Annotated in this window: 57 protein-coding genes, 2 pseudogenes and 1 other annotated feature (2 of these 60 running past the window's edge); of the genes and pseudogenes, 44 read left to right on the top strand and 15 right to left on the bottom strand. The window is 35.9% G+C overall.

Going from position 1 to position 57,671, the window contains the following annotated elements; genetic code table 11:
• The 3 genes from hisS to NST14_RS22345 all read left to right on the top strand — a co-directional run.
• Positions 1 to 179, top strand: the end of a protein-coding gene (hisS, locus tag NST14_RS22355) for a histidine--tRNA ligase (RefSeq protein WP_000027087.1). Its footprint begins 1,093 nt before the window's first position; 179 of the gene's 1,272 nt are visible here — the last part of the coding sequence; the start codon falls outside the window, past its left edge; its stop codon occupies positions 177 to 179.
• 12 nt (positions 180 to 191) lie between these two features.
• Positions 192 to 1,967 (top strand): aspartate--tRNA ligase, encoded by a 1,776-nt coding sequence (gene aspS, locus NST14_RS22350; RefSeq protein WP_000840909.1) that lies wholly within the window; start codon positions 192 to 194, stop codon positions 1,965 to 1,967.
• Between the two features lie 347 nt (positions 1,968 to 2,314).
• Positions 2,315 to 3,082: a tRNA threonylcarbamoyladenosine dehydratase gene (locus NST14_RS22345; RefSeq protein ID WP_000903179.1), complete on the top strand. Its 768-nt coding sequence runs from the start codon at positions 2,315 to 2,317 to the stop codon at positions 3,080 to 3,082.
• 516 nt (positions 3,083 to 3,598) lie between these two features.
• Here the strand turns inward: NST14_RS22345 and NST14_RS22340 are convergent.
• Positions 3,599 to 4,240, bottom strand: a complete 642-nt coding sequence (locus NST14_RS22340; RefSeq protein WP_046197790.1) for an RsfA family transcriptional regulator — start codon at positions 4,238 to 4,240, stop codon at positions 3,599 to 3,601.
• Positions 4,241 to 4,277: 37 nt separating this feature from the next.
• Positions 4,278 to 5,270, bottom strand: a pseudogene (locus tag NST14_RS22335) (replication-associated recombination protein A); the annotation flags it as partial.
• A 174-nt stretch (positions 5,271 to 5,444) separates the two neighbouring features.
• On the opposite strand from NST14_RS22335, the gene NST14_RS22330 reads away from it, so the two are divergent.
• Complete coding sequence (locus NST14_RS22330) at positions 5,445 to 5,615, top strand: hypothetical protein (RefSeq protein ID WP_198285331.1); 171 nt, start codon at positions 5,445 to 5,447, stop codon at positions 5,613 to 5,615.
• 214 nt (positions 5,616 to 5,829) lie between these two features.
• A complete protein-coding gene (locus NST14_RS22325; RefSeq protein ID WP_000274864.1) occupies positions 5,830 to 6,834 on the top strand; it encodes a C45 family autoproteolytic acyltransferase/hydolase in 1,005 nt (334 codons plus the stop codon).
• 78 nt (positions 6,835 to 6,912) lie between these two features.
• On the opposite strand, the gene NST14_RS22320 is transcribed toward NST14_RS22325, so the two are convergent.
• Positions 6,913 to 7,101, bottom strand: coding sequence for a hypothetical protein (locus NST14_RS22320; RefSeq protein ID WP_000280458.1), 189 nt, complete (start codon positions 7,099 to 7,101; stop codon positions 6,913 to 6,915).
• Between the two features lie 827 nt (positions 7,102 to 7,928).
• Between NST14_RS22320 and NST14_RS22315 the strand changes: the two genes are divergently transcribed.
• From NST14_RS22315 to NST14_RS22300, 4 genes are all read left to right on the top strand, one after another.
• A complete protein-coding gene (locus NST14_RS22315; protein ID WP_000847608.1) occupies positions 7,929 to 8,441 on the top strand; it encodes a hypothetical protein in 513 nt (170 codons plus the stop codon).
• An 18-nt stretch (positions 8,442 to 8,459) separates the two neighbouring features.
• The gene (locus tag NST14_RS22310; protein ID WP_000713086.1) at positions 8,460 to 9,164 is read left to right on the top strand and encodes a hypothetical protein; all 705 of its coding nucleotides are present in this window, start codon (positions 8,460 to 8,462) and stop codon (positions 9,162 to 9,164) included.
• A gap of 8 nt (positions 9,165 to 9,172) precedes the next feature.
• A complete protein-coding gene (locus NST14_RS22305; RefSeq protein WP_001280701.1) occupies positions 9,173 to 10,219 on the top strand; it encodes a hypothetical protein in 1,047 nt (348 codons plus the stop codon).
• Between the two features lie 190 nt (positions 10,220 to 10,409).
• Entirely contained in the window at positions 10,410 to 11,690 is a 1,281-nt protein-coding gene (locus tag NST14_RS22300; RefSeq protein ID WP_000499619.1) for a replication-associated recombination protein A, read from the top strand.
• 50 nt (positions 11,691 to 11,740) lie between these two features.
• On the opposite strand, the gene NST14_RS22295 is transcribed toward NST14_RS22300, so the two are convergent.
• The 5 genes and pseudogenes from NST14_RS22295 to NST14_RS22275 all read right to left on the bottom strand — a co-directional run.
• Positions 11,741 to 12,487, bottom strand: coding sequence for a hypothetical protein (locus NST14_RS22295; RefSeq protein WP_000437921.1), 747 nt, complete (start codon positions 12,485 to 12,487; stop codon positions 11,741 to 11,743).
• 4 nt (positions 12,488 to 12,491) lie between these two features.
• On the bottom strand, positions 12,492 to 14,183 hold the full coding sequence (locus NST14_RS22290) for a site-specific integrase (protein ID WP_229143029.1): 1,692 nt from the start codon (positions 14,181 to 14,183) through the stop codon (positions 12,492 to 12,494).
• A gap of 15 nt (positions 14,184 to 14,198) precedes the next feature.
• The gene (locus NST14_RS22285; RefSeq protein ID WP_002170164.1) at positions 14,199 to 16,364 is read right to left on the bottom strand and encodes a hypothetical protein; all 2,166 of its coding nucleotides are present in this window, start codon (positions 16,362 to 16,364) and stop codon (positions 14,199 to 14,201) included.
• Positions 16,365 to 16,368: 4 nt separating this feature from the next.
• Positions 16,369 to 17,670, bottom strand: coding sequence for a hypothetical protein (locus NST14_RS22280; protein WP_001210038.1), 1,302 nt, complete (start codon positions 17,668 to 17,670; stop codon positions 16,369 to 16,371).
• 182 nt (positions 17,671 to 17,852) lie between these two features.
• Positions 17,853 to 18,152 (bottom strand): annotated as a pseudogene (locus NST14_RS22275) (AAA family ATPase); the annotation flags it as partial.
• 292 nt (positions 18,153 to 18,444) lie between these two features.
• On the opposite strand from NST14_RS22275, the gene cymR reads away from it, so the two are divergent.
• The 7 genes from cymR (at position 18,445) to NST14_RS22240 (ending at position 24,839) form a co-directional block, all read left to right on the top strand.
• Entirely contained in the window at positions 18,445 to 18,861 is a 417-nt protein-coding gene (gene cymR / locus NST14_RS22270) for a cysteine metabolism transcriptional regulator CymR (protein ID WP_000704116.1), read from the top strand.
• Between the two features lie 35 nt (positions 18,862 to 18,896).
• On the top strand, positions 18,897 to 20,042 hold the full coding sequence (locus NST14_RS22265; RefSeq protein ID WP_000439903.1) for a cysteine desulfurase family protein: 1,146 nt from the start codon (positions 18,897 to 18,899) through the stop codon (positions 20,040 to 20,042).
• Between the two features lie 16 nt (positions 20,043 to 20,058).
• On the top strand, positions 20,059 to 21,174 hold the full coding sequence (mnmA, locus tag NST14_RS22260; RefSeq protein WP_001038008.1) for a tRNA 2-thiouridine(34) synthase MnmA: 1,116 nt from the start codon (positions 20,059 to 20,061) through the stop codon (positions 21,172 to 21,174).
• A 109-nt stretch (positions 21,175 to 21,283) separates the two neighbouring features.
• Complete coding sequence (locus NST14_RS22255; protein WP_000066391.1) at positions 21,284 to 21,943, top strand: tetratricopeptide repeat protein; 660 nt, start codon at positions 21,284 to 21,286, stop codon at positions 21,941 to 21,943.
• A gap of 96 nt (positions 21,944 to 22,039) precedes the next feature.
• Positions 22,040 to 24,376 carry an SF1B family DNA helicase RecD2 gene (gene recD2 / locus NST14_RS22250; protein ID WP_000528072.1) on the top strand — a complete coding sequence of 779 codons (2,337 nt, stop codon included), beginning with the start codon at positions 22,040 to 22,042 and terminating at the stop codon, positions 24,374 to 24,376.
• Between the two features lie 127 nt (positions 24,377 to 24,503).
• Positions 24,504 to 24,692, top strand: coding sequence for a hypothetical protein (locus tag NST14_RS22245; RefSeq protein WP_000469281.1), 189 nt, complete (start codon positions 24,504 to 24,506; stop codon positions 24,690 to 24,692).
• 18 nt (positions 24,693 to 24,710) lie between these two features.
• Positions 24,711 to 24,839, top strand: a complete 129-nt coding sequence (locus tag NST14_RS22240; protein WP_001053553.1) for a YrzQ family protein — start codon at positions 24,711 to 24,713, stop codon at positions 24,837 to 24,839.
• A gap of 36 nt (positions 24,840 to 24,875) precedes the next feature.
• Here the strand turns inward: NST14_RS22240 and NST14_RS22235 are convergent, their stop codons facing one another.
• Positions 24,876 to 25,088 (bottom strand): hypothetical protein, encoded by a 213-nt coding sequence (locus NST14_RS22235; protein ID WP_000242547.1) that lies wholly within the window; start codon positions 25,086 to 25,088, stop codon positions 24,876 to 24,878.
• A gap of 175 nt (positions 25,089 to 25,263) precedes the next feature.
• Here NST14_RS22235 and NST14_RS22230 point away from each other — a divergent pair, with 175 nt between their 5' ends.
• Positions 25,264 to 26,331 carry an AI-2E family transporter gene (locus NST14_RS22230; RefSeq protein ID WP_000793118.1) on the top strand — a complete coding sequence of 356 codons (1,068 nt, stop codon included), beginning with the start codon at positions 25,264 to 25,266 and terminating at the stop codon, positions 26,329 to 26,331.
• A gap of 38 nt (positions 26,332 to 26,369) precedes the next feature.
• On the opposite strand, the gene NST14_RS22225 is transcribed toward NST14_RS22230, so the two are convergent.
• Complete coding sequence (locus NST14_RS22225; protein WP_000209473.1) at positions 26,370 to 26,714, bottom strand: PH domain-containing protein; 345 nt, start codon at positions 26,712 to 26,714, stop codon at positions 26,370 to 26,372.
• Positions 26,715 to 26,936: 222 nt separating this feature from the next.
• Positions 26,937 to 27,156, top strand: a binding site (T-box leader).
• Positions 27,157 to 27,196: 40 nt separating this feature from the next.
• Between NST14_RS22225 and alaS the strand changes: the two genes are divergently transcribed.
• From alaS to NST14_RS22165, 12 genes are all read left to right on the top strand, one after another.
• On the top strand, positions 27,197 to 29,839 hold the full coding sequence (gene alaS / locus NST14_RS22220) for an alanine--tRNA ligase (RefSeq protein WP_000811836.1): 2,643 nt from the start codon (positions 27,197 to 27,199) through the stop codon (positions 29,837 to 29,839).
• 76 nt (positions 29,840 to 29,915) lie between these two features.
• The gene (locus NST14_RS22215) at positions 29,916 to 30,182 is read left to right on the top strand and encodes an IreB family regulatory phosphoprotein (RefSeq protein ID WP_000348590.1); all 267 of its coding nucleotides are present in this window, start codon (positions 29,916 to 29,918) and stop codon (positions 30,180 to 30,182) included.
• A gap of 3 nt (positions 30,183 to 30,185) precedes the next feature.
• Positions 30,186 to 30,599 carry a Holliday junction resolvase RuvX gene (ruvX, locus tag NST14_RS22210; protein WP_001221191.1) on the top strand — a complete coding sequence of 138 codons (414 nt, stop codon included), beginning with the start codon at positions 30,186 to 30,188 and terminating at the stop codon, positions 30,597 to 30,599.
• A gap of 12 nt (positions 30,600 to 30,611) precedes the next feature.
• Entirely contained in the window at positions 30,612 to 30,890 is a 279-nt protein-coding gene (locus NST14_RS22205) for a DUF1292 domain-containing protein (protein ID WP_000392247.1), read from the top strand.
• Between the two features lie 216 nt (positions 30,891 to 31,106).
• Complete coding sequence (mltG, locus tag NST14_RS22200) at positions 31,107 to 32,177, top strand: endolytic transglycosylase MltG (RefSeq protein ID WP_000230079.1); 1,071 nt, start codon at positions 31,107 to 31,109, stop codon at positions 32,175 to 32,177.
• A 202-nt stretch (positions 32,178 to 32,379) separates the two neighbouring features.
• On the top strand, positions 32,380 to 33,021 hold the full coding sequence (locus NST14_RS22195; protein ID WP_000389089.1) for an O-methyltransferase: 642 nt from the start codon (positions 32,380 to 32,382) through the stop codon (positions 33,019 to 33,021).
• Between the two features lie 7 nt (positions 33,022 to 33,028).
• The gene (locus tag NST14_RS22190) at positions 33,029 to 33,958 is read left to right on the top strand and encodes a peptidase U32 family protein (RefSeq protein ID WP_000742783.1); all 930 of its coding nucleotides are present in this window, start codon (positions 33,029 to 33,031) and stop codon (positions 33,956 to 33,958) included.
• 18 nt (positions 33,959 to 33,976) lie between these two features.
• Positions 33,977 to 35,257, top strand: a complete 1,281-nt coding sequence (locus tag NST14_RS22185) for a peptidase U32 family protein (protein WP_000217969.1) — start codon at positions 33,977 to 33,979, stop codon at positions 35,255 to 35,257.
• 17 nt (positions 35,258 to 35,274) lie between these two features.
• Complete coding sequence (udk, locus tag NST14_RS22180) at positions 35,275 to 35,913, top strand: uridine kinase (RefSeq protein WP_000537087.1); 639 nt, start codon at positions 35,275 to 35,277, stop codon at positions 35,911 to 35,913.
• 278 nt (positions 35,914 to 36,191) lie between these two features.
• On the top strand, positions 36,192 to 36,668 hold the full coding sequence (gene greA, locus NST14_RS22175; protein WP_000179963.1) for a transcription elongation factor GreA: 477 nt from the start codon (positions 36,192 to 36,194) through the stop codon (positions 36,666 to 36,668).
• Between the two features lie 92 nt (positions 36,669 to 36,760).
• Positions 36,761 to 38,515, top strand: a complete 1,755-nt coding sequence (locus NST14_RS22170; protein WP_000403942.1) for a peptidoglycan D,D-transpeptidase FtsI family protein — start codon at positions 36,761 to 36,763, stop codon at positions 38,513 to 38,515.
• A gap of 116 nt (positions 38,516 to 38,631) precedes the next feature.
• On the top strand, positions 38,632 to 39,282 hold the full coding sequence (locus NST14_RS22165) for a YrrS family protein (RefSeq protein ID WP_000897107.1): 651 nt from the start codon (positions 38,632 to 38,634) through the stop codon (positions 39,280 to 39,282).
• A 35-nt stretch (positions 39,283 to 39,317) separates the two neighbouring features.
• Here NST14_RS22165 and NST14_RS22160 read toward each other — a convergent pair whose 3' ends face one another.
• Positions 39,318 to 39,533 carry a YrzA family protein gene (locus tag NST14_RS22160; protein ID WP_000010984.1) on the bottom strand — a complete coding sequence of 72 codons (216 nt, stop codon included), beginning with the start codon at positions 39,531 to 39,533 and terminating at the stop codon, positions 39,318 to 39,320.
• A 136-nt stretch (positions 39,534 to 39,669) separates the two neighbouring features.
• Here NST14_RS22160 and NST14_RS22155 point away from each other — a divergent pair, with 136 nt between their 5' ends.
• From NST14_RS22155 to NST14_RS22095, 13 genes are all read left to right on the top strand, one after another.
• Positions 39,670 to 40,308 carry a class I SAM-dependent methyltransferase gene (locus NST14_RS22155; RefSeq protein WP_000536319.1) on the top strand — a complete coding sequence of 213 codons (639 nt, stop codon included), beginning with the start codon at positions 39,670 to 39,672 and terminating at the stop codon, positions 40,306 to 40,308.
• A 14-nt stretch (positions 40,309 to 40,322) separates the two neighbouring features.
• Positions 40,323 to 41,018 (top strand): 5'-methylthioadenosine/S-adenosylhomocysteine nucleosidase, encoded by a 696-nt coding sequence (gene mtnN, locus NST14_RS22150; protein ID WP_001217039.1) that lies wholly within the window; start codon positions 40,323 to 40,325, stop codon positions 41,016 to 41,018.
• Positions 41,019 to 41,100: 82 nt separating this feature from the next.
• Positions 41,101 to 42,024 carry an O-acetylserine dependent cystathionine beta-synthase gene (locus NST14_RS22145; RefSeq protein WP_001103856.1) on the top strand — a complete coding sequence of 308 codons (924 nt, stop codon included), beginning with the start codon at positions 41,101 to 41,103 and terminating at the stop codon, positions 42,022 to 42,024.
• A gap of 3 nt (positions 42,025 to 42,027) precedes the next feature.
• On the top strand, positions 42,028 to 43,161 hold the full coding sequence (locus NST14_RS22140; protein WP_001201911.1) for a bifunctional cystathionine gamma-lyase/homocysteine desulfhydrase: 1,134 nt from the start codon (positions 42,028 to 42,030) through the stop codon (positions 43,159 to 43,161).
• A 258-nt stretch (positions 43,162 to 43,419) separates the two neighbouring features.
• Positions 43,420 to 46,023: a bifunctional acetaldehyde-CoA/alcohol dehydrogenase gene (gene adhE / locus NST14_RS22135; RefSeq protein WP_229143028.1), complete on the top strand. Its 2,604-nt coding sequence runs from the start codon at positions 43,420 to 43,422 to the stop codon at positions 46,021 to 46,023.
• Between the two features lie 126 nt (positions 46,024 to 46,149).
• On the top strand, positions 46,150 to 46,377 hold the full coding sequence (locus NST14_RS22130; protein WP_000661441.1) for a YrhC family protein: 228 nt from the start codon (positions 46,150 to 46,152) through the stop codon (positions 46,375 to 46,377).
• Positions 46,378 to 46,534: 157 nt separating this feature from the next.
• Entirely contained in the window at positions 46,535 to 47,482 is a 948-nt protein-coding gene (locus NST14_RS22125) for an ABC transporter substrate-binding protein (RefSeq protein ID WP_000748449.1), read from the top strand.
• A 5-nt stretch (positions 47,483 to 47,487) separates the two neighbouring features.
• Positions 47,488 to 48,516: a FecCD family ABC transporter permease gene (locus tag NST14_RS22120; RefSeq protein WP_000445967.1), complete on the top strand. Its 1,029-nt coding sequence runs from the start codon at positions 47,488 to 47,490 to the stop codon at positions 48,514 to 48,516.
• Entirely contained in the window at positions 48,503 to 49,321 is an 819-nt protein-coding gene (locus tag NST14_RS22115) for an ABC transporter ATP-binding protein (protein ID WP_000626533.1), read from the top strand. The genes NST14_RS22120 and NST14_RS22115 overlap by 14 nt, the downstream gene beginning before the upstream one ends.
• Entirely contained in the window at positions 49,288 to 49,686 is a 399-nt protein-coding gene (locus NST14_RS22110) for an ankyrin repeat domain-containing protein (RefSeq protein ID WP_229143027.1), read from the top strand. The genes NST14_RS22115 and NST14_RS22110 overlap by 34 nt, the downstream gene beginning before the upstream one ends.
• Before the next feature lie 273 nt (positions 49,687 to 49,959).
• Complete coding sequence (locus tag NST14_RS22105; protein WP_374703492.1) at positions 49,960 to 50,499, top strand: GNAT family N-acetyltransferase; 540 nt, start codon at positions 49,960 to 49,962, stop codon at positions 50,497 to 50,499.
• A 56-nt stretch (positions 50,500 to 50,555) separates the two neighbouring features.
• Positions 50,556 to 51,014 (top strand): GNAT family N-acetyltransferase, encoded by a 459-nt coding sequence (locus NST14_RS22100; protein ID WP_000276116.1) that lies wholly within the window; start codon positions 50,556 to 50,558, stop codon positions 51,012 to 51,014.
• Positions 51,015 to 51,125: 111 nt separating this feature from the next.
• Positions 51,126 to 51,503 (top strand): MaoC/PaaZ C-terminal domain-containing protein, encoded by a 378-nt coding sequence (locus tag NST14_RS22095; RefSeq protein ID WP_000025011.1) that lies wholly within the window; start codon positions 51,126 to 51,128, stop codon positions 51,501 to 51,503.
• A gap of 29 nt (positions 51,504 to 51,532) precedes the next feature.
• Here the strand turns inward: NST14_RS22095 and NST14_RS22090 are convergent, their stop codons facing one another.
• Entirely contained in the window at positions 51,533 to 52,078 is a 546-nt protein-coding gene (locus tag NST14_RS22090) for a helix-turn-helix domain-containing protein (RefSeq protein ID WP_001020702.1), read from the bottom strand.
• 156 nt (positions 52,079 to 52,234) lie between these two features.
• Here NST14_RS22090 and NST14_RS22085 point away from each other — a divergent pair, with 156 nt between their 5' ends.
• The gene (locus tag NST14_RS22085) at positions 52,235 to 52,639 is read left to right on the top strand and encodes a DoxX family protein (protein WP_229143026.1); all 405 of its coding nucleotides are present in this window, start codon (positions 52,235 to 52,237) and stop codon (positions 52,637 to 52,639) included.
• Between the two features lie 21 nt (positions 52,640 to 52,660).
• Complete coding sequence (locus NST14_RS22080) at positions 52,661 to 53,518, top strand: VOC family protein (RefSeq protein ID WP_000009821.1); 858 nt, start codon at positions 52,661 to 52,663, stop codon at positions 53,516 to 53,518.
• Between the two features lie 16 nt (positions 53,519 to 53,534).
• Here NST14_RS22080 and NST14_RS22075 read toward each other — a convergent pair whose 3' ends face one another.
• The 3 genes from NST14_RS22075 to NST14_RS22065 all read right to left on the bottom strand — a co-directional run.
• Positions 53,535 to 53,849 (bottom strand): 4a-hydroxytetrahydrobiopterin dehydratase, encoded by a 315-nt coding sequence (locus NST14_RS22075; protein WP_000979545.1) that lies wholly within the window; start codon positions 53,847 to 53,849, stop codon positions 53,535 to 53,537.
• Positions 53,830 to 55,584 carry an aromatic amino acid hydroxylase gene (locus NST14_RS22070; protein ID WP_000163099.1) on the bottom strand — a complete coding sequence of 585 codons (1,755 nt, stop codon included), beginning with the start codon at positions 55,582 to 55,584 and terminating at the stop codon, positions 53,830 to 53,832. The genes NST14_RS22075 and NST14_RS22070 overlap by 20 nt, the downstream gene beginning before the upstream one ends.
• A 192-nt stretch (positions 55,585 to 55,776) precedes the next feature.
• Positions 55,777 to 57,671: the 3' portion of a S8 family serine peptidase gene (locus tag NST14_RS22065; RefSeq protein ID WP_000754134.1), read on the bottom strand. 859 nt of this gene lie beyond the right edge of the window; 1,895 of the gene's 2,754 nt are visible here — the last part of the coding sequence; its start codon lies off the right edge, out of view; it ends in the stop codon at positions 55,777 to 55,779.

Here is a 57,671-nt window from a genome sequence, read left to right as displayed (position 1 = left end):
ATCGCAAAATGAAGGCACAATTTAAATCAGCAGATCGTCTAAAAGCGAAATTTGTAGCTGTATTAGGGGAAGATGAGCTAGATAAAGGCATCATTAACTTAAAAGATATGGCAACAGGCGAACAAGAAGAAGTAGCATTAGATGTATTTGCTTCATACGTAGCAGAGAAATTAATATAGGGGGAACTTACAGTGGCTGAAAGAACGCATGCATGTGGAAAAGTAACAGTAGAAGCAGTTGGACAAACAGTTCAATTAAAAGGTTGGGTACAAAAACGCCGTGATTTAGGTGGATTAATCTTTATCGACTTACGTGACCGTACAGGTATCGTACAAGTTGTATTTAACCCAGAAACATCAAAAGAAGCGCTAGAAGTAGCAGAAACAATTCGTAGCGAATACGTACTACACGTAGAAGGTACAGTTGTTGAGCGTGGTGAAGGCGCAATTAATGACAATATGGCAACTGGTCGTATTGAAGTACAAGCAACGAAAGTAAATGTATTAAATGCAGCGAAAACAACGCCAATCATTATTGCTGATGATACAGATGCATCAGAAGATGTGCGTTTAAAATATCGTTATTTAGACTTACGTCGTCCTGTAATGTTCAACACATTCAAAATGCGTCATGACGTAACAAAAACAATTCGTAACTTCTTAGACACAGAAGAGTTCTTAGAAGTGGAAACACCAATTTTAACGAAGAGCACGCCAGAAGGAGCTCGTGATTATTTAGTACCAAGTCGTGTACATGATGGTGAATTCTATGCATTACCACAATCTCCACAGCTATTTAAACAGCTTCTTATGGTCGGCGGATTTGAGCGTTACTATCAAGTAGCACGCTGTTTCCGTGATGAAGATTTACGTGCAGACCGTCAACCAGAATTTACGCAAATCGATATTGAAGCTTCATTCTTAACACAAGAAGAAATTTTAGATATGATGGAGCGCATGATGACGAAAGTTATGAAGGATGCGAAAGGTGTAGAGATTAGTGCACCATTCCCTCGTATGACTTACGCTGATGCAATGGCTCGTTACGGTTCTGATAAGCCAGATACACGCTTTGAAATGGAACTAACAGACTTATCTGAGTTTGCAGCAGGTTGTGGATTTAAAGTATTTACAAGTGCTGTAGAAAGCGGCGGACAAGTAAAAGCAATTAATGCAAAAGGTGCTGCGAGCAAATACTCTCGTAAAGACATCGATGCATTAACTGAATTCGTAAAAGTATACGGTGCAAAAGGTTTAGCTTGGCTTAAAGTGGAAGAAGACGGCTTAAAAGGACCGATTGCGAAATTCTTCGGTGAAGAAGATGCAAATGTGTTAATGAGCACATTAGAAGCTACTGCTGGTGACTTATTACTATTCGTAGCAGATAAGAAGAGCGTTGTTGCAGATAGCTTAGGTGCACTTCGTTTACGTCTAGGTAAAGAGCTTGAGTTAATTGACGAAAGTAAATTTAACTTCCTATGGGTAACGGATTGGCCGCTTCTTGAGTACGATGAAGATGCAGATCGTTACTTCGCAGCTCACCACCCATTCACAATGCCATTCCGTGAAGATGTTGAGCTATTAGAAACAGCACCAGAAAAAGCACGTGCGCAAGCATATGACCTTGTATTAAACGGTTATGAGCTTGGTGGTGGATCACTTCGTATTTACGAGCGTGACGTACAAGAAAAAATGTTCAAAGCACTTGGATTCTCACAAGAAGAAGCGCAAGAGCAATTCGGATTCTTATTAGAAGCATTCGAATACGGTACTCCACCACACGGTGGTATTGCATTAGGTTTAGACCGTCTTGTTATGTTACTTGCAGGTCGTACGAACCTTCGTGATACAATTGCATTCCCGAAAACAGCAAGCGCAAGCTGCTTATTAACAGAAGCTCCAAGCCCAGTTGCAGAAGCACAGCTTGAAGAGTTAAACTTAAAATTAAGCTTAAAAGAAGAGAAGTAAGAATAGGGTCTAGATGGTTATACTAATACCATCTAGGCTTTTTTTGAGAGGTTGTTTAAAAAGTCCGGTTCAGATAACTGTCGCATCTCGTCGTTACGTATGCTAGTCTGGTGCTCGAGTAGTAAAGCTACACTGCGCTCCTCCTAGCATACGTGCCTCGATCTGCTCGGTTATCTGAATCCTCCTTTTTAAACGTGTATTTAGGAAGAAACAAAATCCCGGTTTCCACTATGTTTTTATTTTCGAAATATGTATTTTTAGGAATTCTATAACTTTTTCTATACAAATAGTCGGAAAAACGCTAGAATACATGGTAGACCATTTTTGTAATAGGAGTGTAGAGCTGAATGTTACATCAATTTTCACGTAATGAATTAGCCTTCGGTAAAGAAGGACTTGAAATATTAAAAAATAGTACAGTCGGTATTTTAGGAATTGGCGGCGTAGGTTCTTTTGCAGCTGAAGCGTTAGCACGTTCTGGAGTTGGGCGTCTCGTATTAGTAGATAAAGATGTTGTAGATATTACAAACGTAAACCGTCAAATTCACGCTTTAGTATCTACTGTAGGACGTTCAAAAGTAGAATTAATGAAAGAGCGTATTGCAGACATTAACCCAGAGTGTGAAGTAATTGGACTAGAAATGTTTTACACAGATGAAACATATGAAGAGTTCTTTAAGTACGGTTTAGACTTTGTAGTGGATGCATCTGATACGATTACGTTCAAAATTCATTTAATTAAACAATGTTTACGTCGTAAAATTAAAATTATCTCAAGTATGGGTGCAGCAAATAAAATGGACCCAACTCGTTTCCGTATTGCGGACATCTCTAAAACACATACAGATCCAATTGCGAAAGTCATTCGTACGAAGCTTCGTAAAGAGGGCATTAAAAAAGGTGTAAAAGTTGTCTTCTCTGACGAAAATCCAATCGTAATTCGTGAAGAAGTACGTAAAGAAATTGTACCAGACGAAAATGCAAAAATTCGTAAAGCGAAATTACCACCTTCATCAAATGCATTCGTACCATCTGTGGCAGGCTTAATTATGGCAAGTCACGTTGTACGTGAACGCATTAAAAACGTAGAAGTGAAGCGTGTAGGGCAAGAATAAAGTGAAAGCATATATCCATTTCGGATATATGCTTTTCTATTATATTTTAAAGAACTGCTGATATTTGCAATACTAATACTTCAAGTGTAAGTAATCCTAATAAAAAATAATCATATTTGTTCGATTTATAAGCTGACGTCTTTTTTAAACTATGAATGGTAAAAAGACCTAATATTAGGACGAGAATGCCAAGCGTTATTTTGAAGACTATTAATGAAATAGCAATCATCTCCCTTCGATCGTATATATTCATATTAACATTTAAGTAAAATATATCCAATTAATCTTAGGTATTTATTTTTATAACTAATCGACTTATTTTGTCAACATTTGTCGGTAAATCGATATTCCTTGTCGAATAGTCGATATAATTAAAAAATCGTTGATATATTGTAAGTTACGATAGATATATTCGAAAAATCGTCGATATAATTTCATTTACCAATATGCTATCCACCGAAGAGACAAAAAAAGGATGTCACTTAGCCGGAAAATTGGGCTAGGTGACATCCTTTTTTAATTCTCTGCAGAATAAATAATATCTAAATTTCCATTTTGATCTGTCTTGAAAATGGGAGCGATCTGCTCTTCTTGTTCTTCAACTGAAACGAGTTTTCGAGCACGATCCATAATTCTAACGAGCATTGCATAATCTTCTTCGATTGCTTGTTGTTTTTTTGTGAGTGCGGCTAATTTAGTTTCGAGCTCATCATTCGTTTTTTGCAAGGAAGTGAGCTGAGTTTGTAATACTTCATTTTCAGTTTGTAACTTTGCGAGTGAAGGATTATTGTGCTCCAAGTTTTGCAAAAACGAGATGACATTTTGCATTGTAAGTTCTTGTTTACTTGGTACAATATCTTCTGAAAACTCAGCGTCGATTACGAGTTGTTTCGTTTTTGTGAACTGATTTTTTTCTATTTTAGCTTCAGAACGCTTTAATTCTTTACGTTGTTTTTTCGCAAGCTGCACCGCATCTTCATAATTCGGTCTTACTTCAGCATTCCATCTAAAACCGCAAGCTGCGGAAGTGCGGTTTAAAGCATCGCCGACTTCATCGAATGCTTTTATTTGTGTACTGCCGCTGCGAATATGTCGTAAAACAGTTTCTGCTAAAAGGAGATCGTCTTCTTTTGTCCATGCATCTTGACGTGTTTTCATAAGCGAAGCCTCCATAATGGTGACGTTTTCGCTTATGTTACCCTTTATTTTTCGTTTTATTCGAACTTTGTAATCTTTCATATACAGTAGAAAGTGCTTGTTCAAATTTCCCTGTCGTTTTCGGTTTATAATATTGTTTGTTTTTTATTTTATCAGGTAAGTATTGTTGCGGTACCCAACCATTTGGATGGTCGTGTGGATATAAGTATCCAATGCCTCTTCCAAGTGCCTCTGCGCCTTTGTAATGACTATCTTTTAAATGACTTGGAATATCGCCTGTTTGACCGTTACGTAAATCGTGTAAGGCGGCATCAAGTGCTTTATAAGCTGAGTTTGATTTTGGTGATAGGCAAAGCTCAATAACGGCATTTGCAAGTGGTATGCGCGCCTCTGGGAATCCAACGCGTTCAGCTGATTCTATTGCGGCTAGCGTACGCGGTCCAGCTTGCGGGCTAGCAAGTCCAATATCTTCATATGCCATAATAAGAAGACGTCTACCGATGCTTTGCAAGTCGCCAGCTTCAATAAGACGTGCTAAATAATGAAGTGCTGCATTTACATCGCTTCCGCGCACCGATTTTTGAAATGCCGATAATACGTCATAATGAGCATCTCCACCCTTGTCATGAACGAAGCTCTTTTTTTGTAAACATTCTTCTGCGATTTCTAGCGTAATTTCCGCAGCTTTATCATCAGTTGTAAAGCTAGATAAAACAGCTAGTTCCAGTGCATTATAGGCGGAACGCATATCTCCGCCTGATGCATTTGCGAAGTGATGTAATGCCTCAGGTGTAACAGTTACATCATATTCTCCAAGACCTTTTTCTTTATCTTCAAGTGCTCGTTTTAATCCAATTAAAAGATCATCTTCTGTTAATGCATGTAATTCAAAGATTTGACAACGACTTCGAATAGCAGAATTAATAGCATGGAACGGATTACTCGTCGTCGCACCAATTAAAGTAAGGAGTCCACTTTCTAAATGAGGTAATAGAAAATCCTGTTTTGCTTTATCTAGACGGTGTACTTTTGTATAACTTATTTTATGTGGATGAAATTATTAAATATTGTTTTAAAAAGGTTGTATGATTTTTATCCAAATTTCGACGGATAAAATTATGGCCCGATAAAATTAGACTGTATTTTTTGTACTATAGTACATTTATTTTTAGTTAACAATATAGGACGTTAATGTGCTACGCTAATGAAGAAGTCAATCAAAAGACAAATTTATGCCATGGAACAAGCATTTAGCGACTCTAAGGCTTTCCTAGAGGGATTTAAAGAGAAAGGAAGAGGCACAAGAGAAGGGCCGAAGGTTCTTCGCCTTGATAAGAAGCCAAAGTCTGCGTTTGCAAGTAAGTTTCGTAAATGAGAATTCAATGAGAAAGTATACCTATTCAAGTAACGAGTGGGTATACTTTTTTATTTTAGGTGAAATATCGTTGTGAAAATTCGGTTTTTAAAAAGGAAATCCAGTTTTTATTTTAATAAAAACTTATATTGTTACAAAAATATCCAAATATAGATTGACTGAAACGAACGTATGTACTAATATATGTATTATATTGGAAAAAAGGAGGGGTAATATGTATCATCCACGTTTGCGAGGTAATTATTATGATGCAGGAAAACATTATGGAAGTATTTTGTATAAGAATGGATTTCGTTTTCCTGAAGTATCACCAGAAAAGATAGCATTTGGATTGAAAAGCATTCCGTTTCTACAAGACTTTTATCCTGATATTATCGAAGAAATAAAAGGTTTTGCAGAAGCTTGTCATGTGCCATATGAACACGTTTGTTCTTTTTTACTCAGTATAGGTATTTTTGATGTAACCGCTCAATGTAGTATTTTCGCTTCTTATCAAAACGGTGAAATGATCGTTGGTCGAAATTATGATATGTTAACGAGTGTAAAACAATTTACGGAAAGTTCATTAATTTGCATGGAAAATAAATTTCGTTTTGTCGGTCAATCCGATGTATTTATTGGAAAGGTAGATGGATTGAACGAAAAAGGTTTGTTTATTGGTATGACGCTTGTACCAGAAGAGACAACAAGACCTGGTATTAATTTTTATTTTGCAATACGTTACATATTAGAGCATTGTGAAAATGTAACGGAAGCAATTGAAGTATTACAGCATTTCCATACTTCTCTTAGCAATAATTATTTAATTGCTGATAAAAGTGGAGAAATGGCAGTTGTCGAAGTAGGTCCTAATCATTTTCATGTTCGTAAACCAAATGAAAACGAATCTTTTATTGCTTGTACCAATCATTTCGCACATCAATCGCATCAACCAAATGCATTTTGGAGTAAAACGAATGAAAGAAATGAAACAATGATACATCGATTGAAACACAACGATCATATAAATGAAGAACAGGCTAAAACGATTATGTCCGATACAAAAGGTTATGTTTGTTTGAACTTAAAACAACACAATTTTGGAACGTTGTATTCACTTGTGTTGAACTTAAATCAATTAGATATATTACGAGCAGAAGGACAACCGAATCGCACAAAATATAAACAAGATAATAGATTAAAAGATGAGATTAAAAAAGATAATAAAAAGAAAAAATGAATTGAAACTATTGATTTGTAGATTTATAAGGATACGTTAATTTCCCTTCGAATATTATTATTCGAAGGTTTTTTGATATTAATCTTTGTATCCTAATTCTCTTTTTAATCTAGATATTTTTTCTTTCAGGACCTTTAGTTTTTCTTCAAAGTCTTGTTTTCGTTGTTTACTTTGTTCTCGTTTCATTTGTACGGATTCTTTAATGGTAACGGTTTTTAATTCTTCTATTTCGTATTGTTCTTCATCCTCTTCTTCAAATAAATACATAAAAGTCCCTCCCAATAATGAAGGTAGCACCGACCATAGTGTAAGTGCTACCAGTAAAAAAATGTCCCAGTGTGTTTGCAGGACCTCCACCCAGTAACAGTATATGTGTTACCAGTAAAGAGTTTCCTAACAAAATACAGGATGCACCCATAACAGTATATTCGGGGCATCCCAACGAAATGCAGGACGCCGAGCCCGATAATAGTATATGTGTATTTGTACTTAAAAGTGAGTTGAAAATAGAGATTTTAGAAGGAGTTAATAAATCATTTCGACCAATAGGTGTTGGGCGAAATGCAAATAATCTGCGGGGCACAAGGGGAAATTAAAAGTGACCAATGAATAGTGTATCTGTAATTTCTAATATACTTCAATAAGAGTTATAAAGCGATTAGAAAAAAACTGTTTTGCTGCCATATATTCATTCCAAAAAGCAGAAATAGAATAGTGTTTATTTGTAAATTCCCCTTCAATACTTTCGATTATTTTGCTTAATCCAGTATCAGTAAGCATTAAATTATGACGTTGTATTGCTCCCCCTACAATCTGAAAATGTGGTAATAATATTTATGCTAGCATATTTACTGATTTTAAGAGCATATAATTCTGAAGATAGTAAAAATTTTTGGGGTGTTAAATGTTTTTTCATAGAAACAAATAAATATTACGTTTAAATACATATAATTAAGAACAAGATGTTAATATAAAAGTATTAAAAGTATATTTTTATCAAAATTTATGATGATAAAATATGACATTTCGTGACAGGATGTAAAATTTTAGTTAAAATATAAATGAGAGCTGTTTGTGGAAGGGGGATGATGAGAATGAAAACTTTCGTTTTATATATGTATCGCTTAATTGATAAGAATAAAGTGATAGAAGATGAGAATATATTTCGTTTATCGCATTCTCCGCTAGTAGCTATCATCGAGAGCGACGATCCATATGCGCTTACAAAAAAACAAAAAGTTGAAAAATATAAATTGAGACCGTTTGAAATTCAACAAAACTTGTATGATTACACAATTCGTTCTTCTGATAAGTTTAACATTCGAATTATTTCTATTGAATTTGATGCATATATAGACGATGAATTAAATGCAGAGTTAAAAGAAGCAATAAAGCAAAGAGATTATAAAGAGGTTTCTAATATTATTGCTGATATACGAGAAGAAGGATCAGATATCAAAGCTTTAATATTTGTATATCAAGGTAGAGAATTTAGGGTGACAAAGTTTGGAGTTGCAGAAATTGATGCTAATTTGAACGAATTGCAGGACCTATTGATAAATTCTCCAATTGCTTTAATTACAGGGCTTAAAAAGACATTGCTGTAAGAGGAGAGCATAAAATACATGAAGAAATTTTTTATCACACAGGTCGTTCAAGCAATTGTGTTAGTCTTTTTTTATTACTTTTTAGGATTCGACCAATGGTTAGGGAATAAATTTCGCGATTTAGTTATTACGGTATCGGTGTATTTATTGGTTGGGCTTATTGGCGGAATTTCTTTTTTCTTCCGTCCTCTTTTTATGAAAATTGCTCTTAGTAATAAGAGAACAGAAGATAAAAGTACCGTAATAGACATTGAGGATGAAGAACTCAAGACGCCACAACATCGCAGAACCATTTCGATTTCTGTAAGCATAGAAAGAAGAGGAAGTATTTGGTGGAGATTGATGAAGTGGGTATTAAAACATAATGATGTGTATGTATGTGTACAAGCAGCTCCTTCTGATATATATGTGCAAGCTAATGATGATGTGTTAATAAACGAAATTGAAATGAATGAAGACAAAGGATTTGATTTATTTATAAGAGATATTTTTGTCCAACTTTCAAGAAGAAAAAAAGATTTTTCTATTATGAAAAAATACGAGTTTTTTGTTTTAAATCATTCAGAAATTACACTTCCACCTGCTTCTACTTACACGATAGAACCTATTATTCAGATCAAAAAGAATAGTGGAAGATCTCCACAGTGGTTATACCATTTTGTATGTAATAGGTTATTAAAATATGAAACTGAAACTCACGAGGTAAAAGTGTTTAGGGGGTAACAGAGTATATGTCGGATAAATTTACACGCATCTCCGTTTGGAAAATGGATAATTTATTAACAAACTTAGAAGCTATTATTCCATTATTGAAGAAAAACTATTCGCAGGAGATTGATTTTTTACAAAAATACAAACATCTTTCAAGAGAAGAGAAAACGTATACACATAAATGGATTCCGAGTAGCGGAACGGATATACAAATAAAGTCTAAAAATGTTTTTGGACAGGCTTTTCGCTATATAGAAGTTACCGCAATCTTTGAAACTGGTTACGGTGAAAAACGTTCTATTGTAAATGGTGAAGTATTACCGCGAAACCATCGTATATTCAATCATATAGCAAAAGTAGTATTCTTTGAGATGTTTGGTAGTATATATTGTACACTTGAAGTCGCTGCTTCAAATGAGAGTCGTATTAGATCGGTACTAATGGGGCAAAAGCGAGGTAATAAAATAGAGGCGTGGGGGAAAATAACTTATAAGAAGGTTCTTCCATTTTCTTTTGGTAGTCAATTTTTTTATTGGCTTTTAGGTAAAAAAGAATCTGTTCTTGCTAAATTTACCGACACAAACTCACAAAATGATGTAAACATGCAACTTGTGGATGTTTCTGCACTTTCTTTATTGGGAGATCGAAGTTCTTATGACAGCAGTAACGAGGGGTCAGATTTATTAACGGAGTCTTTGACCGCCTTGTCGGGTTTAGGCTGTAATAATGACGTTTATTTAATGGGTGTAAAATTTAAAATAGGTTCTTTAACATTGATTTTCCGTTTTAATTCAGAAGGTCAGTGTATATTAGATGTTGATCGGTCATTATATACGAATGAAAAGGAAGAAATGATTGGTATAGATGATGATAGACCATTTTTTATAGGAGCTATTTATGGTATAACTTTTCCGAAGTTAATTGATCTTTATGTAGCAGAAAAAGGATTAGCCAAGTGGGCTGAAAGCCAAGAAGAACAAAGGAAAAAATGGGCATTAAAAGTAATTAAAGATTTATGCGTACACAATAAGATAACAAAAGAAGAAGTGGACAAGTTATTAGCATAAAAAATAACTAAAAAGGTCCTCTTCATATGTTTTGAACAAAAGCATATGAAGAGGTCTTTTTCGTTTTTTAACTTTGATTAGCCTTAAATAAGGATTTAATAAATTTTTCACGCATTCTACTTTATGATAAATTTATTAAAGACATAATTTATTTAATAGTGTTCTTTAAACTAAAGGGGAGATATATATAATGTTTTACAATGAACCTTTATCACATAGAATGAGACCACGAACAATCGATGAAGTAGTTGGACAAGACGATGTAATAGGTACCAAAACAGCCTTATACCGTATGCTTCAAAATGGACATATTCCATCCCTTCTTTTCTATGGGCCACCAGGTACAGGGAAAACGTCTCTTGCTTTTGCAATTGCAAATACAGCAAAGAAAGAATTTTATGCACTAAATGCCATTAGTGCTGGAAAAAAAGAAATAGAAGCCGTTATCGAAGAAGCAAGATTAACTCGTAATGCGATTTGTTTTATAGATGAGATTCATTTGTTAAATCGTACACAGCAAGACTCATTACTCAAGGCATTAGAGGAGGGAGTATTTACTCTAATTGGGGCAACAACAGAAAATCCTTACCATAGTGTGAGAGGTGCGATTTTATCAAGAATTGGACAAGTAAAGCAATTAAAAACTTTGTCTCCGTCTTCTATTCTAAAACTATTAAGAAGGGCGTTAGAAGATCAAGGAAACGGTTTAGGGAAAATGAATATTACTATATCCGATGAGCTACTAACGTTAATTGCTCAAACAACAGGAGATGCGCGTTCTGCACTTAATTTGTTAGAAGATATTGTATTCGGTTCTGAAAAAGATGAAAATAACAAAATTATTGTGACAGAAGATACCGTGAAACAATGTATTCAAAATAAAGGATTCTCTCATGATAAAAAAGGGGATATTTTTTATAATCTACTATCCAGCTTTCAAAAAAGCGTCAGAGGTAGTGATGTAAATGCAGCCCTTCACTATTTGGCAAGATTGTTAGAAGGGGGAGATTTGGTTTCTATTTGTAGGAGATTACTTGTTATGGCGTATGAAGATATTGGGTTAGCCAATCCTGAACTTTGTGCAAGGGTTTTACCTGCAATAGAATCAGTAGAGCGAATAGGGTTGCCTGAGGGAAGAATACCTTTATCCGTTGTAACAATTGAATTGTGTTTATCTCCTAAATCAAATTCAGCATATAAAGCTTTGGACAAAGCAATAGACGATGTGAAAAAAGGACGTACAGGTGACATACCTGCACATCTAAAAGATTCCCATTATCAAGGTGCAGAAAAACTAGGGCATGGTCAAGGGTACTTATATCCTCACAATTATCCAAATGGATGGGTGAAACAAGAGTATTTGCCGAATGAATTGAAAAATACGATATATTATGAGCCAAAAGTTGCTGGAGAAGAGAAGAAATTCGGTCATATTTACCAGAGACTGGCTGATTTAAAAAAACAAAATTAATAATAAAAATAGTTCTTCCCACCAATTTATGAATAGGTGGGGAGAACTATTTAGAAATCAAAATCATCCAAAATGCTTTCTTCTTTTTGTTTTGGAGGATTTAAAGGTACTACTTCACTTTGTTTTACTTCTCGTAATGAAGTATTTTTCTTGAGTTCGTTCATTTTACTAAAAATCTCAACAGGGTTATCTGATAGCATACTTTTTAACAATTCTTCAGCGATTGGTGTTCGTGTTTTACCTACCGTTAATAAATTTGTTAGTGGAATATCTTTGTTCATGCTTAATTCCATCCATTGGAATAAGGTGTCTTGGTAGGATTCTATATTATCTTTAAGGTCTTTATTTTGTTCTTTTGCTTGTATCAAAGCTAATTTTGTTTCAAGTAATTCTTTCTCTAACTTCTTGCACTTTTTAATATATTGTTGGAGCTTTAATTCATTCATTTTTAAAGCTCCAATTATTTTATTTTTATCGGAAGTTTTTCCTGTGAAAAACTTATTTACGATATCGTTTGTGTTAATAATTGACTCATCTTCTTGAACTTCATTAGGAATGTGGTGTTGCATGACTTGATTTGTTTTGTCAATTGTGTCGCGTCCTTCACCTTTGCGCCAAAAAAACTCTCCAATGTTGTATTCAATCTCACCATTTTCAAACAACTCTTTGGAATAGCGATATACATCCATATACGCTATTTTTCCAGTAACCTTTCGTTCTTTAGTGTAACGATAGATAATATCTTGTATGAGTTCTGTAGGAAATGTTTTTTTAGGTCTGCCTCGTCTTTGTTCCATATTTTTACTTCGTCCCTTTCACTGTATTTGCTAACTTTGAAGAAAAGTTCAACATTTTGTGCACACTTGTATCCAACTGATTTTTAGTCATGAGTAAATCTCTATTGAATTCCTGGTTGAATTCTGAAAAATCCTCTTCAAACGACCCACTTATAGCCATTCCATAAAGATTGTTTAATGTTTTTATGAGTGAACTGACTTCATTTTTACAATTGCTTAACTCAAGTTCTATTTCTTGTTTTTTTAATAAAAACTCTTCCTGACTAATTTTCCAGTACTCACAGAAATAGCATTTATCTACTTGGCAAAATACATTAGGGTCTGTACAATACCCTGTGTCAAGTTCCATTTCGAAACCTGTATCGTTACTTTTTAGTACTTTTTCTCTTACAAAATCATCATCTAAATAGTTATGATGTGAACTGGAGGTAGAAGAATCGTCTTTATTTATTTCTTGCTGGAATTTGAATTTTTGCATCAATTGCAGAATTTCAACGTCTACCCAGTATTCCATATGCTGTTGGTAGTGGTATTGTGATTGCACAGAGGTATGCCCACCCAAGCGAGCGATTTCGATGGGGTGGTAGCCCTGTCGCATTAAATTTAAAAAAGCAAAATGACGTGTATCCCCAGGACGAATTCTATGTGTATATGCTACTTCATATATATTTTCTACAATTTCCTCATAGAATTCATTTAAAAGAAGTTGGAGATGGTTATATCTAAATCTTTGTTTAAAGTATTCAGGTCGATCATATTGTCTTTTTAATTCAATTGATGCATCAGAAATTAACGTTATTGATGGACCAAATTTATTTGTCATTGTAATGTAATCTTCTATTTCTCGATACAATTTTTGAGGAATAGATATTTTATCAATGATTTGAATTTTATGATGGTTTTTTTTCTGTTTTAAGCGAGGTAAACGTATATAAAACCGTCCATTTTCTTCGCTAAGTGCATGTCTATCAATATCACAAAATTCTGCAGGACGCATTGGAATCAAATTGCTTAATGTCCACCACAAGTAAATTGGATAGTACTTGAAAAAATGTTTATTGCCTTTCGGAAGTTCTTTAAAAAAGCTTTCAACTACCCATGAAAATGTTAATACATCGTTTGAAGGAGGAAGCTTTCGAACCATTCCACCAACCTTTTGAACATTAATGTCTTTTTTTATGTCTACAAGCATTTTTTTATAAGTTTGTTTAACATCAATTTCTTCATAAAAATCAATGAAATTGAGTGTAGGAATACATAGATTCCACCTTGTTCTATCGTCACACTCATATAGAAGATGTTCATTAGTTCGTTCTAATAAATCTTCCTCACACGCATGAGAGAATGTAAGGAAATTCTCTACATATTTATAGTATTTGCTAAGTGATTCTAAGGAACGATAAGGAATTAAAGTGGCGATCCAGCATTTTAAAGCTTGAATGATAAGAGTAGAATCTACATTCCAGAATGTCATTCTTTCTCTCATAGTTGCGAAATTAAAGTAAACTTTCGAATGACTAGTGTCACATATAAAACGCCACTCATCATCTTCGAAAGTACCTTCGAGCAGTAATCCTTTCGACTTTTGTTCACCTAAAATTTCAATTGCTTGTTGAATCATATTATCTACATCGAAATGAAAATCATTGAATTCTTCAAGTGATTCTTCAATTGCTTTGCTTTCTATAACAGACATGCTTATACACCTACCTCAACGTTGAATAGTTACATACTCTTTAAGATTAGGAATTGAAAGTAACTCTTTTTTAAACCCTTCTAACCCATTTTTAAAGAAAGAAGATACTTCGTCTTTGCCGAATTTTTTCACAGCACTTTCTATTAAATACAGGTAATTATATAAAAGATTAGAAAGACGAATTTTTTCACCTTGTTTAGTTGTTGAATCAAACTTTTCTTTGAATTCATTGAAATTCATTTGAAACTCTTCTTCTAATTGTGATAATGCATAAAAATTTGGAACCGCAAATTGGCATTTTTCACAATCTCGATTCGGAAATTTACAGGTTTGATAAATGCACTGAAAATATTCCTTTTTTGCAGGCTGTTGCCCTAATTTTATAGAATTATAGATTTCTTTTCTTTCTTCAAGTGAAAGTCCTCGAATGACTTTATAAACAATTTGTTGTTCCTCGCTTAATCTATTTAAATAGCGAGCCACTTGTTCAATGTGATATACATTACCAAAAACCTCTTTTAATGCTAGAGAAGTTTGGGTTCGTTCTTCTCTATTATCAATTGGTTCTTGCAGTATCAATTCACTTAACGCATCATATGCATAGCCAAAGTGACCCAAGTCAAAGATTTGGTTTGTTATAAAATCCAGTTGCTCTTGGGGAATATCGATATAAATATTCGTTGTTTCTTCGTTGCTATGGCTTCGTATAAATTTGGTGATTTCCAAAGGATTACGATTGGTTGTCTTTTTGATCACACTATAAACGTAACTAATTAATGTGCGATTCATTTGTTTAGATTTGAAAATAAAATTATTATCATATCCTTCAAAAAAAGCTTTTTTTAGTACTTCTTTAAACGTTTTTGTGCGGTTATTAAAATCTATTAATGCATGTGATAATGGCTGGCTAATTTGGCAGCGAAGTTCACATAATACGGCAGCATGTGCGAAGGCCGCCATAAGTTCTTGTGAACAAAAGAAATGACGTTTTTTCTTTGTTTTCGAATGTACAAATGACATTGCTCTTACTTGATTAATGATCGTTATAATATCTTGTTCACTTAAACTATTCTTTTCTATCCATTCCAATGCATCTAATGTCTCCATTTTTCCAATTTGTGTTTGTTGCAAATTAATTCTTGGAAAAGATGCTACATCATAATGTCTCCATGCATTATTTAAATGTAATAGTACATATAGCCAAGAAGAGTCTCGGTGTGAATGCTTCTCCTTCTTTATTTGTAATTGAATATCCTCAATTGCTCGTTTTTTATGTTGGACAATATCTTTTGTATAATCTATTAAACTAATATATTCTTCAATGGAATAAATAGTTTTTTCATTTTGAACACGATTTGGTTTCTTATAAACATTGTTAAGTTTTTTGAAATTATAACTAGTAGATACACCCGCAATTTCCCTTGTTTCAGAAACTTGTCTTAAAAACTTATACATTTCTGTTTGTACAGTTTTGTTTACGTTGGAATTAAATATTGCCAAATTTAATTCTCTTTCTGTATAAGTGAAAAGCTCTTTTAAGTTGGTCATTTCAGTTAGTAATATGGTTGTATTAAAAAGCATGCGTATTTCTTTTTTTGTTGTTGCACGAGAAGCTTTACTTTTGGAACTCTTTCTTTTTACATAGGTAAACCAATATTGTGCAGTTTCTTTTCCGTTATCATTGAAATCAATATCAGCTTCTTGTAATGCAGTTAGTAATACATCATAAATGGGTGCTTCTGATTGATGTATGATATTTTCTATATTTTTTTCTCTTTTTCTTTTTTCATTAAAAGATAATACATCTTTTTTAAAATATATTAACGTTCGACCCTGACGAAAATTGATTCCATCACGAATTGTACATAAAAGTGGGGGGACGAATATTGAACGAAGGTTTTCTTTAAAACCTCGCTGACCTAATGTTTTATGAGCGATATTGAGTATTTGCAGTGTTTCTTCTGTGGTAAGGTAATCATTGCGTACTTGTTCCCATAATTCATTTTGTTTATCAATAAGAAATAATACATCTTCTTTTTTTAAATAGGTGTATACAGAACCTTTTTCTTTTCTTTTCTCAATGTTGTATTCTTTTGCTACTTTTTCAACATTGTCTGCAGTAATACCTAGTTTTTTTGCAACTTGTTCTTTAACTACATAAGAAATAGCCTCTAGTTTCATTTTTTCACTTCCCTAAATTAAAAGTATCTATATTTTTTTTATTAATATCTGCATTCTGTGATTCGGCCGCTAGTCGTATATTATCGATAGCTTCTTTTGTTAGTTGTAGAGCGTTTTTTTCTTCTACATAACTCATTACCGAGCTTAGGTTTTTATCTCCTCTAGCAATTGCAATTTCAGGAATAGTAGCATTGATTTGAAGAAGAAAGTTGGTAAAAATACCTCTTCCTATATGGGTAGACCATTTTTTATCGGTGAGAAATAAATAATCATCCATGCGACCTTCGTCACTTAGGCTCTGTAAAAATTCCTTTTTCACTTTAGTGAACAACTCTGTATAAGTTTTCCCCGACATGGCTTTTCCTGTTCTTTTGGCAATGAACAATGCATTTTGATTTTTTATGTTTTCTCGATTGTTCAATCTTTGTAAATGTTGTTTGTGTTCTTTGTATACTTGAGAAAGTAATGGGTTTGTTAATAAAGCTTGATTGCGAGGGCGTTTTACTCCTTCATGCTGTAGGTTTGTTTTGTCTTTGAATAATTCTAGGTGTCTTTCTCTTATTTTTAAAATGAATTTACTTTCTCCTAAGTTTGTATCGTCCCAAAAATAAGGTGATTCGATTGCCTCTTTAGTTAAATTAACAACTTCTCCTACTCGTAAGCCTCCAAAGAATTGAAAACAAATCCCCAAAGCTATATCGGGCGCAACGTCTTGAGCAATCTTGATAAATCTTTGAACTAGTTCATATCTGTTTTCACCAAAATCCACTAGCTTTTCTGATACTCTTTCGTCTCGGCCAGGATAAATTGTCCCTAACTCTAGATTGTTGAAAGGGGAATCTTTTTCTGCATTAATCTTTTCGTGAATAATTTGGTTAGTGGATAACCATTGATAGAATTTAATTAAGTAGCTTTCTATCCTATATATATAATCAGAAGATAATTCTTCATTTCTGGCTTTTAGTGATAAATAGGATATATATTGTGATCCATGCGTTAGATTTAATCCAAATAAGCCTTCATGTTTTAAATTCATGAATTCTGTTGCTTCATTTTCTATTTGCTTGTTTATATAATTTAAAAACTTTATCGTTTCATATGCTGCATTTCTTTGCGAACTTAAAGACTTAGATGCTCCCCTATAATATGTTCTTATATAGTGAGTTAAAGGAGAAGGGTATACTCTATTTGTTTTTTTGTCCTTTATTCCTATACCAACAACTCTCTCTTTTATTACTCTTCCATTAATATAATGAACATTGTCATATTCTTTTACTATAAATGTATATCCATGCTCAAACCTCATTTCACTCTTCCCCCCATATAAACAAAAGAAAATATCAATAATCTATATTCTGTGTAAAATATTTACTATTTATTTTTATCCATTCTATATATTCGTGGATAAAAAAACAAATCCTTCTTTTGTAAGGATTTGTTTGGTTTTTTTATAAAGTTTTTATTTAAGACCAGATAACGTTATACAAGTACTTCATCTAAAATTAAAACGAGGTGTCGATGCATCTTTGCCTCTTGTACGACAACTTCCATATCTTTTTTATTATGAGTAACAGCGTTTAATAGGCGAAAAGGGGTTCCGGTACTTCCTGCAATTGCGCTCGCGATGGATGTTTTTCCAGTACCTGGAGGGCCATATAAAATCATAGATTGAAAATGATTTGCTTGGACCATTCGCCATAAAATTTTTCCTTCACCAACTAAATGTTGTTGTCCGATAATTTCTTGAATATTTGTAGGGCGCATTCGATGTGCGAGTGGTTGTTTCATTTTTACCGTCTCCCTTAATGTATAATCTCTTTCTATCGTATCATTTTTTTTAGTGGAATTTGAAATAGGATGCTGTTTTGTGGGAAAAATGAATATGAATATTTTCATTTTTCTTTCAATTGTAATAATTTCCGAGTTTTTCAATGTGATTTTATGTTATCATTTTGATACACAAGTTGAAATTTCTTATAATACTATATTATGCTATAATTTCATAGGATTTTAAATTGTGTTCTTTTACAAATAAGATATAACCAATAGAAGTGAAAATTTGAAAAGAGGTGCAAAATAGATGAAGATTTCAACGAAAGGCCGCTACGGCTTAACAATTATGATCGATCTTGCAAAAAAGTTTGGTGAAGGTCCGATTTCATTAAAATCAATTGCGCAGGCACATGACTTATCTGAGCATTACTTAGAGCAATTAATTTCACCACTTCGTAACGCGCGTCTAGTAAAGAGTACACGCGGGGCATATGGCGGATATGTATTATCAGATCAGCCGGCTAATATTACAGCTGGGGATGTAATCCGTGTATTAGAGGGTCCGATTAGTGTTGTAGAAATGATAGAAGAAGAAGAACCAGCACAACGCCAATTATGGATGCGTGTTCGTGATGCGGTGCAAGAAGTGTTAGATAGTACAACGTTAGAAGATTTAGTACGTTATGAGGAAGAAAATCACGGGGGCTATATGTTTTACATTTAATTCCTTGTGAAACGATTTGGAAAGAAGGAGATTTAATGGAACGCATTTACTTAGATCATGCTGCGACATCTCCGACTCACCCAGAAGTGGTCGAAAAGATGATTCCATATATGACAGAAACATTCGGAAACCCGTCTAGTATTCACTTTTATGGACGTCAAACGCGCCATGCAGTAGATGAGGCGAGACGCGCATGTGCACGTAGCATTCATGCGAATCCGAATGAAATTATATTTACGAGCGGTGGTACGGAAGCTGATAATTTAGCGCTTATCGGTGTAGCGCGTGCGAACCGTCATAAAGGTAACCATATTATAACGACACAAATTGAACATCATGCAATTTTGCATACGTGTGAATTGTTAGAGCGTGAAGGATTTGAAGTGACATATTTACCTGTTGATGAAACAGGACGCGTTCAAGTTTCTGACATACAAAAGGCATTAACAGAAGAGACAATTCTTGTATCTATTATGTTTGGGAATAATGAAGTTGGGACGATGCAACCAATTGCGGAAATAGGTAAGCTGCTAAAAGAGCATCAAGCTTATTTCCATACAGATGCGGTACAAGCTTACGGTTTAGTAGAAATTGATGTGAAAGAGTTTTGTATTGATTTATTATCAATTTCGGCTCATAAAATTAACGGGCCAAAAGGTGTCGGGTTCTTATACGCTGGTGCAAATGTGAAATTTGAACCGTTATTAATAGGTGGGGAGCAAGAAAGAAAACGCCGTGCTGGTACGGAAAATGTGCCGAGCATCGTTGGGTTGCAACATGCAATTTTGCTAGCTGAAAAAACTCGTGAGCAAAAAAATGCCCAATATGAAGAGTTTAAAGATATAATGGTATCTGTCTTCAAAAATGAAGACATTACTTTCGAGGTAAACGGAAACTTAGAATATCGCTTACCACATGTGCTTAATATTAGTTTTACAGGAATGAACATTGAACCGTTTCTTGTGAACTTAGACTTAGCTGGCATTGCAGTATCAAGTGGTTCGGCTTGTACAGCTGGTTCAATTGATCCATCACATGTATTAGTGGCGATGTTCGGAAAAGACTCCGATCAAATACGTTCATCCGTACGTTTTAGTTTCGGACTTGGAAATACGAAAGAGCAAGTTGAGAAAGCGGCGTACGAAACAGTGAAAATCGTGAAGCGATTAACACAAAATTAGCATGGGAGGTGACATGATGAACAAACTACCTCACGAAACACGCGTTGTCATCGGGATGTCCGGTGGCGTCGATTCATCTGTAGCGGCTCTTTTATTAAAAGAGCAAGGTTATGATGTAATCGGAATTTTTATGAAAAACTGGGATGATACAGATGAGAATGGTGTCTGCACAGCAACAGAAGATTACAATGATGTAATCGAAGTGTGTAACCAAATTGGTATTCCGTATTATGCAGTAAACTTTGAAAAACAATACTGGGATAAAGTATTTACGTACTTCTTAGATGAATACCGAGCTGGTCGTACACCAAACCCAGATGTAATGTGTAATAAAGAAATTAAATTTAAAGCATTTTTAGAGCATGCCATTGCGCTCGGTGCTGATTATGTAGCGACAGGTCATTATGCACGCGTTGCTTATATGGACGGCGAATATAAAATGCTTCGCGGCGTTGATGACAATAAAGACCAAACGTATTTCTTAAATCAATTAAGCCAAGAGCAATTATCAAAAACAATGTTCCCGCTTGGTGAACTGAAGAAACCACAAATTCGTGAAATGGCGAAAGAAGCTGGTTTAGCGACAGCGGCGAAGAAAGATAGTACTGGTATTTGCTTCATTGGTGAGCGTAACTTTAAAGATTTCTTAAGTAACTATTTACCAGCACAACCAGGTGTGATGCAAACGTTATCTGGCGAAGTGAAAGGAAAGCATGACGGTTTAATGTACTACACAATTGGACAACGTCATGGCCTTGGTATTGGTGGTAACGGTGATCCGTGGTTTGCTGTTGGGAAAAACTTGAAAGAAAACATTTTATATGTTGATCAAGGATTCCATAACGAACTTCTATATGGCGACGAAGTTATTGCTACAAATGTTGGCTGGGTAAGTAATAAAGCGAAAGAGAAAGAATTTAAGTGCACAGCGAAATTCCGTTATCGTCAAGAAGACAATAAAGTAACGGTTCAAATCGTTGATGAAAATACAGTTCGTATTCTTTGTGACGAGCCAATTCGTGCAATTACACCAGGACAAGCAGTTGTTTTCTATGATGGAGATGAGTGTTTAGGCGGTGCTACAATTGATGAAGTGTACCGTAGCGGTAAGAAATTGGATTATTTAGGATAAAAGAGAAGCCTCTACCGATTCGCGGTTAGAGGTTTCTTTTACATAAGGCGAATTTTCGTTCGCTTGGAAAATACATTCTTTGTTATAATTTGTTGTAGAGGTGAAGGACATGTCAAACAAACTTGAAACAGGTATTCAATATATGCAAGAAGGAAACTGGGAAGAAGCTGCTAAAAATTTCACAGAAGCAATCGAAGAAAATCCGAAAGATGCGCTTGGATATATTAATTTTGCAAACTTATTAGATGTACTAGGTGACAGTGAGAGAGCAATTTTATTTTATAAACGTGCATTGGAGTTAGATGATAAATCTGCGGCTGCTTATTATGGATTAGGAAACGTATATTACGGTCAAGAGCAATTTGCAGAGGCGAAAGCTGTATTTGAACAAGCGATGCAAGCTGGATTACAATCAGCTGATGTAACGTTTATGTTAGGTATTACACATGTGCAACTTGGAAATGATCGTCTTGCACTGCCGTTTTTACAAAGAGCAACAGAATTAGATGAAAACGATGTAGAAGCTTTGTTCCAGTGCGGACTTTGCTTTGCACGACTAGAACATATTCAAGAGGCGAAACCTTATTTTGAAAAGGTATTAGAAATGGATGAAGAGCATGCAGATGCGTATTATAATTTAGGTGTTGCCTACGTATTTGAGGAAAAAAATGAGAAGGCTCTCGCTTTATTTAAGAAAGCAACTGAAATTCAGCCAGATCACTTTTTAGCGGGTAATGGTGTTCGTTTATTAGAGCAAGAAGCTGAATAAGATGAAAATATAGTTAATGAGTAGTTATCCCTCATCTAAATAGGTGGGGGATGTACTGCTCATTAAAGTGAAACGAAACCGGAAAGGAGAGGAAAGATGGGAAATCAACATGCAATGGATTTGTTTGAGGAAGAGAAAAAGTTTATAAAAGCGCAAGTTCTTCATACCATTTTCCACAACGAAGAAAACCTCTATTCCGTTGTCAGTATGAAAGTCATTGAAACGAATGAAACGTACGACGAAAAAAAAGTGATGATAAACGGTCATTTTCCCCGCATGCATGAAGATGAAGTGTTTACGTTGACAGGTCATTTTAAAGACCATCCGAAGTATGGGAAACAATATTTAGTTGAAACGTTTAAGAAAGAATTGCCGCAAACGAAAGCCGGTATGGTGCAATATTTAGCGAGTGATTTATTTAAAGGGATAGGAAAGCGTACAGCTGAAAAAATTGTGGACCATTTGGGGGAACATGCTATTTCTAAAATTATGGATGATCCTGAGGCTTTAAATGGTGTTGTTAATAAACAAAAGGCTCAGGAGATATATGAGACAATTGTTGAACATCAAGGATTAGAGAAAGTAATGAGCTTTTTAAATGGCTACGGTTTTGGAACGAAGCTTTCTATTAAGATTTATCAGCAATATAAAGAGATGACATTAGAAGTAATTCGTAATAACCCGTACCAACTTATTGAAGAAGTGGACGGAATTGGTTTTGGAAGAGCGGATGATATAGGGCGTGCGTTAGGGATATCGGGTAATCACGACGACCGTGTACGCGCAGGATGTTTTTACACGTTAGAGAATGTCTCATTACAACTTGGTCACGTTTATATGAGGAAAGACCAACTTGTAAGAGAAACGATGTCGCTTTTAAACAATCAAGAAGGAAGAGTGACTGAGGAAGATATTGTAGGCTGTATTGAAACGATGCAAAGTGAAGGGAAAGTCATCATAGAAGAAGAGCGAGTGTATTTAGCAACGTTATTCTACTCTGAAAAAGGTGTTGTAAAGTCCATTCGCAGGCTTATGAATCAAGAAGAAACACCTTCATTTCCAGAGGCAGAAGTGTTAAAAACATTAGGTGAAATTGAAGAACAACTGAACGTACAATATGCACCGTTTCAGCAAGAAGCAATTCAAACGGCACTTCATAAACCGATGATGTTATTGACAGGTGGACCAGGAACAGGGAAAACAACAGTTATTAAAGGAATTGTTGAAATGTATGCGTCACTTCACGGGCTATCGTTAAATCCGAATGAATATAGTGATGATAATCCATTTCCGATATTATTAACGGCTCCAACAGGAAGGGCAGCGAAGCGAATGAGTGAATCAACAGGGCTTCCAGCTTGTACAATTCACCGTTTACTTGGCTGGACGCCCGAAGGGTCTTTCCAACGGAATGAAACAGATCCGGTACAAGGGAAATTACTCATTATTGATGAATTTTCAATGGTTGATATTTGGCTTGCAAATCAGCTGTTTAAGTCATTGCCGACTAACATTCAAGTTATCGTTGTAGGCGATGAAGATCAATTACCATCTGTAGGACCTGGACAAGTATTAAAAGATTTATTGAATGCAGGTGCAGTTCCAACAGTAAAGCTTACTGAGATTTATCGTCAAGCGGAAGGTTCATCAGTAATTCAACTTGCCCATGCGATAAAAAATGGAACGCTCCCACCAGATTTAGCGCAAAACCAAAAAGATCGTTCATTTATCGGTTGTACAGGAGCTCAAATTGTTGAGGTTGTTAAGAAGGTTTGTGAGAATGCGAAGACAAAAGGGTTTAGCGCAAGAGATGTACAAGTATTGGCCCCGATGTATCGTGGACCGGCGGGGATTAATGTACTAAACGAAGCGTTGCAAGAAGTGTTTAATCCGAAAAGGGAAAAGAGTAAAGAAATTGCTTACGGTGATGTTGTATACCGAAGAGGCGATAAAGTCTTGCAACTCGTTAATCAGCCGGAGAGTCAAGTTTTTAATGGTGATATCGGAGAAATTGTTTCGGTGTTTTATGCGAAAGAAAACGTTGAGCAACAAGATATGATTATCGTTTCATTTGATGGAATTGAGGTAACATATACAAAACCAGATTTAAATCAAATTACACATGCGTATTGTTGTTCCATTCATAAATCGCAAGGTAGTGAGTTTCCGATTGTAATTATGCCGATAGTAAAAAGTTATAATCGTATGTTACGTCGTAATTTAATTTATACTGGTATTACAAGAAGTAAGAAGTTCCTTATTATTTGCGGGGAGGAAGCTGCTTTTCAGTCTGGTGTAAATCGCCTTGATGATGCAATGCGTCAAACGACTTTAGCTAGCCGATTGCAAGAATCACAAGGAGAAGTACAGATGGTAACGGTTAATGGCGAAGAAATGGACGTGGAAAACATTTCACCGTATGATTTCATGTAAAAAGGTAAAATTATATAGTGAAACTTTCAAACGTATAACGTTGAAAGGCTCCAGCAATGTATAAATGAATGCAGTTTGGAAATAATGGCGAATAGAATCCGGGAGACTGTAAGGAGATGAACGCCATATGTTTATTTGTCCAAATTGCAAAGGAAAAGACATTGGGAAAATAGGTGTCAACCAATTTTATTGCTGGAATTGTTATATCGAATTATCGGTTTCAAAGGGGAAAATCCATACGCATCAAGTAGAAGAAGATGGTTCGTTAAGTTCTCTTGATGATTTATTTGATGAGAATGAAAGAACGATCGGATAACGAAAAGGGGGATTTACTTTGAATCTACGCAATTCATTAATCGCATTAGGTGTTGGAGCGGCAGCATATCAATATGCTCGCAAACAAGATGTCTTTTCAAAACGCAATATGAAAAAAGCACGTAAGATGATTAAATCTTATTTATAAGCGTAAAAAACTCCCTTCATCAACAAGGGAGTTTTTTTATGCATTTGTATGCAAATATAAAAGTCCAATTTCAGAGAAGAGATAAGATAGGCCGTAACATCCAACGCCAAGCATGCCGTAATGAAATAATTGCTTCGCCCTTTCTTTTCGTGAGGAACGAACAAAGAAGCCTTTCCAAATACCAAACCCGATACAAATCCATTCAAGAATCATAAAAAGTGCAGATAATATGAGCATAAATAAAACCATTATGAGCCCTCCTGATTATATTGTTTCATGCCGCGTTCTCAGGGGTGGTTGTCCTTGTTATGTATATATATGTGCGTCTTTACAAAACAGTATGGTCTGCACAAAAAGATTTTAAAACTTTTGCACATAACCTACCCTATTTATTTTCACAATAAAGGTGGAGGAGGTTTTTCGTGTGAAGAATCTTAAAATCATTTGGATATACCGTTTAGGATTATTGTTACTTGTCTTTCTTTGTTTGCTCGTCTTTTTAAAAATTAAGCCGCTATGGGCACCGATTATTTTTGTATGTAAAGTGGCCATTACACCGTTTCTTATTGCATGTTTCATTGCGTATTTATTGCATCCTTTAATTGAAAAAATTCATAAGGAAGGGATGCCGCGTACACTCGCTATTTTGCTTATTTACATCCTTTTCTTTGGCGGGATTGGTTATGGAATTTATAAAGGAACGCCGGTTGTGATTAAGCAATTACAAGAAATCAATGAACAATTCCCGCAGTTTACAAAAATGTATGATTCTTGGATGGATGGTGTTACAGAACAAACAGCGAATTTCCCGTCATTTATTCATGAAAAGGTGAAACAAATTTTTGTCGGAGTAGAGACGAAGATACAAGCACTTTTAAATAAAGTGATGAGCACAGCTCGTGGTGTACTAGATTCGTTACTCATTATTTTCTTAATTCCGTTCATTGTATTTTACATATTAAAAGATTACGGCGAGTTTTATCATATCTTTTGGAAACTAGTTCCGAGTAAGTGGCGTAGTACGGGGCAAATGCTGGCGAAAGAAATTGATAAGTCACTTGGAAGTTATATTCGAGGACAGTTATTCGTTTGTTTAGTATTAGGGGGAGTATCGGTTCTTTCTTTTTGGTTTATCGGTATGAAATATCCATTATTACTTGGCATCATCATCGGGATAACAGATATAATCCCATACTTTGGTCCTATTTTAGGAGCGATTCCAGCGTTGATGATTGCAGCAACGGTATCAACAAGTTTACTCATTAAAGCGGGGATTACGATTGCTATTTTGCAATTCGTAGAAAGTAACATTTTATCCCCTTACATCGTTGGTAAGTCGCTTCGCATGCATCCTGTCATTATTATGCTTGCACTACTAGTTGGGGGAGAAGTGGCAGGAATTGTAGGGTTATTAATATCAGTTCCTGTTTTGGCGGTCATTCGCACAGTGATCGTTCATGTAAGGCCCCTTTGGAAAAAAGAAGATGTGTAATAGGAAGGCCCTCTCCTTATAAAAGTAGAGGGCTATCATTATTTAGAGAGTTGCTCGTTTATTTTTTGAACGAGAGAGCTTACATCATTTGTTTGAATATGTTTTATTTTTTTCCATTCATTATCATACATAAATACAATTTGATTGCTGAAAAGCCGCTTTTGTTCTTTTAAATTTGAAATTTTTGCGAAAGCGTACTCTTCAAATAAAGGGTTCTTACTTACATCTGGTCCATAAAAGAAGAGCCGTTTGTCTGTTAAAATTAGCAATCCTGGCCTTGCGACGGAACGATAAATAAATATGTCTAGTGAACAGGCTACGTAAAACAATATTGTTTCATCAGTCGTTAACATATTTTTAGCTTTGTTCAATAAGGTTGTCATTATAATCGCTCCTTTATTATTAATAATTTAATTATAACAAAAATAAAATATTCAGAAAAGTGCGTGGGAGTAGTACAATTTATTAATACATGCATAATATATGAAAAGGCTGTTAAGAATGAATAGTAGAATAGCTATGATTAATAAGTAATTGATATAATATAAATGATTATCTAGATTGACAAACTTAAGAGAATTCTATTATATTTAGTCATATAATACATTAAATCAATGACGGAACAAGTACGTTACAGTCCATTTATAGAGAGAAGCTTCCATATGGCTGAAAGAAGCTTTAAATGAAGGGTAACAGAAAGCTAATCCTGAGAGCAGCTAATCACTGCCGTCTTGCCACGTTACGGCACCATGAGGTGATGAATTGATTCATATAGCAATCAATTCATAATTAGGGTGGTATCGCGAGTTAACTCTCGTCCCTTTTATAGGGGCGGGAGTTTTTTATATTTAAGGAGGAAAATACAATGAAACAACTAACAGGCGCACAAATTCGTCAAATGTTTTTAGACTTTTTCCAAGAAAAAGGACATGCAGTAGAACCTAGTGCATCACTAGTTCCACATGAAGATCCATCTCTTCTATGGATTAACAGTGGTGTAGCAACATTAAAAAAATATTTTGATGGACGTGTAATCCCGCAAAATCCACGTATTACAAATGCTCAAAAATCAATTCGTACAAACGATATTGAAAACGTAGGGAAAACAGCTCGTCACCATACATTCTTTGAAATGTTAGGAAACTTCTCAATCGGTGATTACTTCAAAGAAGAAGCAATTACTTGGGCTTGGGAATTTTTAACGAGCGACAAATGGATCGGATTCGATAAAGAATTACTATCCGTTACAATCCATCCAGAAGATGAAGAAGCATTCACAATTTGGAATGAGAAAATGGGCGTTCCAAAAGAGCGCATCATCCGCTTAGAAGAAAACTTCTGGGATATCGGTGAAGGACCAAGTGGACCGAATACAGAGATTTTCTATGACCGCGGAGAAGCTTACGGTAATGACTTTAGTGACCCAGAATTATATCCAGGCGGAGAAAATGAGCGTTACTTAGAAGTATGGAACCTTGTATTCTCTCAATTTAACCATAATCCAGACGGTTCATATACACCACTTCCTAAGAAAAATATCGATACAGGGATGGGTCTAGAGCGTATGACATCTATCGTTCAAGATGTGCCTACAAACTTTGACACAGACTTATTCATGCCAATGATTGGTGCAACAGAAACAATCTCTGGTGAGAAATATCGCAATGGTGACTTAGAAAAAGATATGGCGTTTAAAGTAATTGCTGACCATATCCGTACAGTAACATTCGCTGTTGGTGACGGTGCTCTTCCATCTAACGAAGGCCGTGGTTATGTATTACGTCGTTTATTACGTCGTGCGGTTCGTTATTCGAAGAAATTAAACATCAACCGTCCATTCATGTTTGAATTAGTACCGGTTGTTGGAGAAGTAATGAAAGACTTCTATCCAGAAGTACTTGAAAAGAAAGATTTTATTGCAAAAGTTGTGAAAAATGAAGAAGAGCGTTTCCACGAAACACTTCATGATGGTGAAGCAATTTTAGCTGAAGTTATCGCAAAAGCGAAAGAAGAAAAAACAACGGTTATTTCTGGAGTAGATGCGTTCCGTCTATATGACACATACGGTTTCCCAATTGAATTAACAGAAGAATATGCCGAAGAAGCTGGTATGACTGTTGATCATGAAGGTTTTGAAAATGAAATGGAAAAACAACGTGAGCGCGCACGTGCTGCTCGTCAAGATGTTGATTCTATGCAAGTTCAAGGCGGTGTCCTTGGAGAAGTGAAAGTAGCGAGCGAGTTCGTTGGTTACGGTACAGTTGCAACAGAAAGTAATGTTGTTGCACTTGTGAAAAACGGTGAATACACAGACAGCTTACAAGTTGGTGAAGAAGGACAATTAATGCTTGATGTAACACCATTCTATGCTGAGAGCGGTGGACAAATTGCAGACCGTGGTTATCTTCTTGCTGATGGCGTGAAAGTTCTTGTAAAAGACGTACAAAAAGCACCAAACGGCCAAAACTTGCACAAAGTTGTAGTTGAAGAAGGTACATTAACGAAAGATGCGGCTGTAAAAGCTATTATCGATACGAAAAACCGTAGTAGCGTTGTGAAGAACCATACAGCAACTCACTTACTACACCAAGCATTAAAAGACGTACTTGGAACACACGTTAACCAAGCAGGTTCTCTTGTAACTTCTGAACGTCTACGCTTTGACTTCTCTCACTTTGGTCAAGTACAAGCTGACGAATTAGAAAAAATTGAGCGTATCGTAAACGAGAAAATTTGGGAAAGTATTGATGTTGAGATTTCTCAAAAAGCAATTGAAGAAGCGAAAGAAATGGGCGCAATGGCATTATTCGGTGAAAAATACGGTGATGTTGTACGCGTTGTACAAGTTGGCGATTATAGCTTAGAGCTTTGTGGTGGTTGTCACGTTGATAATACAGCTTCTATCGGTATTTTCAAAATCGTTGCTGAGTCTGGTATCGGTGCAGGAACTCGTCGTATTGAAGCAGTAACTGGTAAGTCTGCTTATGAATTAATGAACGATCAAGTAGGTTTATTAAAAGAAGCAGCTGGAAAAATGAAAACAAATCCAAAAGACATTTTAACAAGAGTTGATGGTCTATTTGCTGAAGTGAAACAATTGCAAAAAGAAAATGAATCTCTTGCTGCGAAATTAAGCAATATCGAAGCTGGAAACTTAACGGATTCTGTAATGACAGTTGATGGCGTGAACGTATTAGCAGCGAAAGTAAATGTTGCAGATATGAATAACTTACGTACGATGATGGATGATCTGAAAAATAAATTAGAATCTGCGGTTGTCGTATTAGCGTCTGTAAATGATGACAAAGTAAACATCTTAGCTGGCGTAACGAAAGATTTAATTAGCCAAGGTTACCATGCTGGTAAACTTGTGAAAGAAGTAGCTTCTCGTTGTGGCGGTGGCGGTGGTGGCCGTCCTGATATGGCACAAGCGGGCGGTAAAAACCCAGCGCAAGTTGAGGAAGCTTTAGCATTTGTACAAGAGTACGTTAAATCTGTTTCAAAATAAAGAGATAGTAGTGTACAATGGTAGGGAGAGGAGAAGTTCTTCTCCCTATACTTACTATATAAGTGAGGTGCTTGAAATGGACGGTTTTGATAAAACAATGAAGTTTAGCATTCAAGATGAAAAACAGAGTGTCCATGTAAATGATGTACTTTTAACTGTGTATGATGCACTTCAAGAAAAAGGCTATAATCCGATTAACCAAATCGTCGGTTATTTATTAAGTGGAGACCCAGCATACATACCTCGCCATAAAGATGCACGTAGCATCATTCGCAAGCTTGAACGTGATGAATTAATTGAAGAGCTTGTGAAGTCTTACTTGAAACATCATCGTGAGGAGTAGTTTATGCGGATATTAGGTTTAGATGTAGGTACAAAAACAGTCGGAGTTGCAATTAGCGACGAAATGGGCTGGACAGCACAAGGGTTAGAAACAATTAAGATTAACGAAGAACGAGGTCACTTTGGTTTTGATCGTATTTCTGAGTTAGTAAAGCAGTATGATGTGGACAAGATAGTAGTAGGTTTACCTAAAAATATGAATGGTACAATTGGCCCGCGTGGTGAAGCGTGCCAACAATTTGCAGAAAACCTACGAGAGCTGTTACAATTAGACGTTGTAATGTGGGACGAGCGTTTGTCAACGATGGCAGCGGAACGTCTACTCATTTCAGCCGATGTAAGCCGTAAGAAGCGAAAGCAAGTAATTGATAAGATGGCTGCAGTCGTAATCTTACAAGGATTTTTAGATAGTAAATAAGAGGTGACCAAAATGGAAGAAAATCAAATTACAATTGTAGACGAAAAAGGTAACGAACATTTATGTGAAATTATTTTCACTTTTGACGCTGAAAAATTTGGCAAAAAATCATACGTAGTCTTCTCTCCAATCGGTGAAGTAGACGAAGATGGAGACCAAATTTACGATGCAATGGCTTATGAGCAAAATGAAGAAGAGGGCGGAACTTTACTTCCAATCGAATCTGAAGAAGAGTGGGAAATGGTACAAGAAATGTTCAACACTCTAGCTGATGAGCAAGAAGCTGAATAATAAGTACTGAAAAGGTGGACGATATATAGTCCACCTTTTTTTATATGTAAAATGAAAGATTTTTTGTCGAAACTGCGTAATCCTTTGTAGTATAATGAGACGGATTGTAGAAAAATAAAGTATCTGTCAAAATGATAGGTAAGTTTATTGTGATTTTTCATCGTTTTGTATAGAAAGATGTACATATGGCCTACAATTGAATAAGGAGGAAGAGTTTTGGTAGAGAATCAAGTGAAAAAGAAGCGTAGACGCATTTTTTTATTCTCGATAATTGCACTGCTTTTAGTTTGTGGTTCAGTCTATGCGTATATTTCATCCGCATTAGGACCGGTTGATAGCGGGAATAAAAAAGAGATTGAAGTAGAAATTCCAAAGGGATCATCTACTAGTAAAATTGGTGAGATTTTAGAAGAAAAAGGTGCTGTGAAAAACGGTACAGTTTTTAGTTTTTATACAAAGGCTAAATCTAAAAATTTACAAGCGGGTACATATTTATTAAATCCTTCAATGAGTGCAAAAGATGTTATTGAGCAAATGTCATCTGGTAATGTACATCGTCCAGCTCTTTATAAAGTGACGGTAAAAGAAGGTGCACAAGTAACTGAAATTGCAGAAACGGTTGCAAACGAATTAAAGTGGAATAAAGATGATGTTGTACGTCAATTAAACGATAAAGCATTTATTCAAAAAATGCAGCAAAAGTATCCCAAGCTGTTAACGGATAAAATCTTTGATAGCAATATTAAATATCCATTAGAAGGTTATTTATATCCTGCGACGTACTCTTTCTATAAAAAAGATATAACTTTAGAAGAAATTGTTATCCAAATGCTTGAGAAAACGAATGCAATCATTGTTCAAAACGAAGCAAAAATGAAAGCGAAAAACTGGGATGTGCATCAGCTTTTAACATTGTCTTCACTTATTGAAGAAGAGGCAACAGGCTTTACAGATCGTCAAAAGATCTCTAGTGTCTTTTATAATCGTTTAGCAAAAGGTATGCCGCTTCAAACGGATCCAACGGTATTATATGCACTTGGAAAGCATAAACAACGTGTATTATACGAAGATTTAAAGATAAACTCACCGTACAATACGTACGTTGTGAAAGGATTGCCGGTGGGCCCGATTGCAAACTCTGGTAAACATTCAGTGGAAGCAGCGCTAGAGCCTGCGCAAACAGATTATTATTATTTCTTAGCTGCACCAACTGGTGAAGTGTACTATGCGAAAACATTGGAAGAGCATAATGCACTAAAGCAAAAATATATTACGAAAAAGCAGTGAAATGGGGAGGGATAGCGAAAAAGGTCGCACATCCCTCTTTTTTGTGGTAAAATATATCGGGTTAAAAACTGGCAGAAGAATCGTTTTTAATATCAAAACGGGACGTACAAGCTAAGGATAAAGCTGGCTTGTATTTTTATTGCATTCTATGTGTGAAAAGACGTCATAGAGGCACTTCTCCATGTAAATAAGGAGGACCATTATGGAGGATGCAGTTAACGAGTACCTATTATCATTTATTGATCCGAAAGATAAATTAATTCTTGAAATGGAAGACTATGCGAAAGAAAATCATGTGCCAATTATGGATCGACTTGGAATGGAATTTATGTTGCAATTTTTACGTTTAATTGGACCGAAGAGCATTTTAGAGCTAGGTACAGCAATTGGCTATTCTAGTATTCGTATGATGCAAGCTATTCCAAATTCTCGCATTGTGACAGTTGAGCGCAATCGCGATCGATATGAAAAAGCACTTGAATATATAGAACGTTCACCAGTTAAAGAACGTATTTCAGTTATTTACGGTGATGCGTTAGAAACAGGCGAGCAAGTAGAAGAACATGGAACATTTGACGTTATTTTTATTGACGCAGCAAAAGGACAATATCGTCGCTTTTTTGACTTATATGAACCGTTATTAAATCCTGGTGGCGTAATTATTTCAGATAATGTTATGTACCATGGCCTTGTAACGACGAAAGAGAAAATTGAAAACAGACGTACACGTGGTTTAATCCGTCGTATTAAGACGTACAATGAATGGCTTATGAACCATGAAGGATATGATACAACGATTTTCCCAATTGGTGATGGAGTAGCTGTTAGTAAAAAGAAAGGGTGACCAAGGTATGAAGAAACCAGAATTGTTAGTAACACCAAAAGCAGTGGCGGATATCGAACCTCTTGCGAAAGCAGGAGCAGATGCGGTAATGATCGGTGAGCAAAAGTTTGGTTTACGTTTAGCAGGGGAATTTTCACGTGAAGATGTGAAACAAGCTGTGAAGATTGCACATGAAAATGGTGTAAAAGTATACGTAGCAATGAACGCTATGTTCCACAACGATAAAGTAGAAGAATTAACAGACTATGTTGCATTTTTAAACGAAGTACATGTAGATGCAATTGTTTTCGGAGATCCAGCAGTATTAATGGTGGTTCGCGAAGTAGCGCCAAATATGCAATTGCACTGGAATACAGAAACAACAGCAACAAACTGGTTTACTTGTAACTACTGGGGACAAAGAGGAGCAAAACGTGCTGTATTAGCTCGCGAGCTTAGCTTAGATGAAATTGTTGAATTAAAAGAAAATGCTGAAGTGGAACTTGAAGTGCAAATTCACGGTATGACTTGTATGTTCCAGTCGAAGCGTTCGTTAGTAGGAAACTACTTTGAGTATCAAGGACGTCATCTTGACATTGAAAAGAAAAAATATGAAGAGAATATGTTCTTATATGACCCAGAGCGTAACAATAAATATCCAATTTATGAAGATGAAAATGGTACTCACATTATGAGTCCAAATGATATTTGTTTCATTGATGAGTTAGAAGAGCTAATTGATGCTGAAATTGATAGCTTAAAAGTTGATGGTGTACTAAAAAGCTCTGCATACATTATTGAGGTAACGAAGAAATATCGTAAAGCAATTGATTTATGTGTAGAAGATCGTGATGCGTATTACGACGTGAAAGACGACTTATATAAAGAGATAGAAGAAATGCAACCGGTGAATCGTCCGTTAGATACAGGATTCTTCTTTAAAGAGACGGTTTACTAAACGAGGAGGGTGTAGGAAATGACTGTACAAGAAATTTCACGAGTGATCGATGGCAAACGCGTTATTGTGAAGAAACCTGAACTGTTAATCCCTGCGGGTAACTTAGAAAAATTAAAAGTAGCTATCCATTACGGGGCAGATGCTGTATATTTAGGTGGACAAGAATTTGGTCTTCGTTCGAATGCAGGTAACTTTACACTGGAAGAAATGGCAGAAGGTGTGGAATTTGCAAAGAAATATGGAGCAAAAATATATGTAACAACAAATATCTTTGCACATAATGAAAATATGGACGGGCTAGAGGAATATTTAAAAGGGATTGAAAAAGCTGGCGTAACGGGAATTATCGTTGCTGATCCGCTTATCATTGAGACTTGTAAACGTGTAGCGCCTTCTGTTGAGGTGCATTTAAGCACACAGCAATCACTATCCAACTGGAAAGCAGCACAGTATTGGAAAGAAGAAGGTTTACATCGTCTTGTATTAGCTCGTGAAGCAAGCTATGAAGAAATGAAAGAGATTAAAGAAAAAGTGGATATTGAAATTGAAGCATTCGTCCATGGTGCAATGTGTATCGCATATTCAGGAAGATGTACGCTAAGTAACCATATGACAGCGCGTGACTCTAACCGTGGTGGTTGTTGTCAATCTTGTCGCTGGGACTATGATTTAGTTCAAACAGTATCACAACATAAAGATGCAAAAGAGCTTCCTCTATTCCAAGAAGAAGATGCTCACTTTGCAATGAGTCCAAAAGACTTAAATTTAATTTTATCAATTCCGAAAATGATTGAAATTGGAATTGATAGCTTAAAAGTTGAAGGACGTATGAAATCAATCCATTACGTAGCTACTGTAGCGACAGTATATCGTAAAGTAATTGATGCATATTGTGCGGATCCTGATAACTTTGAGTTTAAACAAGAATGGTTAGATGAGCTTGATAAATGTGCAAATCGTGATACAGCTCCTGCATTCTTTGAAGGGGTTCCAGGACATCAAGAGCAAATGTTTGGAAATCATAGTAAGAAAACAACGTATGATTTCGCTGGTTTAGTGTTAGATTATAATGAAGAAACGGGCATCGTAACGATTGAGCAACGTAATCATTTCAAACCAGGACATGAAGTGGAGTTCTTTGGACCAGAAATAGAAAACTTTACGCAGACGGTGGAGAAAATTTGGGATGAGGATGGAAACGAATTAGATGCAGCGAGACATCCGTTGCAGATCGTGAAATTCAAAGTGGATCAACCAGTGTATGTGAATAATATGATGCGCAAAAGCATACTTCAATAAGAAAGAGTGATAGTCGAATGGGGACGAATAAGCCTGTTGTAATTGGAATTGCTGGTGGTTCAGGGTCAGGTAAGACAAGTGTAACGAAAGCGATTTTTGACCATTTTAAAGGTCATTCCATTTTAATCTTAGAGCAAGATTATTATTACAAAGATCAAAGCCATTTACCAATGGAAGAACGTTTAAAAACAAATTATGATCATCCATTAGCGTTTGATAATGATTTGTTAATTGAACATTTGCAGCAGTTGCTTGCATATAAACAAGTAGAGAAACCTGTATATGACTATACATTGCATACGCGTTCAGATGAAATTATTCCAGTTGAGCCGAAAGATGTAATCATTTTAGAAGGAATTCTTATTTTAGAAGACCCACGTCTTTGTGAGTTAATGGACATTAAGTTATTCGTTGATACAGATGCTGACCTTCGTATCCTGCGCCGCATGCAGCGTGATATTAAAGAACGTGGTCGTACGATGGATTCAGTTATTGATCAATATGTAAATGTTGTACGTCCAATGCACAATCAATTTATTGAGCCTTCTAAGAAATTTGCGGATATTATTATCCCTGAAGGTGGACAAAACCACGTTGCAATTGATATTATGGTTACAAAAATTGCAACAATTCTTGAACAAAAAGTAAATTTGTAATAGCATAGTAAAAGATATACGGTAGGAAGGGATTTTTTCCCTTCCTATCGAATACAATGAAACATGCAACCTCATCTATATATAGGTGAGGGCATATTTATATCAACTTTCCATACATATCTTCTTTATATAAAGAAGAATTGGGAATACGGGGTTGTATGTGACAACTCCGCTAGTACAGGCGTGCTAGAAACCTCCGCTTTACATATAAGCGGGGGAGTTTTCATATGGAACTCCTCTTTTTTTCGGGGGATTGGTATATAAAAGGAGTGGAAAATATGGCAACAGAAAAAACATACCCTATGACGCAAGAGGGTAAGCAAAAGCTAGAGAACGAACTTGAGGATTTAAAAACGGTAAAACGTAAAGAAGTTGTAGAGCGCATTAAGATTGCACGTAGCTTCGGAGATCTTTCTGAGAACTCTGAGTATGATGCAGCGAAAGATGAGCAAGCGTTCGTAGAAGGACGTATTACACAATTAGAAAACATGATTCGTAACGCAGTTATCATCACAGATAACGGTGAAGAATCTACAGTTGTTACATTAGGTAAAACAGTAACATTTAAAGAACTACCAGATGGAGATGAAGAAGCTTACACAATCGTAGGTAGCGCAGAAGCAGATCCATTTGAAGGAAGAATTTCTAACGATTCTCCAATCGCAAAAAGCTTATTAGGTAAGCAAATTGGCGAGAAGGTAGCAATCCAAACTCCAGGTGGAGAAATGCAAGTAGAGATTATCTCTGTAAAATAATTAAAAATCACTCGTGTAAAAGCGAGTGATTTTTTTATTTGTATAAAAGATGAAACACTCCGTCCAAACTATACTAGACGAGGTGTTTTTTTATGGAAATAAAACGGAGAATTACAATTGTTTTAATTTGTTTTATATGTGTCATGTTTATGTTACTTTGTCGTTTAATTCAAATACAAATTATCGATACGGAATCATTTACGGATCGTAAGATTAACTTAATTGAAAAAAGTGTTACACAACGGACGCAATCCATTACGGTAGATGATGGACGCGGCCATTTTATAGATCGTAATGGTAAGGAGATAGGTGAGAAAAAGTATCCTGTTTTAATTGTTTTTCCATTTCTACAATTAAAAAATAACATGTTGGAGAAAATTGCGCATATCATTGGTATGTCGAGACAAGAGATTGAAAGTCAAATGAAACATAAGAAAAGTGCATTTATCCTGCAAAGAGGAAATGAACCACTTCGCTTGGAACGAGAGCAGATGGAGAAGGTGAATCAATTAAATGTATTAGGCATTGTAGCAGCTGAAGTTCGTTTGCGGCAAACTAGCGTGGTGAATCATTTAATTGGTGATGTGGGTGAGAATGAACGAGAATTTCAAAAACGATACGGAGAAGTTAGAAAAATTTCAAAACAAACACCGATTGGCATTTCAGGATTGCAGCAATCATTTGATGAATTTCTTTTGACCGATGGAGAGGCAAAAGTATTGTATCAAGTGGACCGGCAAGGAGAACCGATTTTTGGAAAACAAGCGAAATATACATCGCCTGGAAATCCGTTTTATCCAGTGACGATTCAAACTACTTTACATAACGAGTTACAGAAAAAAGCAGAAGAAGTAGTTGAAGCAAGTGAAATTAAGAAGGGAGGAGTAGTGCTACTTGATGTAAAGAAAAATGAAATTTTAGCAATGGTTAGCAAACCATCTGTACAGGTGAAAGATGAGAGTTTATATAAAACTACACTTGAAAATCAAATGTTAACACCACACTTTCCCGGTTCTGTTTTTAAAACAATAATTGCGGCCGCAGCGATTGATCAAAATGAAAATGTTTTTAATCGCGTATTTAATTGTAATAAAGATTTATATGGTGAAGATCACCCACAAGTTAGGATGGGGACACTTAGTTTTAAAGAGAGCTTTGCTAGAAGCTGTAACAGGACATTTTCAGAGTTAGGAAATGAGCTAATACAAAAGGATAAGATGGTGTTAGAAACTTATGTAGAGGCTTTAGGAGGCGCTGAGAAGGTTGGATGGAGAGGTTCTGTATTTCATACAACTCATTTTGAGCAAATGCCAGAGGAGAAAAGTGTTACGATTTGGGAGAGTGAAGGAAATAAGAATAGTAAAAAAGCGGTAGCGCAAACAGCAATTGGACAGAAAGATGTACGTATGTCACCTCTAGCGATTGCAAATATGATGGCGACGATTGCTAGAGGTGGAGAAAAGATGGAAGTGAAAGCTGTTGAAAAAATAATGTACAAAAATGGAACGGATTTTTATACATTTGAAGACCATACATTAGGTGGGAAACAGCTTTCATATGAAACAGTGAAAACATTACAACAGTTATTAAGGAGCGTTGTAACAACGGAGAAAGGCACAGGAGCAGCATTCAAGTTGTTACCACTAAGTGTCGCTGGAAAATCTGGGACAGCACAAACAGGAAAAGGAACGAAAGAGAATCGTTGGTTTGCAGGTTATTTTCCATATGAAAATCCAAGATATGCTTTAGTTGTCGTGGATATAGAAACGAGTAGCAATGTAAATGCAGTTACACCTATTTTTAAAGCAATCGTAGAATCAATCTATCGATTAGAGAATGAAAAGTAATCTTGCAATTCATAGTAAAATGTTTTCATTTCATGAAAATATTATTGTAAATGTTCAACCTTTCTAGATTTAATGTTACAATAGCAAGTATGAAAAACTGCATGGAGGTTTGAAGAATGGCAGGAGGATCTAGATTCCAACAGAAACAACAAAAACGTCGTCAAAACGGTGTTTTAAATATTGCAATCGCTATTGTACTAGTAGCAGTAGCTATTGTAGCATATCAATTGTTTGTTCCTGACACGAAAGAGCAAGCGTCTTCTAGCGATAAAAAGGTAGCTCAGCAAACAACGAAAGAGAATAAGTCTGAGAAAGCTAAAGGCAAAGAAGAGACGAAGAAGAATGAACAAGAGAAAACAGAGGCTAAGAAGAAAGAAGAAGAAGAGAAGCTAAAGGCTGAAGAAGAACAGAAAAAAGCTGAAGAAGAAGCAAAAGCTAACGAGAAAGTACCAGCTGAAAAAACACAGCCAAAGGCAACTGACGCTTATACGAAACCTTCTTGGAAGCCAGTAGGCACAGAGCAAGGTGCAACACCTGCGATGACGTTTAAAAAAGGTACAGCAGATTGGAATGAGATGAATCAAGCGATTTCAGCTGCAATTGACGTTCCAGTAGAGCAATTAATTATTCATCGAATCGGAAATAACGGTAAGAATAAAGCTTACGGTAACGTACAAGATAAACAAACAGGTAAAAGATATTATGTAAATATTGATTGGGTAGACAATGAAGGCTGGAAACCAGTACTTGTTCAAACTCTAAACTAAAAAAGAGAAGCTCCTTAGGAGCTTCTCTTTTTTAGTTAGCGTAATTTCTTTAATTTAAAATGAACAACCGCGCTATAATATGGTCTTTTACTTTCAGGATCCATAACCATTTGATGCGAGATGTGATGAACTTCAAGCATAAGTGCTTTATTATTATCGATTTGTTCACTGATTTTACGTTCTAAAGAAGCTAAGTCTCCCGCTTCAAAAAATTCTACTTTATCTTCTAACATTTCAAAGGTAAATGACATGAAGACGGCCCCTCTCCTATGTAATCAACTATAGTGTAACAAAGAAAAGAAGGAAATACCATGTACATTTCAATTGACATTTTTAGAAAGAGGGAATATCATACTGATAAAACCGATAAGAAAAAGGGGAATTTTTATGGGTACAGAATTTAATGGTTTATTTGATGAGTGGGCTCATACGTACGACTCATTTGTACAAGGCGAAGATATACAATATAAAGAAGTTTTCGCCCATTATGAGGACATTCTAGAGGATGTAGTTAACAAGTCATTTGGTAACGTATTAGAATTTGGTGTCGGTACAGGTAATTTAACAAATAAATTATTACTTGCTGGCCGCACAGTTTACGGTATAGAACCGTCACGTGAAATGCGCATGATTGCAAAAGAGAAATTGCCAAAAGAGTTTTCCATTACAGAAGGTGATTTTCTTTCGTTTGAAGTCCCGAATTCCATTGATACCATAGTAAGCACCTATGCATTTCATCATTTAACAGATGATGAAAAAAATGTAGCGATTGCGAAGTATAGTCAATTGCTAAACAAAGGTGGTAAAATAGTGTTTGCTGATACGATATTTGCAGATCAAGATGCATATGATAAAACTGTTGAAGCAGCAAAACAAAGAGGTTTTCATCAGTTAGCAAACGATTTGCAAACGGAATACTATACACGTATTCCAGTTATGCAGACTATTTTTGAAAACAATGGCTTCCATGTAACGTTTACGAGATTAAATCATTTCGTGTGGGTAATGGAGGCAACTAAGCAATAGAAAGAGGGATTAGATTGAGAATTGCTGTAATTGGAGCAATGGAAGAAGAAGTACGTATTTTACGTGATAAATTAGAACAAGCAGAAACAGAAACGGTTGCGGGTTGTGAATTTACGAAAGGGCAATTAGCAGGACATGAAGTAATCTTGTTAAAGTCTGGTATTGGTAAAGTAAATGCAGCGATGTCAACGACAATTTTATTAGAAAGATATAAGCCTGAAAAAGTCATTAATACTGGTTCAGCTGGTGGATTCCATCATTCTCTAAATGTTGGGGATGTCGTTATTTCAACAGAAGTTCGTCACCATGACGTAGATGTAACAGCATTTAACTATGAGTATGGTCAAGTACCAGGAATGCCGCCTGGATTTAAAGCTGATGAAGCATTAGTTGCATTAGCTGAAAAATGTATGCAGGCAGAAGAAAATATTCAAGTTGTAAAAGGTATGATTGCAACAGGTGATTCATTTATGAGTGATCCGAACCGAGTTGCAGCCATTCGTGATAAATTTGAAAACCTTTATGCAGTAGAAATGGAAGCAGCAGCTGTTGCACAAGTATGCCACCAATATGAAGTTCCGTTTGTTATCATTCGTGCACTTTCTGATATTGCTGGTAAAGAATCAAATGTTTCATTTGATCAATTTTTAGATCAAGCAGCTCTTCATTCTACAAACTTTATCGTAAAAGTATTAGAAGAGTTAAAGTAATGTAACAAAAAGGCAACTGTCTCATATAAAGAAAATACATACAGTTGCCTTTTCTTTATTGGCAAATAAGGGGGAGAACACGATGAATGTATATCGTGGAGTTCATGAGTTAATTGGTCATACACCAATTGTGGAAATTACTCGTTTTTCACTTCCAGAAGGGGTCCGTTTATTTGCAAAGCTTGAATTTTATAACCCAGGCGGAAGCGTTAAGGACCGATTAGGAAGAGAATTAATCGAAGATGCGCTAGAAAAAGGGCTTGTTACAGAGGGCGGAACAATTATTGAACCGACAGCTGGAAATACTGGTATTGGACTGGCACTCGCAGCGTTACAACATGATTTACACGTTATCGTTTGTGTACCAGAGAAATTTAGCATTGAAAAACAAGAATTAATGAAAGCACTAGGCGCAACGGTCGTGCATACGCCGACTGAGCAAGGAATGACCGGTGCAATTGCAAAAGCAAAAGAGTTAGTAAATGAGATACCGAATTCATACTCTCCAAGTCAGTTCGCAAATGAGGCAAATCCTCGTGCATATTTTAAAACATTAGGACCTGAACTTTGGTCGGCACTTAATGGAGAGATTAACATATTTGTTGCTGGAGCAGGAACTGGCGGTACGTTTATGGGGACTGCATCTTATTTAAAAGAAAAAAATGTAGATATAAAAACGGTTATTGTGGAACCAGAAGGATCTATTTTAAATGGTGGTAAAGCTGGCTCACATGAAACAGAAGGGATTGGCCTTGAATTCATCCCGCCATTTTTGAAAACATCTTATTTTGATGAAATTCATACGATTTCTGATCAAAATGCATTTTTACGAGTGAAAGAATTAGCGCAAAAAGAAGGACTTCTTGTTGGGAGCTCTTCAGGAGCAGCATTTCATGCAAGTTTACTTGAAGCAGAGAAAGCGGCGCCAGGTACAAATATTGTAACGATTTTTCCTGATAGTAGTGAGCGCTATTTAAGTAAAGACATATACAAAGGATGGGAATAAAAAATGAGAGCAAAGACAAAGTTAATTCATGGTATTCGCATAGGAGAACCTTCAACTGGATCTGTAAATGTACCGATTTATCAAACGAGTACGTACAAACAAGAAGCAGTTGGTAAGCATCAAGGATATGAATATTCACGTACAGGAAACCCAACACGTGCAGCTTTAGAAGAAATGATTGCGGTATTAGAAAACGGCCATGCTGGTTTCGCATTTGGTTCAGGAATGGCGGCTATTACAGCTACAATTATGTTGTTTTCAAAAGGTGACCACGTTATTTTAACAGATGATGTGTATGGCGGAACGTACCGCGTGATTACGAAAGTGTTAAACCGCTTCGGTATTGAGCATACATTTGTAGATACAACAAACTTAGAGGAAGTTGAAGAAGCGATTCGTCCAAATACGAAAGCGATTTATGTAGAAACACCAACGAATCCGTTACTAAAAATTACTGATATTAAAAAAATATCTACTCTTGCTAAAGAGAAAGATTTATTAACAATTATTGATAACACATTCATGACGCCATATTGGCAGTCGCCGATTTCTTTAGGAGCAGACATTGTACTTCATAGTGCAACGAAATATTTAGGAGGTCATAGTGACGTAGTTGCAGGTTTAGTAGTTGTAAATAGTCCGCAATTAGCAGAAGACCTTCACTTTGTACAAAACTCAACAGGAGGCATTCTTGGCCCGCAAGATAGTTTCTTACTACTTCGTGGTTTAAAAACATTAGGAATTCGAATGGAAGAGCATGAAACGAATTCACGCGCAATTGCTGAGTTTTTAAATAATCATCCAAAAGTGAATAAAGTATATTATCCAGGCCTTGAGTCACATCAAAACCATAAATTAGCAACAGAACAGGCAAATGGATTTGGTGCTATTATCTCATTTGATGTAGATAGCGAAGAAACATTAAATAAAGTACTTGAGAGATTACAATACTTTACGCTGGCTGAAAGTTTAGGAGCAGTAGAAAGTTTAATTTCTATTCCCTCTCAAATGACGCATGCATCAATTCCAGCAGATCGTCGTAAAGAATTAGGAATTACAGATACATTAATTCGAATTTCTGTCGGTATTGAAGACGGAGAAGATTTAATTGAAGATTTAGCACAAGCGTTAGCATAGTAAAAATGCACTGCTAGTATAGGCAGTGCATTTTTACTATATTAATTTGTGAAATATTTCACAAATTAGACAAACACAAATAAAATAAATTCATGTATATTAAGTTCATGAAGTGTTACCCACGAACAAACTTGTGAAATATTTCACAAACAATGAGGTTCATGTAGGAAAGCAATTCTATTTTTTTGCGCTAATCAGGACTAATTATGACCTGTCGGGTCTTATTTAGTCCAAGATAGCAGAATAGGAGGAATTTACATGGTAGTCAAAGAGAAAGTTGTAAATGAAATGCAGGAAGTAAAAGAGATGATTGATACGTTAGTGAATAACGGTCAGAGAGCTTTACAAGCATTAGAAAGTTTTACACAAGAGCAAATTGACAACATTGTTCATGAAATGGCATTAGCAGGTGTTGATCAACATATGCCGCTTGCGAAGTTGGCTGTTGAAGAAACAGGTCGTGGTGTATACGAAGATAAATGTATTAAAAATATTTTTGCTACTGAATATATTTGGCATAGCATAAAGAAAGATAAAACAGTAGGGATTATTCACGAAGATTCTCATGAAGAAATAATAGAAATTGCGGAGCCCGTCGGTGTAGTAGCTGGGGTAACACCAGTAACGAATCCAACATCGACAACAATGTTTAAAGCATTAATCGCGATAAAAACGAGAAATCCAATTATTTTCGCATTTCATCCTTCAGCACAAAACTGTTCCATTGCAGCGGCAAAAACAGTATATGATGCAGCGGTGAAGGCGGGGGCACCAAAACATTGTATACAGTGGATTGAAAAACCTTCTGTCGAAGCAACGAAACAATTAATGAACCATGAAGGTGTTGCTCTTGTTTTGGCAACTGGAGGGGCTGGTATGGTGAAATCAGCTTATTCTACTGGAAAACCAGCGCTAGGTGTAGGTCCTGGTAATGTACCATGTTATATAGAGAAATCAGCGCATATAAAACGAGCGGTTAATGATTTGATTTTATCTAAAACATTTGATAATGGTATGATTTGTGCATCAGAACAAGCAATTATTGTAGACAAGGAAATTTATGATAATGTGAAAACAGAAATGATTGCAAATGATTGTTATTTTGTAACCGAGGAAGAGAGAAGTAAATTAGAAAAGCTTGTTATTAATGAAAATACATGTGCAGTAAATAGTGATATTGTAGGGAAATCCGCACAGTATATTGCCGAATTAGTTGGAATTACTGTACCTAAAAATACAAAAATGCTTGTAGCTGAAATACAAGGCATCGGAGCTGCATATCCACTATCTCGTGAGAAGTTAAGTCCAGTATTAGCTTGTGTAAAAGCAAATTCATTAGAAGAAGGGTTTACATATTGTGAAGAAATGTTAAACCTCGGTGGTTTAGGACATTCAGCAGTTATCCATTCTGTAAATAAAGAAGTGCAAAAGCAATTTGGATTACGTATGAAAGCTTGCCGCCTTATTATAAATGCCCCTTCATCACAAGGTGGAATCGGTGACATATATAATGGATTTATTCCATCACTTACGCTTGGCTGCGGTTCCTACGGGAAAAACTCGGTTTCTCAAAACGTAACAGCGACGCACTTATTAAATATAAAAAGGTTGGCAAATAGAAAAAAGAATATGCAGTGGTTCAAATTACCACCAAAAATTTATTTTGAAAAACATGCGACATCATATTTAGCAAATATGCCTAACATTTCACGTGCGTTTATTGTAACGGATCCAGGAATGGTTGAGCACGGATATGTAGATACGGTTACGCATTATTTACGTAAACATGCAAATGATGTGAAAGTTGAAGTTTTCTTTGAGGTCGAGCCAGATCCGTCAGATGAAACTGTGTTTAAAGGTGCGGAAATGATGAGAAGTTTTCAGCCTGATGTCATTATCGCACTTGGTGGTGGTTCAGCGATGGATGCAGCGAAAGGGATGTGGCTTTTCTATGAGCACCCAGAAACAACATTCTATGGAATTAAACAGAAGTTTTTAGATATAAGAAAACGTACATGTAAATATCCGGAATTAGGAAGTAAGGCGCAGTTTGTTGCTATTCCAACAACATCTGGAACAGGATCAGAAGTGACACCATTTGCGGTTATTACAGATAAGAAAAATAATATAAAGTATCCACTCGCCGATTATGAATTAACGCCAGATGTAGCAATTGTTGATCCACAATTTGTAATGACAGTACCACCACATGTAACAGCAGACACTGGGATGGACGTATTAACGCATGCAATCGAGGCGTATGTGTCTGTTTTAGCAAATGACTATACAGATGGATTAGCATTAAAGGCTATTGATCTCGTATTTAAATATTTACCAAGAGCATTTAAAGATGGACATGATGAAGAAGCACGAGAAAAAATGCATAATGCTTCTGCAATTGCAGGGATGGCATTTGCAAATGCTTTCCTAGGTATTAATCACAGTTTAGCACATAAAATTGGACCAGAATTTCATATTCCGCATGGGCGTGCGAATGCAATTCTTATGCCGCACGTAGTTCGCTATAATGCTATTAAGCCAAGAAAACACGCATTGTTCCCAAAATATGAGCATTTTGTAGCTGATGAACGCTATGCACATATTGCGAGAATGCTCGGGCTACCAGCAAGTTCGGTGGCAGAAGGTGTAGAATCACTCGTCAAAGCAATTATTGATCTCGGAAAAAGTTTAAATATAAATATGAGTATTGCGGGACAAGGAGTTGCTAAAGACCAATTTGAAGAGGTTGTTGGATTATTAGCAGAAAGAGCTTTTGAAGATCAATGTACAACAGCTAATCCGAAATTACCTCTCATTTCAGAGCTGAAAGAAATTTATATGAAAGCATATAAAGGTGAGTAATGGTTATGAAAGAGTCGCAATAAAGCGGCTCTTTTTCTTTTGGAAAACATCTCCCAGAATGGCTGTATTTACTTGTCTTTAAGTTTAGTAGAATATGATACAGTGAAATGGAGGAGTGAGAATATAATGAAAGAATTACAAGAGAAAATAGAAGATTATACTCGGTTCGGACAAATTCTTCTCGCTGTAAGTACATTGTTAATGGTTGGCTTATTGATTCCAAATGGAGCAAAAGAAACGATACAATTTTTTGTTATGATGGGGAGCATCGTTATATTTTTAAGTTTATCTTTCTTTTTCTTTCAGCGTGTGAAAGTGATGCGAGACAAGTTAGAGGGAAACGAATGTGAATAATATTGATAAATAGTGCGTTACAAAAAGAAGGAATCTTTTTGTAACGCTTTTTGTTTTTTTCTAGAAAATGTATGTGTTTCATATTGACAATGATAATCCTTATCAATTAAAGTAGAATAGTAGTTAATGATTATCATTATCAATTAGAGGTGGGAGAATGAAAAAATCTATTACGCTATTTACAGCGATTTTATCTATTTTTTTCTTATTAATAGGTTGCAGTGCAAAGGGAGACGAAAAAGCAGCGGCAACAAAAACAGAAAAAGGAAAAGAGAAAATAGAAGTTACCGACCTGTCAGGAAGAAAGGTAATATTCGATAAAGTGCCAGAGAGTTTTGCAACATTAAGTATGGGAGACATGAATATTATTCATGCTTTAGGCGGAAAAATAGTGGGTCGTCCGGATGCAAAAATAACTCTTCCAGAAGATATAAAGAAAGTACAAGTAATCGGGAATGCACATCAGCCAAATTTTGAGCAAATTGCCAGCTTAAAGCCCGATGTACTTATTGCTAATAATGGGTTCCAAAAGAATGTTCCAACGGTTGAAGGGCAAGGAACGAAAGTAATGATTTCTTCTACGAATTCTGTACAAGATATTCTAAAGAATATTGAACTATACGGAACGATAATGAAAAAAGAAGATAAAGCAAAAGAACTTAACCAAAAAATTACGAATCAAATGAAGACATATGAGAAAAAGAGTGATGTGAAAGCATTGCTAGTGTATGGAGCACCTGGTACTTATTTAGCAGCATTACCAACTTCTTTATCAGGTGATATTTTAGAGAAAACAGGTGGGAAAAATATTGCCGCTGATTTTCCAGAAATGAAGGAATATCCGCAATATGCACAGCTAAGTGTAGAACGCATTATTGAGGCGAATCCTGATGTGATTTACTTAATTACACATGGAGATCCAAATAGCGTTAAAAAAGCATTTGAAGGTGAAATGATGAAAAATGAAGCGTGGAAAAATTTAGATGCAGTAAAACAAAATCGCGTAGTTATTTTGCCACCAGACTTATTTGGATCAAATCCTGGAACAAAAGTTACAGAAGCGATGGACTTTATGTATAAAAGTATACAAGATGTAAGGAAATGATAAGTATGGAAAGTAGTGAAGTAGTAAGGGAAAAGGAACATCCTTTTGCGAAAAAAAGATGGATCATAGCAGTTACCTTAGTTGTATTAACGGTTTTATGTCTTTTTTACGGTCTTTTCGCAGGAAGCCTATCCTTTTCTTTACGAGATATTGTAACAGGGATACAAGATGAAGGTTCGACAGTTCATCGAATTGTATGGGACCTTCGTATACCAAGAGTGCTCGTTGGATTTATAGTAGGAACATGTTTAGCTGCATCTGGCGCAATGCTGCAAGGGGTGATGAGAAATCCTCTTGCAGACCCTGGTATTATCGGGGTGTCATCTGGAGCAGGCCTTGTTGCAATTGTAATTATGATTTTATTCCCTCAGCATATGGCGTTTTTACCACTCGGTGCGTTTTTAGGAGCTTTCATAACGGCGATGATCATTTATGCTTTATCATGGCAAAAAGGGGCGCCACCTTCAAGAATTGTCTTAGTAGGTGTGTCAATTAATGCATTAATAGGTGCAGCGACGTCAGCATTAATGTTATTACATAGTGACAAAGTACAATCCGTGTTACCGTGGTTAGCGGGTGGTATTGGCGGTGTAAGTTGGGCACATTTAAACATGATTATTTATTATGCAATATTCGCTATTATACTGGCCTTCTTCGGTATCAAGCATATTCGAGTATTAATGCTTGGAGATGAAATGGCGAAATTATTAGGTCATAACGTGGAGAGAAGTCGTTTTTATTTAATAGTAGTAAGCACATTATTAGCTGGAATAGCAGTTAGTGTTTCTGGTCTTATTGGATTTGTCGGCCTTGTCGTACCACATATGTTACGTTTATTAGTTGGAAATGACTATAAATATTTACTGCCATTATCATGCCTTGGCGGAGGGATATTACTTGTTTTCGCGGATGCGATAGCTCGAAGTTGGTTTGATCCAATTGAATTGCCTGTCGGTATTTTATTATCCTTCTTAGGCGGTCCGTTCTTCTTATATTTAATTCATAGAGGGGGAAAACAGCGTGATTTCCGTTAATAAAGTGTTTTACGCACATTCTGAAAGATTTCAAATGCAAAATATGAATGTACATATTAAAGCTGGAGAAGTCGTTAGTTTGATTGGACCGAATGGATCTGGGAAATCTACTTTGCTTCGTTTAATAGCAAGACTACTTAAACAAAGCGAAGGGGATATCGTTTTAGATGGAAAAAGTATTCATACGATGAAAAGTGCCGATGTAGCGAAGCAATTAGCGATGTTACCACAAATGCATGATCATCAATTAGATTTAACAGTGAAAGAATTAATCGAATTTGGAAGAGGCCCTCATAAGTTATGGAGAGGTCGCTTAAATAAAGAAGATGAAGAAATTGTTGATTGGGCATTGTCTGTTACAAATCTTGAAGGGTATGAATATCGTCTTTTACAATCTTTATCAGGAGGGGAAAGACAACGCGCTTGGATTGCAATGACGCTAGCACAACGTACGAATGTCTTATTATTGGATGAGCCAACAACTTTTTTAGATATCGTTCATCAGTTGGAAGTAATGGAACTTGTGAAACGACTAAACGAGGAATTTGGCATGACAATTATAATGGTTTTACATGATATTAACCAAGCGGCTCAATATAGTGATCGTTTACTCGTATTAAAGCGAGGGAAGCTTCAGTATGATGGTATACCAGAAGAAGTGTTATGTCATGAAATGTTTCAACATGTATTTGGCATAGAGGTAGATATTTTTCAAGGAAGCGATAAGCCATTTTTTACACCGAAACGAATTTCTAAAAAAGGAGGAGCAAAATGCGAACAGAAGAACGTGTTACCACTGAGTTAGTAAGGGAATTTGTTATGGCAGCTCACGGAGATTTAGAAAAAGTACAAGAACTGTTGGCTGAATCGTCAAGTTTACTTCATGCTTCTTACAATTGGGGTGGATCAGATTGGGAAAGTGCGTTAGGAGCAGCGGCACATGTAGGGCGTAAAGATATTGCTCTTTACTTATTAGAAAAGGGTGCTCGAATGGATATTTTCGCGGCCGCTATGCTGGGGGAATTAGAAGTTGTACAAGCTATTTTAGTAGCACAACCAGAAGCATTACGTGCATCTGGTCCACATGGTATTTCTCTTCTTCAACATGCACGAATGGGTGGAGAAAAAGCACAGCGTGTATTTGACTACTTAACGGTGCTTTCTTACTGACCGCCAAAGTTCTTATGTGCGGTAAACTTTTCACTTTTATATAATTGGAAAGTTTACCGCCCGTTAGAACGGGATAAGTATCTAGTGTATTTGAAAATCCTACACCCCCCTCAATTGTAGTTTTCTTTATGCTAGTTATGATATGGATGCAGTAGACAATATTTGTCTACTGCCTTTTTTAAATTCTTTTGAGATTGAATATTCTGTATTTTAATGTTAGTTCATTTATAATAGATAGTAACATTTAGTATGGATACAAGACGTGAGCGTGTAATGAAGTACAAATTCGTGGGAAGGAGTGCAGAAATGTTTCATACAGATCGTTTACAAATTCGCAAATATACAATGGATGATTTACAGTTCTACGCTTCACTATGGGGAAATGAGAAGGTAATGCGCTATATTGGAAATGGGACGTTAAAAACATATATGCAGTGTAAAAAAAGTTTGGAGGAGTGGGTGATTCCTAGCTATAAAAACGGTCTCGGTTTATTTGTATTGATTGAAAAGGAAACGGGAATAGGAATTGGTCATGCAGGATTAGTAAAGCAGCAAATAGATGGAAAAGAGGAAATTGAAATTGGTTATTGGTTATTACCTCAGTATTGGGGAAAAGGGTATGCGAAAGAAGCAGCGGCAGCATTTCGAGATTATGGCTTCCAAGCGTTACGAATGAATAAATTAATCTCTCTTATTAATCCGGATCACCCCGCCTCAATCTTTGTTGCTAGAAAAACGGGGCTTAGTTATGAGAAAACAACTTCATTTCATGGGATGGATGTTCTCGTTTATTCCATTAGGCGCATTGGATGAAAAAAGGTGAATTGCATCTTTTGAAGAATGGTATATAAAAATAAAGGGGGGATTACATGTACATTTATCATAATGGACTTATTATTCGTGAGGGAACGAATGGTGTACCTGCATATGCAATTAAAACTTTATTCGAAGATGCCGGTTGGAGCAATGATAATATCCCTTCTTGGCAAATTGAAAAATTCACGATAGCATTTGAAAATTCAACATGGGCATTCACAATTTGGGATGAAGAAGAGATGATTGCGATGGTTAGAGTCATTTCTGATGGAATCATGGTAGCCAACATAGTAAATTTAGTTGTGAAATGTGAATATAGAGGGAAGGGATTAGGTAAGAAACTTGTTGCTCTTTGTTTGCAAAAATTGCCACATGGTGACTGGTTTGCGCATACTTCTGCGAGTAATTTTGATTTTTATAGAAGTTGTGGTTTTGAGGTGAGAGAGTTATCGAGAAATGGAACATGTGCGTACTATGGATATCAAATAGCTAAAAAAGAGGGGCACCGATAAGGAGAAAAAGTAGAACAGAAAAAGGCTTACTATTTTAATAATATAAACTGAACTAAGATTCATTTTATGATAAAATGAAAGAAAATTCTGTTTATTATTAGGGGGATAAAAATGAGTATAAAAGTTGGGGATGTATTTAAATACGAAAGAAGATTTACTGAGGAAGAGGTTTTTGAATTTGCAAATATTACAGGGGATAAAGGTAGGCATCATATGGAATATGATGAAAATGGACGTTTAATGGTTCATGGTTTATTGACTGCTAGTATTGGAACGAAAGTAGGCGAAGAATTACATTACATAGCAAGAGAATTAGTAAGTGAGTTTATTAGACCAGTTTTTACAGGAGATACGATCACTTGTGAATTAACTTTAACGAATGTTGAACAGATGGAAGGATACAAAAAGGTTTCAATCGAGTCAGTTTATCGTAATCAACACGAAAAGACTGTACTAGTTGGGACAAGCTATGGAGTTATAAGAGGATAAAAAGAAGCCTGATTTACAGGCTTCTTTTTTTAATAAACACGTTTTCGATTTTCTGCATGACTAGAGATGAGTAATAATGCAGTTTCTTCTCCTATATTACGAACGATATGAGGAACACATGCATTCCAGGAGAAAGAATCTCCTTCTTCTACAATTGCAACATCTTCTCCATGTTGAACTTCTAGTTTTCCGCGTAATACAAGGTGACATTCTTCTCCTTCATGGGCATTTGGTGTGTTTTCTTTCGGAAACCCAGCAGGAATTTCTACGAGATTGAGGCGAAGGCCACCTTGCTCTGCAACATGTTCAATTCTTTGTTCATCTTTTCCGTATACACTATATTTACGCTCTACCTTTTTGACAACTTTCAATCGATCTTTTTGTTCTAACAATAAATAGGGAAGAGGAACGTTTAAAAAATTGGAGATTGTTTCTAAAGTTGAGATAGATGGTGATGTTTTATTATTTTCAACCTGACTCATAAACCCTTTAGAAAGACCTGTTCCCTCACAAATTTGTGCAATTGTTATGCCTCTACGTTGACGAATTTCACGTATTGCAGAACCAATATTCATAAAATCAAGCTCCTTTTTATAAACAACTATTTGTATCATAGCAAAAAAAATATATATTTTCCCAGTGAAAATGAATTGACGAATAAAAAAAATTAGTGTATGTTTTGTAATGTAAATAAAAGTTTTGTATAAGAAAACTATAAAGGAGAGAAGGAAATGAATCAACATATTGGTAACTTAATTATTCGTATCGTGTTAGGGGTAACGTTCTTTATGCACGGTTTAACAAAATTCCAATCGGGAATTGACAATATTGCAGGGTGGTTCACAAGCATTGGTTTACCAGGAGGACTTGCATACGGTGTAGCAACAGTTGAATTAGTTGGCGGTCTATTATTAATTCTAGGTTTAGGTGTAAGATATATTGGATCATTATTTGCACTAGTTATGGTTGGAGCAATTGTAAAAGTAAAATGGTCAGCTGGTTTATTAGGAGATGGAAAAAATCCTGGTTTCGAATTAGAGCTTGCATTGTTAGCAATGGGTGCGTACTTATTTGTTGCGAAAGCGGATGGTTTTGTAGATAATTTCTTAAAAGAGAAAATGTCAAAGAAGAACTAATTTAAATGGGAGGCTAACAAGATGAGTTTTCAACTTCATCCCGATACAACACTTGATGTTGTTCATTTATATGTATCAAATATAAAGAAATCACTAGAGTTTTATACAGAAGTACTACGTATGAAAGTGCTAAAAGAAGATGAAATGGTCGTTACATTTGGGAATGAAAATAACGAACCACTCCTTATCATTGAAGAAAAGAAAGAAGCCTTACCAAAGCAAAGAGGGAGAACGGGTTTATATCATTACGCAATTTTATTACCGAGCAGACAGGATTTAGCGAATATCCTTCGTCATCTTGTAGAAATGGTATATCCACTGCACGGCGGAGCTGACCATTACTTTAGTGAGGCCCTTTATTTAGCTGATCCAGATGGAAACGGGATTGAAATTTATCATGATCGTCAAAAAGAAGTTTGGCGTGATGAGAATGGAGAGCTACCATTTGTTAGTAACCCGTTAGCTGGTGAAGAATTATTACAGCAAGGAAGTAAATGGAGTGGGTTTCCAGCTGGTACTGTGATGGGACATATTCATTTCCATGTAGCTGATTTGGAAGAAGCGAAACGTTTCTATGTGGATGGTCTTGGCTTTGAAGTAACGATCCCAGCCCGTAATGGGGCGCTCTTTGTATCGGCAGGCGGCTACCATCACCATATCGGTTTAAATACGTGGCAAGGTGAAGGAATACTACCGCAAATGCCAAATTCTGTTGGCTTGAAATATTTCACAATTGTACTAGCAGATGAAAAACAAAAAGAGCAAGTATGTGAAAGCTTAAAAAATATTGGCAAGATTGCTACGTACAAAGATGGAATATTACAAGTAGAGGATCCATTTGGACATTGTATCCATTTCAAAATAAAAGGAGAAGCCTAATAAAGGCTTCTCTTTTTTACTTTCTTATAATGGCTTTTTCATTTTGGACAAATAGTTCATCAAATTGCTTCGCAAGCTCAAAATCGAGTTTCGTTAAACCTTTTGCATTCCAAGATGACAAAGTAATAATGACTGCTTTATACTGGATAAGGATAAATGGGTGGTGATTATGTTCTTCTGATAGTTTGGCGGCTTCAGAGACAAATTCGACTCCTTTTAAGTAGTCGGAAAACATATATTTTCTTTCAATCCATTTTTCATCTTTTACTACCCATTTATCTAACCTCAATAATTCTTCTTGAACTTCCTCTTCAGTTAATCGTAGCATCATTTTTCACATCCTTTACTGGAAGTAGCGTAAGACCATTGTTAATAAGACGTGTTACAGCTTCATCCGTTGTGAAAGTAGAAAGTTGTTGTAATAATGCTGCTGATGTTTCGTGCCCTTTGTTATGCTCTAAAAGCAATTCTAATATTTCAAGGCGAAGTAACCATTCTTTCGGATACAATTTATTTAATACTTCTTGAATTGCTACTAATTGCTCGATATGCGCGTCGTGTAAAATACCTTCATTTCGGATATCGCGAACTGTTTGATACATACGTTCAAGTTCATTCAGTACAAGTGGAGCAGGAATTTCTTGGATTTCTTCATCCATTGGGAAAAATGCTGCAGCATCTGCGGCACCTGGGAATACCGAAGTGATTGTTGAACCAACAGCCATATCAAATGCGCCCCATGAAGCATCAAATAAAACGCGGTCGTTATAAGTAACTGTACAATTGATAAAGGAAATAAGAGCGATTTTATTATCGTTTTTTACAATATCTGTTACTGTTCCTTTTACATGAATACCACTTGCAAAAGTAAACTCAGCAACATTTCCAATTGTAATTCCTAATGATTGTAATTGTTCATCTGTACAATTTTCTAATGCAATATTTTCAGTGAGTAATCCAATTGGTGTTCCAAACCCGTCACTGTGTACAGACGTAGAATGATTCGCTAGCTGTTTATTGTGAATTGCTAATGCTGTTGGCGAGCTCGTTCGCATGTAAATCAATTCACCTGCATCGTTTTCAATTGTCTCGGTAAATGTACCTGTAATTTGTAAGCCGCTATTTAATTCAGCAGTTGCATGATTTTCAGAGCGAATTGCTTTTTCTAATCCTTCTTTACCACCTGTTTTAAAGGCCATCGTTTCAGAGAATTTCTCAAGTGCTTCTGTTAATTCTTCAAATGATTCACAAACAAATAGTTGTGGTTGCATTTTTGTTACGTCATAAGTTGTACTTGTACATGCCTCTATAGAGAATGGAACCTTTTCTACAGCGTCTGTTAAGCAATATTTGCTTTCGCCAACAGAAGAAAGAAGACCAGCACCATATATTTTTGGAGCATCTATATTTCCAATTAATCCATATTCTACTGTCCACCAGAAAAGACGTGAAATTTGTTCCGCTTCTGATAAGCCAGAAACTAACTTTTGTTTTTCAAGTACATTATTCTCAGCAGCTGTAACTTCATCAGGAGTAGAAGTAGGGCTTTCTTTTACAATTGTTAATGTACGAACAGCTTCGAATGCATCATGTTCTTCTTTTGTTGAGAAAGCTTTTGCACCAATTTGTCCAAATCGTTTCACATATTTTGCATATGTAGGATCAAGTAAAATAGGTGCGTGTCCTGCAGCTTCGTGTACAATATCTGGAGCTGGTGTATACTCGATATTCTCTACCTTGCGAATATCTGTTGCGATTGGTAGCAATCCGTGCCCTTGAAAATCGAAAAATGCGACGCCAGGAATAAGTCCGTCAATCGTTACAGCGCCCCAGCCGCTTGGCGCCAAACATTCATTCATTTCTTCTACCTTTGGAATTGCATCTATATTAATACCAGATGATTGTAGTCCGTTCACATAGGCTGGATGAGCAACGTCTTTTAAGAAGCTATGATTTTGTCTCATAATGTAACGCCATACAGCGTGGTTCACCGGTGTGTATTGATCATAATGCTGTGTGGATACGAATGGTTTTAAATGCGATGGAATTTCTCTTTTCTTTGTCATTTAGACATCCTCCTTTTTTTAAATAAAATTAAGTATCGGTTTCGTATAGCTTGTATCACCCCCTTTCAAAAATTGTAAGCGCTTATAAAATTTTATCATAAGATTCGGAATTATTTAATATTTGTTTCTGTGAGAAATAGAAAAAGCCCCTATCGGAAAATCCGATAGGGGCGAAAGAATCGGGTTACTACCTTATTTCACATCTAAATCAACATTTAAATTAGATGTATTTCCAGCTGCATCTGTTGCTACAATGTGAATTGTATTTTTACCTTCTTGTAATTGAGTACGATCTAAATAAATGCCGTAATTTTTCTCCCAAGGATTTAGGAATGCACTTTCCCATACACCATTTCCGTTGATTTCATACTGTAGTCTCACTGGAATTCCAGGTGCTACCCAACCAGATTCTGTCATCCAATCTAGTAAGATATCATCCACTTTTCCTGTGATTACAAGGTTTTCTTGGTCAATTTCGTATGTTAACTTAGGTGCAGTTCGATCCAGAAATACAGCAGCTGTTTGTTTTGTTTCCCCACCAGAATTAGAGGCAACTGCTTCGATTTGGTATAGACCGTCAGCTAACGGAGTACCATCTGCTTTTGTACCATTCCATTTGAAAGGTTTGTATCCAGCTGTTTCATTTTTAGCTTGATGGATAATCCCTTGGTACGTTACACGTTCTTTTGTAACTAAATTTGCGTGCAATGTTACATCATCCACAGGTGCAACTAAATAGTAGTTGATGAGATTATCGTCTAATATTTGGTCACCATTTGGACTAAATGTAGAATTAATAATTTCGAGTCCATCTATACGTTTGTAATCTTTAGGATCGATACTAAATGTAAATGGAATGCGAGTTTCTTCCTTCTTACCTTGTTCTTTTATATACACATTTCCAGTATAGACACCTTGGGGTAGCGAACTATCGACAGTGATAGTAAATGGTTTTTCGGTACTACTATTCGGCTGTATGCTAATCGATGAAGGTACAGAAGTTTTTACTTTTGTTTTTGTGTTTGTATCTAGCAATTCCACACGAGTTGAAAAACTTTTCTTTTTACTAGATAGATTTTGTAACGTAATATTTTGCGTCAGTTTTACTTTCCCACTGTTTGGCTTAATAAGACCGAAGCTCACATTGTTAGGTTTGACTAATACATCTGTTTGAGCTGCTTTCGGGATGTTAATTAAACCAGACCCTTGTGTCATAATAGGATATGTATTTTCATTCACATCTTTTAAAGTTTTTGCGGTATTGGCAAGGGATGCTTTTAATTGCTCTGTCGTCCAATCAGGATGCATTTGACGCAAGAGGGCAACCGCTCCAGCTACTTGTGGAGCAGCCATACTTGTACCATTATGAGATTCATAGCCGCCTCTCGGCACTGTGCTCGTAATTTGTACGCCAGGTGCAATTATATCTGGTTTTATAAGCCAACTACCTTGTGACGGACCTCTGGAACTGAAGTTAGCAATCAATTCGGTTGGATTTGGCTGGCCAATTTTTATATTTTTCTTACGTTTTGTAATTAAGTTTTTCAACTCTTCACCGTTTACATTTGATAATTGCATAACTGGAAGGGCAAGATTTTCACGCATAAAATATTCTGGCATAATATTGATTTCTTTTTCTGTAGAAATGAATAGTACACCAACTGCACCAGCTTGTTTCGCTTGTTCTGCTTTTACTAACGTACTAGAAGTACCTTGTAAAACAAGTGCAAATTTCCCTTTCACATCTTGTTTTGCATAATCGCTTGGATTACCATAGCCAACATATACAAGTGGAGAATCATTTCCTATTGGGAAATCTGATTTTGATAACGGTAATCCTTGGTATGTTTTGCTGGAACCAGCTACTTGGAATGTTGGAAACGGAATAGAAACTGTAGATGCTCCAACTGATATCACGCTACTTGCATTTCCAGGTGCATCAACAGACCAAGGTTTTGGACCATCATTTCCATTGGAAACGACTGCAGTAACCCCAAGCTTTGCTGCACGTTCTAACGTTAAAGTTACAGGCTGATCAGGTACATTTAAATCTTGTCCAAGGGATAGATTTAACACATCAGCACCAT

Source organism: Bacillus sp. FSL W8-0519 (assembly GCF_038005585.1).
Lineage (GTDB): Bacteria > Bacillota > Bacilli > Bacillales > Bacillaceae_G > Bacillus_A > Bacillus_A paranthracis.
Note: the sequence above shows the minus strand (reverse complement) of the source record. Positions and strands in the feature narration are given on the sequence as shown.

Excerpts from the sequence above, each read along its gene's own strand:
- NST14_RS22345 (WP_000903179.1), top strand. The coding sequence starts at position 2,315 with ATGTTACATCAATTTTCACGTAATGAATTAGCCTTCGGTAAAGAAGGA.
- NST14_RS22340 (WP_046197790.1), bottom strand. The coding sequence starts at position 4,240 with ATGAAAACACGTCAAGATGCATGGACAAAAGAAGACGATCTCCTTTTA.
- NST14_RS22330 (WP_198285331.1), top strand. The coding sequence starts at position 5,445 with ATGAAGAAGTCAATCAAAAGACAAATTTATGCCATGGAACAAGCATTT.
- NST14_RS22325 (WP_000274864.1), top strand. The coding sequence starts at position 5,830 with ATGTATCATCCACGTTTGCGAGGTAATTATTATGATGCAGGAAAACAT.
- NST14_RS22320 (WP_000280458.1), bottom strand. The coding sequence starts at position 7,101 with ATGTATTTATTTGAAGAAGAGGATGAAGAACAATACGAAATAGAAGAA.
- NST14_RS22315 (WP_000847608.1), top strand. The coding sequence starts at position 7,929 with ATGAAAACTTTCGTTTTATATATGTATCGCTTAATTGATAAGAATAAA.
- NST14_RS22310 (WP_000713086.1), top strand. The coding sequence starts at position 8,460 with ATGAAGAAATTTTTTATCACACAGGTCGTTCAAGCAATTGTGTTAGTC.
- NST14_RS22305 (WP_001280701.1), top strand. The coding sequence starts at position 9,173 with ATGTCGGATAAATTTACACGCATCTCCGTTTGGAAAATGGATAATTTA.
- NST14_RS22300 (WP_000499619.1), top strand. The coding sequence starts at position 10,410 with ATGTTTTACAATGAACCTTTATCACATAGAATGAGACCACGAACAATC.
- NST14_RS22295 (WP_000437921.1), bottom strand. The coding sequence starts at position 12,487 with ATGGAACAAAGACGAGGCAGACCTAAAAAAACATTTCCTACAGAACTC.
- NST14_RS22290 (WP_229143029.1), bottom strand. The coding sequence starts at position 14,183 with ATGTCTGTTATAGAAAGCAAAGCAATTGAAGAATCACTTGAAGAATTC.
- NST14_RS22285 (WP_002170164.1), bottom strand. The coding sequence starts at position 16,364 with ATGAAACTAGAGGCTATTTCTTATGTAGTTAAAGAACAAGTTGCAAAA.
- NST14_RS22280 (WP_001210038.1), bottom strand. The coding sequence starts at position 17,670 with ATGAGGTTTGAGCATGGATATACATTTATAGTAAAAGAATATGACAAT.
- cymR (WP_000704116.1), top strand. The coding sequence starts at position 18,445 with ATGAAGATTTCAACGAAAGGCCGCTACGGCTTAACAATTATGATCGAT.
- NST14_RS22265 (WP_000439903.1), top strand. The coding sequence starts at position 18,897 with ATGGAACGCATTTACTTAGATCATGCTGCGACATCTCCGACTCACCCA.
- mnmA (WP_001038008.1), top strand. The coding sequence starts at position 20,059 with ATGAACAAACTACCTCACGAAACACGCGTTGTCATCGGGATGTCCGGT.
- NST14_RS22255 (WP_000066391.1), top strand. The coding sequence starts at position 21,284 with ATGTCAAACAAACTTGAAACAGGTATTCAATATATGCAAGAAGGAAAC.
- recD2 (WP_000528072.1), top strand. The coding sequence starts at position 22,040 with ATGGGAAATCAACATGCAATGGATTTGTTTGAGGAAGAGAAAAAGTTT.
- NST14_RS22245 (WP_000469281.1), top strand. The coding sequence starts at position 24,504 with ATGTTTATTTGTCCAAATTGCAAAGGAAAAGACATTGGGAAAATAGGT.
- NST14_RS22235 (WP_000242547.1), bottom strand. The coding sequence starts at position 25,088 with ATGGTTTTATTTATGCTCATATTATCTGCACTTTTTATGATTCTTGAA.
- NST14_RS22225 (WP_000209473.1), bottom strand. The coding sequence starts at position 26,714 with ATGACAACCTTATTGAACAAAGCTAAAAATATGTTAACGACTGATGAA.
- alaS (WP_000811836.1), top strand. The coding sequence starts at position 27,197 with ATGAAACAACTAACAGGCGCACAAATTCGTCAAATGTTTTTAGACTTT.
- NST14_RS22215 (WP_000348590.1), top strand. The coding sequence starts at position 29,916 with ATGGACGGTTTTGATAAAACAATGAAGTTTAGCATTCAAGATGAAAAA.
- ruvX (WP_001221191.1), top strand. The coding sequence starts at position 30,186 with ATGCGGATATTAGGTTTAGATGTAGGTACAAAAACAGTCGGAGTTGCA.
- NST14_RS22205 (WP_000392247.1), top strand. The coding sequence starts at position 30,612 with ATGGAAGAAAATCAAATTACAATTGTAGACGAAAAAGGTAACGAACAT.
- NST14_RS22195 (WP_000389089.1), top strand. The coding sequence starts at position 32,380 with ATGGAGGATGCAGTTAACGAGTACCTATTATCATTTATTGATCCGAAA.
- NST14_RS22190 (WP_000742783.1), top strand. The coding sequence starts at position 33,029 with ATGAAGAAACCAGAATTGTTAGTAACACCAAAAGCAGTGGCGGATATC.
- NST14_RS22185 (WP_000217969.1), top strand. The coding sequence starts at position 33,977 with ATGACTGTACAAGAAATTTCACGAGTGATCGATGGCAAACGCGTTATT.
- udk (WP_000537087.1), top strand. The coding sequence starts at position 35,275 with ATGGGGACGAATAAGCCTGTTGTAATTGGAATTGCTGGTGGTTCAGGG.
- greA (WP_000179963.1), top strand. The coding sequence starts at position 36,192 with ATGGCAACAGAAAAAACATACCCTATGACGCAAGAGGGTAAGCAAAAG.
- NST14_RS22170 (WP_000403942.1), top strand. The coding sequence starts at position 36,761 with ATGGAAATAAAACGGAGAATTACAATTGTTTTAATTTGTTTTATATGT.
- NST14_RS22165 (WP_000897107.1), top strand. The coding sequence starts at position 38,632 with ATGGCAGGAGGATCTAGATTCCAACAGAAACAACAAAAACGTCGTCAA.
- NST14_RS22160 (WP_000010984.1), bottom strand. The coding sequence starts at position 39,533 with ATGTCATTTACCTTTGAAATGTTAGAAGATAAAGTAGAATTTTTTGAA.
- NST14_RS22155 (WP_000536319.1), top strand. The coding sequence starts at position 39,670 with ATGGGTACAGAATTTAATGGTTTATTTGATGAGTGGGCTCATACGTAC.
- NST14_RS22145 (WP_001103856.1), top strand. The coding sequence starts at position 41,101 with ATGAATGTATATCGTGGAGTTCATGAGTTAATTGGTCATACACCAATT.
- NST14_RS22140 (WP_001201911.1), top strand. The coding sequence starts at position 42,028 with ATGAGAGCAAAGACAAAGTTAATTCATGGTATTCGCATAGGAGAACCT.
- adhE (WP_229143028.1), top strand. The coding sequence starts at position 43,420 with ATGGTAGTCAAAGAGAAAGTTGTAAATGAAATGCAGGAAGTAAAAGAG.
- NST14_RS22130 (WP_000661441.1), top strand. The coding sequence starts at position 46,150 with ATGAAAGAATTACAAGAGAAAATAGAAGATTATACTCGGTTCGGACAA.
- NST14_RS22125 (WP_000748449.1), top strand. The coding sequence starts at position 46,535 with ATGAAAAAATCTATTACGCTATTTACAGCGATTTTATCTATTTTTTTC.
- NST14_RS22120 (WP_000445967.1), top strand. The coding sequence starts at position 47,488 with ATGGAAAGTAGTGAAGTAGTAAGGGAAAAGGAACATCCTTTTGCGAAA.
- NST14_RS22110 (WP_229143027.1), top strand. The coding sequence starts at position 49,288 with ATGCGAACAGAAGAACGTGTTACCACTGAGTTAGTAAGGGAATTTGTT.
- NST14_RS22105 (WP_374703492.1), top strand. The coding sequence starts at position 49,960 with ATGAAGTACAAATTCGTGGGAAGGAGTGCAGAAATGTTTCATACAGAT.
- NST14_RS22100 (WP_000276116.1), top strand. The coding sequence starts at position 50,556 with ATGTACATTTATCATAATGGACTTATTATTCGTGAGGGAACGAATGGT.
- NST14_RS22095 (WP_000025011.1), top strand. The coding sequence starts at position 51,126 with ATGAGTATAAAAGTTGGGGATGTATTTAAATACGAAAGAAGATTTACT.
- NST14_RS22090 (WP_001020702.1), bottom strand. The coding sequence starts at position 52,078 with ATGAATATTGGTTCTGCAATACGTGAAATTCGTCAACGTAGAGGCATA.
- NST14_RS22085 (WP_229143026.1), top strand. The coding sequence starts at position 52,235 with ATGAATCAACATATTGGTAACTTAATTATTCGTATCGTGTTAGGGGTA.
- NST14_RS22080 (WP_000009821.1), top strand. The coding sequence starts at position 52,661 with ATGAGTTTTCAACTTCATCCCGATACAACACTTGATGTTGTTCATTTA.
- NST14_RS22075 (WP_000979545.1), bottom strand. The coding sequence starts at position 53,849 with ATGATGCTACGATTAACTGAAGAGGAAGTTCAAGAAGAATTATTGAGG.
- NST14_RS22070 (WP_000163099.1), bottom strand. The coding sequence starts at position 55,584 with ATGACAAAGAAAAGAGAAATTCCATCGCATTTAAAACCATTCGTATCC.